This is a genomic window from Lactococcus sp. dk101, assembly GCF_009601055.1.
In the GTDB taxonomy this organism is placed as follows: domain Bacteria; phylum Bacillota; class Bacilli; order Lactobacillales; family Streptococcaceae; genus Lactococcus.
The window spans coordinates 1-56,346 of record NZ_WITI01000012.1 but is presented as its reverse complement, the minus strand read 5'-3'; the positions used below and the strand labels follow the sequence as shown (position 1 = coordinate 56,346).

At 40.2% G+C, this 56,346-nt stretch carries 62 protein-coding genes, 2 pseudogenes and 1 riboswitch; of the genes and pseudogenes, 5 read left to right on the top strand and 59 right to left on the bottom strand.

The features are described from left to right. Positions 1-108 (top strand): annotated as a pseudogene (locus tag GHI45_RS08940) (IS982 family transposase); the annotation flags it as partial. A 161-nt stretch (positions 109-269) separates the two neighbouring features. On the opposite strand, the gene GHI45_RS08935 reads toward GHI45_RS08940, so the two are convergent. From GHI45_RS08935 to GHI45_RS08855, 17 genes are all read right to left on the bottom strand, one after another. Beyond that, on the bottom strand, positions 270-1,337 hold the full coding sequence (locus GHI45_RS08935; RefSeq protein WP_147780340.1) for an ABC transporter substrate-binding protein: 1,068 nt from the start codon (positions 1,335-1,337) through the stop codon (positions 270-272). Between the two features lie 46 nt (positions 1,338-1,383). Beyond that, positions 1,384-2,184: an ABC transporter permease gene (locus tag GHI45_RS08930; RefSeq protein ID WP_147780341.1), complete on the bottom strand. Its 801-nt coding sequence runs from the start codon at positions 2,182-2,184 to the stop codon at positions 1,384-1,386. 1 nt (position 2,185) lies between these two features. Further along, positions 2,186-2,977: an ABC transporter permease gene (locus tag GHI45_RS08925; RefSeq protein ID WP_147780342.1), complete on the bottom strand. Its 792-nt coding sequence runs from the start codon at positions 2,975-2,977 to the stop codon at positions 2,186-2,188. After that, positions 2,974-4,251, bottom strand: a complete 1,278-nt coding sequence (locus GHI45_RS08920; protein ID WP_147780343.1) for an ABC transporter ATP-binding protein — start codon at positions 4,249-4,251, stop codon at positions 2,974-2,976. Before GHI45_RS08920 ends, GHI45_RS08925 begins: the two co-directional genes overlap by 4 nt. Before the next feature lie 394 nt (positions 4,252-4,645). Continuing rightward, entirely contained in the window at positions 4,646-5,548 is a 903-nt protein-coding gene (gene murB / locus GHI45_RS08915) for a UDP-N-acetylmuramate dehydrogenase (RefSeq protein WP_147780344.1), read from the bottom strand. A gap of 119 nt (positions 5,549-5,667) precedes the next feature. Next, entirely contained in the window at positions 5,668-6,858 is a 1,191-nt protein-coding gene (locus GHI45_RS08910; protein WP_147780345.1) for a hypothetical protein, read from the bottom strand. A gap of 69 nt (positions 6,859-6,927) precedes the next feature. Next, positions 6,928-8,319 carry a hypothetical protein gene (locus GHI45_RS08905; protein WP_147780346.1) on the bottom strand — a complete coding sequence of 464 codons (1,392 nt, stop codon included), beginning with the start codon at positions 8,317-8,319 and terminating at the stop codon, positions 6,928-6,930. 179 nt (positions 8,320-8,498) lie between these two features. Beyond that, complete coding sequence (locus tag GHI45_RS08900) at positions 8,499-9,140, bottom strand: deoxynucleoside kinase (RefSeq protein ID WP_147780347.1); 642 nt, start codon at positions 9,138-9,140, stop codon at positions 8,499-8,501. A 113-nt stretch (positions 9,141-9,253) separates the two neighbouring features. Then, positions 9,254-10,555 carry a folylpolyglutamate synthase/dihydrofolate synthase family protein gene (locus GHI45_RS08895; protein WP_147780348.1) on the bottom strand — a complete coding sequence of 434 codons (1,302 nt, stop codon included), beginning with the start codon at positions 10,553-10,555 and terminating at the stop codon, positions 9,254-9,256. A gap of 38 nt (positions 10,556-10,593) precedes the next feature. Then, positions 10,594-11,094 (bottom strand): NUDIX domain-containing protein, encoded by a 501-nt coding sequence (locus GHI45_RS08890; protein WP_147780349.1) that lies wholly within the window; start codon positions 11,092-11,094, stop codon positions 10,594-10,596. Positions 11,095-11,097: 3 nt separating this feature from the next. Next, on the bottom strand, positions 11,098-12,171 hold the full coding sequence (folP, locus tag GHI45_RS08885) for a dihydropteroate synthase (RefSeq protein ID WP_147780350.1): 1,074 nt from the start codon (positions 12,169-12,171) through the stop codon (positions 11,098-11,100). A 32-nt stretch (positions 12,172-12,203) separates the two neighbouring features. Beyond that, entirely contained in the window at positions 12,204-12,692 is a 489-nt protein-coding gene (gene folK, locus GHI45_RS08880) for a 2-amino-4-hydroxy-6-hydroxymethyldihydropteridine diphosphokinase (protein ID WP_147780351.1), read from the bottom strand. A gap of 3 nt (positions 12,693-12,695) precedes the next feature. After that, positions 12,696-13,046, bottom strand: coding sequence for a dihydroneopterin aldolase (gene folB / locus GHI45_RS08875; RefSeq protein WP_147780352.1), 351 nt, complete (start codon positions 13,044-13,046; stop codon positions 12,696-12,698). Positions 13,047-13,109: 63 nt separating this feature from the next. Continuing rightward, the gene (gene yihA / locus GHI45_RS08870) at positions 13,110-13,691 is read right to left on the bottom strand and encodes a ribosome biogenesis GTP-binding protein YihA/YsxC (protein ID WP_147780353.1); all 582 of its coding nucleotides are present in this window, start codon (positions 13,689-13,691) and stop codon (positions 13,110-13,112) included. 87 nt (positions 13,692-13,778) lie between these two features. Continuing rightward, complete coding sequence (clpX, locus tag GHI45_RS08865) at positions 13,779-15,041, bottom strand: ATP-dependent Clp protease ATP-binding subunit ClpX (RefSeq protein WP_147780354.1); 1,263 nt, start codon at positions 15,039-15,041, stop codon at positions 13,779-13,781. 94 nt (positions 15,042-15,135) lie between these two features. Then, a complete protein-coding gene (locus tag GHI45_RS08860) occupies positions 15,136-15,306 on the bottom strand; it encodes a hypothetical protein (protein WP_147780355.1) in 171 nt (56 codons plus the stop codon). 31 nt (positions 15,307-15,337) lie between these two features. Beyond that, a complete protein-coding gene (locus GHI45_RS08855; protein ID WP_147780356.1) occupies positions 15,338-15,835 on the bottom strand; it encodes a dihydrofolate reductase in 498 nt (165 codons plus the stop codon). Positions 15,836-16,153: 318 nt separating this feature from the next. On the opposite strand from GHI45_RS08855, the gene GHI45_RS08850 reads away from it, so the two are divergent. Then, complete coding sequence (locus GHI45_RS08850; RefSeq protein ID WP_147780357.1) at positions 16,154-16,657, top strand: tRNA (cytidine(34)-2'-O)-methyltransferase; 504 nt, start codon at positions 16,154-16,156, stop codon at positions 16,655-16,657. Between the two features lie 24 nt (positions 16,658-16,681). On the opposite strand, the gene GHI45_RS08845 is transcribed toward GHI45_RS08850, so the two are convergent. The 7 genes from GHI45_RS08845 to GHI45_RS08815 form a co-directional block, all read right to left on the bottom strand. Next, positions 16,682-17,998, bottom strand: coding sequence for a nucleobase:cation symporter-2 family protein (locus tag GHI45_RS08845; RefSeq protein WP_147780358.1), 1,317 nt, complete (start codon positions 17,996-17,998; stop codon positions 16,682-16,684). Between the two features lie 49 nt (positions 17,999-18,047). Continuing rightward, positions 18,048-18,644, bottom strand: coding sequence for a xanthine phosphoribosyltransferase (locus GHI45_RS08840; protein ID WP_147780359.1), 597 nt, complete (start codon positions 18,642-18,644; stop codon positions 18,048-18,050). A 116-nt stretch (positions 18,645-18,760) separates the two neighbouring features. Next, positions 18,761-18,858, bottom strand: a riboswitch (purine riboswitch). 88 nt (positions 18,859-18,946) lie between these two features. Further along, the gene (gene guaC, locus GHI45_RS08835; RefSeq protein WP_147780360.1) at positions 18,947-19,936 is read right to left on the bottom strand and encodes a GMP reductase; all 990 of its coding nucleotides are present in this window, start codon (positions 19,934-19,936) and stop codon (positions 18,947-18,949) included. Positions 19,937-20,119: 183 nt separating this feature from the next. Next, the gene (locus GHI45_RS08830; RefSeq protein ID WP_153497435.1) at positions 20,120-20,746 is read right to left on the bottom strand and encodes a TIGR01906 family membrane protein; all 627 of its coding nucleotides are present in this window, start codon (positions 20,744-20,746) and stop codon (positions 20,120-20,122) included. A gap of 36 nt (positions 20,747-20,782) precedes the next feature. Beyond that, positions 20,783-21,550, bottom strand: a complete 768-nt coding sequence (locus GHI45_RS08825; protein ID WP_147780361.1) for a TIGR01457 family HAD-type hydrolase — start codon at positions 21,548-21,550, stop codon at positions 20,783-20,785. Positions 21,551-21,581: 31 nt separating this feature from the next. After that, a complete protein-coding gene (locus GHI45_RS08820) occupies positions 21,582-22,304 on the bottom strand; it encodes an acyl-[acyl-carrier-protein] thioesterase (RefSeq protein ID WP_147780362.1) in 723 nt (240 codons plus the stop codon). A gap of 88 nt (positions 22,305-22,392) precedes the next feature. After that, positions 22,393-22,833 carry a dCMP deaminase family protein gene (locus tag GHI45_RS08815; protein ID WP_153497434.1) on the bottom strand — a complete coding sequence of 147 codons (441 nt, stop codon included), beginning with the start codon at positions 22,831-22,833 and terminating at the stop codon, positions 22,393-22,395. Positions 22,834-23,031: 198 nt separating this feature from the next. Between GHI45_RS08815 and GHI45_RS08810 the strand changes: the two genes are divergently transcribed. Beyond that, positions 23,032-23,199, top strand: coding sequence for a YjzC family protein (locus GHI45_RS08810; RefSeq protein ID WP_147780363.1), 168 nt, complete (start codon positions 23,032-23,034; stop codon positions 23,197-23,199). 22 nt (positions 23,200-23,221) lie between these two features. On the opposite strand, the gene GHI45_RS08805 is transcribed toward GHI45_RS08810, so the two are convergent. From GHI45_RS08805 to pcrA, 23 genes are all read right to left on the bottom strand, one after another. Further along, positions 23,222-23,623: a cupin domain-containing protein gene (locus GHI45_RS08805; protein WP_147780364.1), complete on the bottom strand. Its 402-nt coding sequence runs from the start codon at positions 23,621-23,623 to the stop codon at positions 23,222-23,224. Positions 23,624-23,632: 9 nt separating this feature from the next. Continuing rightward, positions 23,633-24,004, bottom strand: coding sequence for a DUF2255 family protein (locus GHI45_RS08800; RefSeq protein ID WP_147780365.1), 372 nt, complete (start codon positions 24,002-24,004; stop codon positions 23,633-23,635). 36 nt (positions 24,005-24,040) lie between these two features. After that, a complete protein-coding gene (locus GHI45_RS08795; RefSeq protein WP_147780366.1) occupies positions 24,041-24,346 on the bottom strand; it encodes a putative quinol monooxygenase in 306 nt (101 codons plus the stop codon). Beyond that, entirely contained in the window at positions 24,343-24,687 is a 345-nt protein-coding gene (locus GHI45_RS08790) for a carboxymuconolactone decarboxylase family protein (RefSeq protein WP_147780367.1), read from the bottom strand. Before GHI45_RS08790 ends, GHI45_RS08795 begins: the two co-directional genes overlap by 4 nt. A 14-nt stretch (positions 24,688-24,701) precedes the next feature. Beyond that, positions 24,702-25,550 (bottom strand): aldo/keto reductase, encoded by an 849-nt coding sequence (locus GHI45_RS08785; RefSeq protein ID WP_147780368.1) that lies wholly within the window; start codon positions 25,548-25,550, stop codon positions 24,702-24,704. Positions 25,551-25,633: 83 nt separating this feature from the next. Next, positions 25,634-26,989, bottom strand: coding sequence for an MFS transporter (locus GHI45_RS08780; RefSeq protein ID WP_147780369.1), 1,356 nt, complete (start codon positions 26,987-26,989; stop codon positions 25,634-25,636). After that, entirely contained in the window at positions 26,973-27,275 is a 303-nt protein-coding gene (locus tag GHI45_RS08775; protein WP_147780370.1) for a hypothetical protein, read from the bottom strand. Before GHI45_RS08775 ends, GHI45_RS08780 begins: the two co-directional genes overlap by 17 nt. Positions 27,276-27,381: 106 nt before the next feature. Further along, positions 27,382-28,254 carry a LysR family transcriptional regulator gene (locus GHI45_RS08770; protein ID WP_147780371.1) on the bottom strand — a complete coding sequence of 291 codons (873 nt, stop codon included), beginning with the start codon at positions 28,252-28,254 and terminating at the stop codon, positions 27,382-27,384. 97 nt (positions 28,255-28,351) lie between these two features. Continuing rightward, a complete protein-coding gene (locus GHI45_RS08765; RefSeq protein WP_147780372.1) occupies positions 28,352-28,531 on the bottom strand; it encodes a MarR family transcriptional regulator in 180 nt (59 codons plus the stop codon). A gap of 20 nt (positions 28,532-28,551) precedes the next feature. Next, positions 28,552-28,815 carry a DUF4811 domain-containing protein gene (locus GHI45_RS11525; protein WP_255471402.1) on the bottom strand — a complete coding sequence of 88 codons (264 nt, stop codon included), beginning with the start codon at positions 28,813-28,815 and terminating at the stop codon, positions 28,552-28,554. Further along, entirely contained in the window at positions 28,808-29,278 is a 471-nt protein-coding gene (locus GHI45_RS11520; RefSeq protein ID WP_255471401.1) for a DUF4811 domain-containing protein, read from the bottom strand. Before GHI45_RS11520 ends, GHI45_RS11525 begins: the two co-directional genes overlap by 8 nt. A gap of 1 nt (position 29,279) precedes the next feature. Next, positions 29,280-30,821 (bottom strand): MDR family MFS transporter, encoded by a 1,542-nt coding sequence (locus tag GHI45_RS08755; RefSeq protein ID WP_255471400.1) that lies wholly within the window; start codon positions 30,819-30,821, stop codon positions 29,280-29,282. Further along, complete coding sequence (locus GHI45_RS08750; protein ID WP_187230110.1) at positions 30,814-31,272, bottom strand: MarR family winged helix-turn-helix transcriptional regulator; 459 nt, start codon at positions 31,270-31,272, stop codon at positions 30,814-30,816. Before GHI45_RS08750 ends, GHI45_RS08755 begins: the two co-directional genes overlap by 8 nt. Before the next feature lie 129 nt (positions 31,273-31,401). Beyond that, the gene (locus GHI45_RS08745) at positions 31,402-32,193 is read right to left on the bottom strand and encodes a glycoside hydrolase family 25 protein (RefSeq protein WP_147780373.1); all 792 of its coding nucleotides are present in this window, start codon (positions 32,191-32,193) and stop codon (positions 31,402-31,404) included. A gap of 64 nt (positions 32,194-32,257) precedes the next feature. Then, entirely contained in the window at positions 32,258-33,391 is a 1,134-nt protein-coding gene (gene hemW / locus GHI45_RS08740) for a radical SAM family heme chaperone HemW (RefSeq protein ID WP_147780374.1), read from the bottom strand. A 3-nt stretch (positions 33,392-33,394) separates the two neighbouring features. Further along, positions 33,395-33,997, bottom strand: coding sequence for a hypothetical protein (locus tag GHI45_RS08735; RefSeq protein ID WP_228386059.1), 603 nt, complete (start codon positions 33,995-33,997; stop codon positions 33,395-33,397). A 109-nt stretch (positions 33,998-34,106) separates the two neighbouring features. Next, entirely contained in the window at positions 34,107-35,000 is an 894-nt protein-coding gene (locus GHI45_RS08730; RefSeq protein WP_147780375.1) for a choloylglycine hydrolase family protein, read from the bottom strand. Between the two features lie 162 nt (positions 35,001-35,162). Further along, entirely contained in the window at positions 35,163-35,924 is a 762-nt protein-coding gene (gene tpiA, locus GHI45_RS08725; RefSeq protein ID WP_147780376.1) for a triose-phosphate isomerase, read from the bottom strand. A 229-nt stretch (positions 35,925-36,153) separates the two neighbouring features. Further along, the gene (locus GHI45_RS08720; RefSeq protein ID WP_147780377.1) at positions 36,154-37,107 is read right to left on the bottom strand and encodes an L-lactate dehydrogenase; all 954 of its coding nucleotides are present in this window, start codon (positions 37,105-37,107) and stop codon (positions 36,154-36,156) included. A gap of 31 nt (positions 37,108-37,138) precedes the next feature. Then, on the bottom strand, positions 37,139-38,050 hold the full coding sequence (locus tag GHI45_RS08715; protein ID WP_147780378.1) for a bifunctional riboflavin kinase/FAD synthetase: 912 nt from the start codon (positions 38,048-38,050) through the stop codon (positions 37,139-37,141). Between the two features lie 10 nt (positions 38,051-38,060). Further along, positions 38,061-38,990 (bottom strand): tRNA pseudouridine(55) synthase TruB, encoded by a 930-nt coding sequence (gene truB, locus GHI45_RS08710; protein ID WP_147780379.1) that lies wholly within the window; start codon positions 38,988-38,990, stop codon positions 38,061-38,063. A 133-nt stretch (positions 38,991-39,123) separates the two neighbouring features. Continuing rightward, complete coding sequence (locus GHI45_RS08705; RefSeq protein ID WP_147780380.1) at positions 39,124-39,693, bottom strand: DNA-3-methyladenine glycosylase I; 570 nt, start codon at positions 39,691-39,693, stop codon at positions 39,124-39,126. 65 nt (positions 39,694-39,758) lie between these two features. Next, a complete protein-coding gene (gene pcrA / locus GHI45_RS08700; RefSeq protein WP_147780381.1) occupies positions 39,759-42,059 on the bottom strand; it encodes a DNA helicase PcrA in 2,301 nt (766 codons plus the stop codon). A 260-nt stretch (positions 42,060-42,319) separates the two neighbouring features. Between pcrA and GHI45_RS08695 the strand changes: the two genes are divergently transcribed. Further along, positions 42,320-43,060, top strand: coding sequence for an SDR family NAD(P)-dependent oxidoreductase (locus GHI45_RS08695; RefSeq protein ID WP_147780382.1), 741 nt, complete (start codon positions 42,320-42,322; stop codon positions 43,058-43,060). Between the two features lie 67 nt (positions 43,061-43,127). After that, entirely contained in the window at positions 43,128-43,319 is a 192-nt protein-coding gene (locus GHI45_RS08690; protein ID WP_147780383.1) for a hypothetical protein, read from the top strand. Positions 43,320-43,346: 27 nt separating this feature from the next. Here GHI45_RS08690 and GHI45_RS08685 read toward each other — a convergent pair whose 3' ends face one another. The 12 genes and pseudogenes from GHI45_RS08685 to GHI45_RS08630 form a co-directional block, all read right to left on the bottom strand. Further along, positions 43,347-44,684, bottom strand: coding sequence for a PFL family protein (locus GHI45_RS08685; RefSeq protein ID WP_147780384.1), 1,338 nt, complete (start codon positions 44,682-44,684; stop codon positions 43,347-43,349). 12 nt (positions 44,685-44,696) lie between these two features. Further along, on the bottom strand, positions 44,697-44,963 hold the full coding sequence (locus GHI45_RS08680) for an ACT domain-containing protein (RefSeq protein WP_147780385.1): 267 nt from the start codon (positions 44,961-44,963) through the stop codon (positions 44,697-44,699). Between the two features lie 100 nt (positions 44,964-45,063). Then, positions 45,064-46,140: an FAD:protein FMN transferase gene (locus GHI45_RS08675; RefSeq protein ID WP_147780386.1), complete on the bottom strand. Its 1,077-nt coding sequence runs from the start codon at positions 46,138-46,140 to the stop codon at positions 45,064-45,066. A gap of 68 nt (positions 46,141-46,208) precedes the next feature. Then, complete coding sequence (gene gyrA, locus GHI45_RS08670) at positions 46,209-48,716, bottom strand: DNA gyrase subunit A (protein WP_147780387.1); 2,508 nt, start codon at positions 48,714-48,716, stop codon at positions 46,209-46,211. 175 nt (positions 48,717-48,891) lie between these two features. Continuing rightward, a complete protein-coding gene (gene argF / locus GHI45_RS08665) occupies positions 48,892-49,893 on the bottom strand; it encodes an ornithine carbamoyltransferase (protein WP_147780388.1) in 1,002 nt (333 codons plus the stop codon). Positions 49,894-49,903: 10 nt separating this feature from the next. Further along, complete coding sequence (locus GHI45_RS08660) at positions 49,904-50,713, bottom strand: transporter substrate-binding domain-containing protein (protein WP_147780389.1); 810 nt, start codon at positions 50,711-50,713, stop codon at positions 49,904-49,906. Between the two features lie 110 nt (positions 50,714-50,823). Next, on the bottom strand, positions 50,824-52,647 hold the full coding sequence (gene lepA, locus GHI45_RS08655) for a translation elongation factor 4 (protein ID WP_147780390.1): 1,824 nt from the start codon (positions 52,645-52,647) through the stop codon (positions 50,824-50,826). A gap of 86 nt (positions 52,648-52,733) precedes the next feature. Next, positions 52,734-53,405, bottom strand: a complete 672-nt coding sequence (locus GHI45_RS08650) for an ABC transporter permease (protein ID WP_187230111.1) — start codon at positions 53,403-53,405, stop codon at positions 52,734-52,736. A gap of 1 nt (position 53,406) precedes the next feature. After that, complete coding sequence (locus GHI45_RS08645; protein WP_147780398.1) at positions 53,407-54,276, bottom strand: osmoprotectant ABC transporter substrate-binding protein; 870 nt, start codon at positions 54,274-54,276, stop codon at positions 53,407-53,409. A gap of 41 nt (positions 54,277-54,317) precedes the next feature. Then, a complete protein-coding gene (locus GHI45_RS08640) occupies positions 54,318-54,953 on the bottom strand; it encodes an ABC transporter permease (RefSeq protein WP_147780391.1) in 636 nt (211 codons plus the stop codon). Next, the gene (locus GHI45_RS08635; RefSeq protein WP_147780392.1) at positions 54,946-56,079 is read right to left on the bottom strand and encodes an ABC transporter ATP-binding protein; all 1,134 of its coding nucleotides are present in this window, start codon (positions 56,077-56,079) and stop codon (positions 54,946-54,948) included. The genes GHI45_RS08640 and GHI45_RS08635 overlap by 8 nt, the downstream gene beginning before the upstream one ends. Before the next feature lie 159 nt (positions 56,080-56,238). Next, positions 56,239-56,346 (bottom strand): annotated as a pseudogene (locus GHI45_RS08630) (IS982 family transposase); the annotation flags it as partial.

The window sequence follows — 56,346 nt, the reverse complement described above, 5'->3', positions numbered from 1 at the left end:
AAATTAGAAATGATCTTTTTAGCGTACTCTATTCTTCTAAAGCTGGCTAAAACATTGAAACCAGAGACTTTGAAGTACTCAATTGGCTATCAAGTGATGGCAAAATAATCAACTAGCAATTCGGGTAAAAATACTACAAATTTGCTCATAGTAACTTAATGGTAAAATCTCACAATCATTATAAATTTTCAGAAAATATTTGTTTTTATTTCTATTGTTAAAAATATAAAATAGAGTATAAAAAAGCAGTAACCAACGGTTACTGCTTTTTATTTATTCATCTTAAATTGTAAATAAAGGTCATTATAAACGCCTGTCCAATAAGGGCTGAGGTTGGTATAGGCTTCGTCATCTTTGATGACTGCTTCATCTGGATAAAATGCCTTGTCAGAGCTGACATCTTTTGGCAGGAGTGCTTTAGCCTTAAGATTGGGAGTTGAATAGCCCACCCAGTCGGCATTGCTCGCTGCGTTTTCAGGACGCTGCATAAAATTGATAAAAGCATAGGCTGCTTTGACATTTTTCGCTGTCTTTGGAATGGCCAGATTGTCGTACCAAATGTTGGTTTTTTCAGGGATAATGTAGTGGAGATGCTGATTTGCTGAGGTCATCTCTGCTGCTTGCCCGGAGTAAACAACTGCCATCGGAGTCTCGTTATTGACCATATAATTCATGACTTCATCACCCAATATTGCTTTGACATTCGGTGTCAATTGAAGCAAACGATTGTAGGCTTGGTTGATTTGCGATTGGTTGGTCGAATTAACAGAGAAACCTTGCTCAATCAGACCCATTCCCATCACATCGCGTGTATCATCGGTCAGGATAATACTATTTTTATACTTTTTATCCCATAAATCAGAAAATTTCACAGGCGGTTGTTGAATGTATTTATCATTATAGACAATCCCCAAAGTTCCCCAAAAATATGGAACGGAATACTGATTTCCTTTGTCAAATGACGGGTTGAGGAGTTTTGGTTCGTCATCTGACAGACCTTTAATTTTCGAATGGTCAAGTTTTTGCAAAAGGCCTTCATTTGCCATTTTTTGAATCATATAATCTGAAGGAACGACGATGTCATAAGCGGTTCCACCTTGTTTAACCTTGGCATACATGGCTTCATTGGAATCAAAGGTCATGTAATTCACGTGGTAGCCCGTCTCTTTTTCAAAGGCTGTAATCAGATCAGGGTTGATGTATTCTCCCCAGTTAAAGATTGTGAGCGTATTTTGATCTGTTTTTACGCCCCCTTTTGATGCCATTTTAAGCGAGGTAAATCCTAAAATGGCAGTAATTGCAATTATTCCGATAAGGAAATAAAGTAATTTTTTCATTTATATCCTTCCAATTTTTTTGTAAGCTGTCAGTACTGACAGAATTTCAAGTCAGGTTTGACGCTTTTCCAACGGTTTCAGAGTCTTTCATGATGAAGTAATATCCAACAACTAAAAGCACTGAAAACAGGAAGACAACCGTTGATAAGGCATTGATTTCAAGGGAAATTCCTGCTCTGGCACGACTATAAATCTCAACAGAGAGGGTCGTGAAATCATTTCCTGTTACAAAGAAAGTGACTGCAAAATCATCTAGGCTGTAAGTAAATGCCATGAAAAAGCCGGCAATAATCCCTGGTGATAAATAAGGAAGCACCACTTCTTTCAAGGTTTGAATTCGACTCGCACCCAAATCATAAGCTGCATCAATCAATGATTTGTCCATTTCATGATACAAAGGCATAATCATGACAACCACAATCGGAATTGAAAAGGCAATATGACTCAATAAAACAGAAACAAAGCCAAGTTGCATGCCAATGACCGTAAATAAAATCAAAAAACTGGCACCTATGACAACATCTGGCGAAACCATCAAGACATTGTTCAATCCAAGCAAGGTGCCACGGCCTTTTTGGCTGACTTTCTCAATAAACATGGCACCGATTGTGCCGATGATTGTGGCAATTAAAGAACTCAAAAAGGCAAGGAAGAAAGTCTGAACGACAATCAAAATCAATCGGCTGTCCGCAAATAAATCTTTATAATTTTGGAGGGTAAAGCCAGTAAACTTGCTCATGTCTCCACCAGCGTTGAAGGAATAAAAGATAAGGTAAAAAATCGGTGCATACAGGACAAGAAGGACGAAAGCAAGATAGAGTTTGCCAAATTTATAATTTTTCTTCATCTTATGCTCCTTTCTTTTCTCTGGTCAATCCCATGACAACTAGCATGGCAACAACGAGGACAATGGCAATCGTTGAGCCCATTCCCCAATTTTGTGTGATTAGGAAATGTTCTTCGACCGCAGTCCCAAGCGTAATGACTTTATTACCACCGATGAGACGCGTCAACATGAAGAGGGAGAGACTGGGAATGAAAACGGCTTGAACGCCTGCTCTGACACCGTTTAAAGAGAGTGGCCAAACCACTTGAGAAAAGGCTTGCCATTTGCTGGCACCTAAATCAGAAGCGGCAGCAACCAAGTTGTCATCAAGATCTTCCAGCGCATTGAAAATGGGCATGATCATAAAGGGAATGGAGATATAGGCAGCTACAAAAATAAAACTGGCGTCAGTAAAGAGCAACTGGGTGCATCCAAGTCCTACGAATTGCAAGAATTCATTGGCCGTGCCGTATTTCCCAAAAATTCCGATAAATGCATATGCTTTAAGCAATAGATTGACCCACGTAGGCAAAATAATCAACATTAACCACAGTTGTTTGCGTTTAAGTTTGGTCAAAACAAAAGCTGCAGGATAAGAAATGAGCAAGGTTGCAATGGTGATAATGAGTGCATAAAGCACAGAATTCCAAGTCATCATCAAGTAAGTGGTGCTTGTAAAATAAGTCGCATAATTATCAAATGTAAAATGACCACTAATATCAAAGAAACTCTTGTAAAAAAGCATCGCCAATGGAATGATGACAAACAAGCCAATCCATAGCAAGTAAGGGAGCGAATAAAGACGTTTGATCATTGATGTCCTCCATTTGTTGCATGAATTTCTTCATCGTCAATCGCTTCATGCAGGTTCTCAAGTGTGTCTCCATCCGAATCAATGGCATCTTGCACGACCTCATGAACCGCTTCTTGAAGTGTTTCTTGGAATTCAGCTTCTTCTTCAGCAATAACATTTGACAGCCCAATGGTTTGTTCATCTTCTTCAACAAATTCTTCAATTCGGGCATCGAATTCTTCTTCCGTTTCATTGAGACGCATGATGTGAATGGCTTCAGGTTCAAAATCAAGCCCAACGGTTTCGCCAACTAAGGCTTTATGGGTCGAATGAATGAGCCATTCGTTGTTAAATTCATCATAAGCCACAATTTCGTAATGGACACCACGGAAAAGCTGAGTGTCCACTTTCACATTGAATTTTCCTTCATTTGGACGGGTAAAGACGATGTCTTCAGGTCTAATAACGACTTCAATGGCTTCATTTTTTCGCATTCCGCCATCGACCGCTTCAAATTGTTGACCGTTGAATTCAACCAAATAGTCTTTGATCATTCGTCCACTCAAAATATTAGATTCCCCAATAAAGTCCGCAACAAAATGGTTAATTGGTTCATCATAAATATCTGTTGGCGTGCCTGATTGAACGATTTCGCCATTGTTCATGATGAAAATCCAATCGGACATGGCAAGGGCTTCTTCTTGGTCATGTGTGACAAAAATAAACGTAATTCCTAAAGACTGTTGCAATTCACGGAGTTCGTATTGCATGTCCTTTCTTAATTTCATATCCAAAGCTGACAAAGATTCGTCTAATAATAATACTTTGGGACGGTCAATAATGGCACGCGCAATGGCAACACGTTGCTTTTGTCCGCCTGATAATTTAGCAATGGCACGATTTTCATAACCTGAAAGACGTACCATATCAAGCGCTTCAAGCACACGACTTTTGATCTCTTTCTTGTTGACTCCCTTGATTTTTAAAGCGAAAGCAACATTATCAAAAACATTCATGTTAGGAAACAGGGCGTAAGATTGAAAAATGGTATGCACATCGCGTTTGTTGGAGGGTAAGTCATTGATTCGTTTTCCGTCCAAGATGACGTCGCCTTCCGTCGCGTCTAGCATACCAGCGATAATGTTTAATATCGTTGATTTACCAGAACCTGACGCACCAAGTAAGGTGTAAAATTTCCCTTCCTCAATCTCAAAACTCACGTGATTTAAGACAACGGTGTTGTTGTCAAAGTAGGTTTTGGAAACGTCTTTAAATTCGATAATATTTTTTGTCATTAATCAAATCGTCCTTTTCTATGTAAAATGATCAAGAAAACAATAAAAAACCAGATGTCAAACACCTGGTTACATTCAATATCGTATTTTTCCCCGCTTAAAAAAGCAGATGAGTTTGAGTTCCGATTCATGTCATGAGTGCAGAAGAACTTTTAATACTCTTATTGATGCGCGCAAGCGTGTTTTCTTGGGTGAGAAGTTAAATACTTCTCATAGTTGAATGATCAACTAATCAATAAGGCAACGAAAGTCGCCAATTCGGCTTTTGACCCGGCTGTCCGTCTGGCCTTAGCTCATAGAGCGGTCAAATCTTCTGCTAAAACACAGAATAAAACTATTATAACTTAAATGAAAATAAAAATCAAGTCCATTTCATTTTCGTAGAAAAACAGACTTATTCTGCTTCTCCAATCACGCGTACTTCTGGCTCAAGCGTAATGCCTGAGCTTGCTTCTACTGCTTCGATGACATAGGCAATCAATGCTTCATAGTCTTTTGCTGATCCATGATTGACATTGACCATAAAACCGGCGTGTTTTTGCGAAACTTCAACGCCACCAATGCGATGTCCTTGAGCACCTGCTTCTTGGATCAGTTGGCCTGCAAAATGTCCAGCAGGTCGCTTAAAGACAGAACCACAACTTGGATACTCGAGCGGTTGCTTGCTGGCACGCAGATTATTGAGCTTCAGCATTTCATTTTTGATTTGACGTGGATCGCCACTGGTCAATTCGAATTTGGCTGATACAACGATGAGTTGATTGTCACGAATGCTTGATTTGCGGTAACCAAAAACCAGTTGGTCTCTTGTCAGTACTGACAGATTACCCGCTTGGTCAATGACTTTACAGCTGGCAATCACTTGTGAGATTTCGCCGCCGTATGCACCTGCATTCATGAAAACAGCACCACCGACAGAACCTGGAATACCACAGGCAAATTCAAAGCCAGTCAGTGCATGCGCTTGAGCGATATTTGACACCTCAATCAATGGCGCGCCGGCTTGCGCTTCAATGGTATAGCCTGCAATTCTGATGGCGTTCATTTTTTCAAGTAAGACGACAAGGCCACGAATTCCACCATCTCGAACAATCAAATTTGAGGCATTGCCAAGAACGGTGACCGGAATACTTTCCTTTCTTGCCACGTCAAGCACTTCTGTCAGCGCTGACGTGGTGTGCGGAAAGGCAAGAATATCTGCGGCACCTCCGACTTTGGTAAATGTATAATGTGAAAGTTGCTCATCAAATAAAACTTCTAAATCTACAATTTTTTCAAAACTTTTTTTGTCTAACATATTTTTCCTTCATCAAAAGATTGATTGATGTATTCATTATAACATTTTTTTAGCCCAGAAGTGAATTGGACTTCATCAATTCCAATGACAAAAAGCACACCAAATGATGTGCTTGATTGTTAATTGCTGACAAAATAAACGGTATTAGAGGGCAGAGGGATATTGCTGTCCCAATCTCCTGTCATTCCTGTGCCTACGATGTTATTCCAAGACACATTAAAATTGCCTGTGTCTGTCAAATCGCCGAGCACCAATGGTGTACCAGGCATGGCAGGTGATGCATAATGATAACCTGAGAGAATGTTGACATTTCCTGTGGGAACGTTGATGTCGTTGACACTGGCCGAAACCGTATCGCCGTTGTGTTCAACATTGACCTCGGCACCATACAAGTAAGGGGCGGTAAAGGTCTGATTGGTTGAGGCTCCAATCGGCTCACCGTAGGCATAATAAACCAAGACGCCCGAATTTGCATAATAAGAAATGGTCAGTGGGACATTTGTTGCGGTCAAACCTTGACTCGCAATCGCCCAATCCGTATAAATGTGATGGTCTGTGCCTACATTTTCAGTCAAAATGGCAACTTTGCCACTGTAATTCAGCCCACCTGTTGCGTGGTCGTCCTTTTGCAGCGCCAATGATACTTCGTTGCCGATATGGCTGTTGTCCCAAAGCTCAATCTTCGACTCATAGCCTGTCCCTGTTCCAGCAAGTGAAACATTGGCTGAGAGTGTCGTTGTGGGTTGTCCTAAGGTGGTCAAATCAACGGTTTCACCCGTATCAGCGGTGACAGTTTTTATTCCACTTGAATTGAGTTTTGGTCCATAGTAAGCATACCAGCCAATCGTCTGTGACATATAACCCGCAGGCATCGCCGTTTCAAGCGAATAATAATGATTGGCTACGCCATTGAATGAACGATAGACTGGCGTTGCACCGTTGTCAGTTGCTGCGGCAGAATAGAGATTGGATGTATTAAACTCGGTATATCCTAAAGCAGTCAAGCGTGCGCGTTCAGTATCCGCATTGTCTGTGGTGTACATGTGAATGGCTTGAGCAGAATTATACCAGTTATGGACTTGCAGTCCTGTCGTTGGTGCATAGGCGATGATTTGCATATTGCTGTAACCCTGATTGGCGACTAGATTTCGTGCTGTATCATAAACAGTAGTCAAATAGTGGTCGTTTCCTCTGGCTAGGCAATAAACAGGAACTGTATTTTCAGGTGTATCAGCGTGGACAAGCATGGGACTTGACATGAAAGCAAGACCTGTCAACGCTGACAAACAGATGAGCGACTTTTTAAGCATTTCTCCTCCTCTTAAAAAATAAAGAAAGGTAGATTGCTCGACATTTCTTTATTGGATTTTTTTGTTTAATTATTGAAATTGTACAGTATCACCGTAAGGGGTTGCTGTTGACCAGTTTCCAGAGAATCCAGCAACTTTACCACCGATTGTGATGGTTGGAGTTGCTTGACCTACAGATGTATTTGTTGTTCCACCATTGGGATAAATAGCACTGGTTTGTGCATTTTGAATGCTGCCATTTTCTTTGACTTGTGTATTGGCAAATGTGGCATTGAAAACATCGCCATTGACATCGCCGACAGCTTGAACGCGTGCATAAACAGTTGTATTGGCAAGACCTGCATTAGTTACTTGACCCACTTTAGTACCATTGACATATGCTGTTACTGTTCCGTTACTTGTTACAGTCAACAGAACTTTATAGCTTGTCCCTGTTTGAGCAGCTCCTGTATGTGTATATGTATTACCAGCTTCTGTGGCTGCTGACGAAATGTTTTCAATCAAAAATGAAGGTTTTCCTGTATAAGGTGCAGCACCGTGTGCATCGTATTGAATACCAAATGAAACGGCTGCCGTTGCTGTATTAAAGCTTACTTTGGCATGGAAACCTTGACCTGAACCTGATATTGTCATGTTTGTTTGAATGGCTGTAGGTGCAGAAATGTTTGAAATATCAGCTGAACCCATTGTTGGCGTTGTTGTAGTAGTAGGTGTGGTTGTAGATGTTGTGCTTGAAGATGAACTTGAAGTTCCATTACTAATCAACTGACCAACGTTCGGACCACCAAAGCCATACCAAGCAATGCTTTGGTTTCCGTAACCAGCTGGTAATGCTGAGTTTACTGAATAATAGTGATTGCCACTTGAATTAAATGACACATATACTGGAACTGAATCTGTAGGATCAGTGCTATTTATTGATTTATTAACATTAAATAGCATTGGAGTCACAACTTTATATCCAAGCGACTTTAATTGTGTTGTTTTAGCATTATCAACAAACCATTGTTGACCTGTAGTATCTAAATAATAAAAGTGCATTGCTTTATTAGCATTATACCAGCTATCAACTTGTGTATCTGCTAATCCCGCAGCTTCACCAGTATAGAATGCAATCTTTTCAGAATTGTATCCACGAGATGCAACTAATGTATCGGCATAATTTTTATCTGTTGTTAAATAATGGTCGTTTCCTTTAGCAACGGAATAAACAGGCTTAGTCGTCAAACCTTTTGCATTTGGCTGAGAATAATCGTAAATTGGCAAAGAGCTATCCGTTGGAAGTGTAGAATATTGCGTCATTGTAAAACCACCAGGAGTAACATAAGAGCCTACGACACTTCTTCCATTTGACCAATCTGAAGGCAACTGGTGGAAAGTATCAGCATAAGCATGACCTCCAACTAATGCAGTTGCTGCAAGAACAGTCGCAGAGGCTAGAAATAAGGTTGTACGTTTCATAAAGATTCTCCCAAGAATCAAAATATTTCCCAAGGGTACCGATTAAGCTTTGGATAAGCTTTGGATAAGCCAATTATACTCTTTTTATTACAGTTTTTCAACTTTAAATCATCTATAAATTACATTATTTATCGTTTTTTGGGGAATAAAAAACCCGTCAGAACTGACAGGTTGTCTTTTTAAAGCAAATCTAATGTTTTGAGTTGGTTATCGATTTGTTGAAGTACTTTGTCTAAATCTGCTGGATTGTTGACAAAGTCAATATGGTCGCCGTCGATGCGTAATTTAGGAGAGACGTCGTATTTTTCGTACCATTCAGGGTATTCGCCGTGAACTTGGTTGTAGTATTCTTTGAGGCCAGGTTGGCTTTCGATTTGTTCAAAGGAGCGACCACGTTGTGCAATGCGTGAAAGCATGGTATCAAATGAAACATCGATATAAACAAGCAAATCAGGGCGTTTTTTAGGCATGCCTTCGAGTTCTTCGAGCATGTTTGCCAGCAAATCTTTATAAATGTCAAGTTCTGTTTTTGTGACATTGCCGTTTTTATAGTTCAATGTCAAAAACAATTCATCTTCAAAAATAGAGCGGTCAAGCACGTTATTGTCTTGACGGTAAGCCATTTTGATAGATTCAAACCGTTTATTTAAAAAGTAAATCTGAAGCAAGAAAGCATATTTTTTCGGGTCTTCATAATAAAGGTCAAGAACGGGGTTATTGTCCACCGCTTCATAAAAAACTTCTGTTCCTAAATGTTCGCCCAAAGCCTTTGCTAGACTTGACTTTCCTGCACCTATAGTACCTGCTAATACGATCAAAATTGTATTTTCCTCCTCTAAATTGACTCATAAAAAGTCAATCCCTACGCTAATAAATTCGTAATAAAACCATATTTTATTGTGACCAAAAAAAGCCACAACTTCTTAATTATACCCTATTTTTCAAAATTTTCAACAAAAAATTCTCTGACTTGTGATGAAAAATAAAGGGATCCTGTGATGAGAAAGACCTCATCTGCTTTTAATGACTTTCTCACTTCCCTGATTTTTTGCTTCCAATCTGTCGCACGTTCCAGTCCTTTTTCGTCCCAAGCCGCAAAATCAGCTAAATCAAGCGCTTTTGGATGATCAAAAGTAGTCAAAATAACGTGAGCATCAGGTACTGAATGGAGCATTTCAAGCATCTGCTCGATGTCTTTCGTCGTGATTGCAGAAAATAAAATGGTCAGTTTTTTTCCTGTCAGCTCTGACGAAATATTTTCAAGCAAGCGTTTCATGGCATGGACGTTATGCGCCCCATCAAGCAAAGTCAAAGGTGCTGTCGCTAGTTCTTCCATTCGTGCTGGCCAGCTGGTTGACCGCAATCCCTTTCGGATAGCTGCTTCGGTCAGTTCAAAGCCAATTTGCTCGGCATAAACAAGTGCGAGCTCAATAGCTGTCGCTGCGTTTTCAATCTGATGAAGACCACGAAGTGATTTTTCCAAATGATCAAACGAATGTTCAGCGTTTTTAAAGTTAAAACGTTCATTTTCCAAAAGTTCAATCTGATACTGGCTACCGAAAGTATACTGTTTTGCCTGATGTTTTGTGGCGGTGTCAGCAATGACAGCCATTGCCTCCGGGCCTACATTTCCAACCACGACAGGAACGCCGTCTTTGATAATGCCAGCTTTTTGAGCCGCAATCTCAGCCAAAGTTTTACCTAAGATGTCAATATGGTCAAGTCCAATGGTCGTAATGCCGCAGACCTTTGGAAGAATGACATTGGTGGAGTCCAATAAACCGCCCAAGCCCACTTCGATGACTGCCAAATCAACCTGCTCATCCGCAAAATATTTAAAGCCCATTGCAGTGATGATTTCAAATTCTGTTATGCCGGTCAATTCTGGATTAGCGTCGATTTGATCGACCAATGGTTTTATTAAATTGACATAAAAAATCAGCTTTTCATCAGGCATTGGCTTGCCATTGATGGCCATGCGTTCGCCAAAACTTTCGATAAATGGGCTCGTGAAACTCGCCACTTTTTTCAGTCCAGCCGACATGAAAATAGACCGAACAAATGCGACAGTAGAGCCTTTTCCATTAGTTCCTGCCACATGAATCATGGCCAATTCTTTTTCTGGACGTCCTAGTAAATCAAGAAGCGCATTGACCCGCGAAAGTCCGGGGCGAATATTAAATTTTAAACGGGAATGAACCCATTCGAGTGCTTCTTCACTGGTTACAACAGTCATTTTTTTCCTTCTTCTATACTGCACTAACTTATTTAAGGTTAGTCTAATAATAATACAAAATAGTCTTTAAATTCATCTGGCGCATCTTCAACCGTCAATAATTGATATGGCAATTCAGCTGTACTTGGAGCTTTTCTGTCCAAATCAAGTAAGTAACGAAAATCGATATGCTGGTGCGCTTTTTCATTTTTTACCGCATTAAAAGGGATGTCAATCAGATTGACATCGACCAGTCGATTTCCATGCGCAAAAAAACCAGTTTCTTCATGAAATTCACGACATGCCGCTTCAAGCGGTTGTTCGTCCAATTCGACATGACCTGCTGGTAAAAGCCACTCTTTCTGATAAGGATGCTCAATGAAGAAAAAGCGATTGTCAGAGCTGACAAGTCCACTTGCAGACAACTGTAAGTCGGGATTGCTTTTTCCTCGGAGCTGAGCAGGAAAAGTGGATAAGATTTGATTGATCTGAAGGTATTTTTCTTGATTGATTGTACCTTCTAAGACTTCCATCTCTTTAATTAAATCTTGATTTTTCATTTTTTAAACTCGCTTATAGGTTTTGTAGGCATCAATCATACGTTTGGTGGCACTGGCATCGTGAACGCGCAAGACTCGACCACCATCCGCAATCATTTGAGCTTCTAGCATCAAGTTTCCAATCATGCGTTCTTCTTCTGAGAGACCAAAATCTTGACTCAAGAAACGCTTGTGCGAAATGGCAATCATGACTGGCATGCCCAAACGAGCTAAAATTTCTGTGGTTTTCGCTCGTTCTAAACTGTCAGAACCACGTTCTTTGCTATAAAATCCGACACCTGGATCAGTACAAATGTTTTCATTTGAAAGACCAAGTGCTAAAAGTTCATCTTTTTTGTAGCTAAAATATTGAGTCAGTTCTTCTGCCAAATCTTCACGATATACATTCGGTTGGCGGCCGTTGTTCATAACGACCACTGCGGGTTTGTATGCGGAAAGCAGGCTTAATTTTTCGGGACGGTCAAAACCATCGATGTCATTGATGATGTCCGCTCCTGCGTCAAGTACCCGCTCCATAACATCAGCTTCATCAGTATCAATCGCGATGACTGCCTCAGGAAAGCTTTGCTTCAAGGCTCTAAGCGGTTGCTCTAGTCGTTTCCATTCTGCTTCTGGGCTGATGTCCTCGTAGCCTGGACGTGATGATTTACCGCCAAGCTCAAGCACATGGCTTCCCGCTTCAAGTTGAGCTTCTGCTTTTTTCAAAAAGTGATGAAGCTCCAAATTTTCTTGTGCGCCATCGTGAAAGGAATCTGGCGTTACATTCATGATGGTATAAACAATCGGATCTGTCGTCAAATCAAATTCAAAATTTTGACCTTTAAAAATGATGTGTTGGGCCTTCAAAATATCAGCCAAACGGGCTTTTTCCTGAGGATTTCCCCAACGATTGACCCAATCCGTCAACTCAAAGCTATCAAAAAAGACAAGCAAACGACTGGGACTAAGCAATGTTTTTCTTGCCTGACGATAAAAGCGGTGCAATAAAAAGGCCCGTTCGTCAGCAGTTAAGTCATCAAAAAGGACTGGGATGTGTCCTAATGAGTGTTGTTCTTGATTTAATGCTTCTATTTTCATTTTTCACCTCATTTTCAAAAATTAAAAAGAAATCAATTTTCGATTTTAACCAGCGCTTGTTCAGAATCTTGTAATTTTTGCTGGGCATTTTGCAGCTGCTTTAAGGCATAAAAATCCGCATCAACCACATCCAAAAGCGGCACTAAAACAAACAAGCGATTGAAAACCTCAGCGTGTGGGATTGTTAGCTTGTCGTCATTGCGTTGCTCCTCATCGAAAAATAAAATGTCTATGTCAATCGTGCGAGGTCCCCAATGAATCAAACGCACGCGATTGAGTTTTTGTTCAACCTGATGAATCAAGTCAAGTAAAGCGTCCGCAGATAAATCCGTGCTGATTTTTGCAGCAAGATTAATAAAATCATCTTGCACAACCCCACCGACAGGCGATGTCTCATAAAAGGCTGATTGCTTCATCAGCATCACGTGACCTGTTTCTGTCAGTGCTGACAGCGCCCTATTGAGATAGTGCATCCGATCGCCCATGTTGCTTCCCATACTCAAATAAACCGTGTGTTTCATTGCTTACCCCTTCATGACAACTTCAGCCGAATCAAAAATTCCGTCAATCGGCACCGCAAGTTTACGCAAATGCACTTCAACAGATGCAATACGAAGGTCACAGGCTTTGACTTTCTCAATGATTTGATAAGCCAAGGTCTCAATCAAATCAGCTCTCGATTGGTCAATGATTAGCTTGGTTTGCTCATAAAAATCAACATAGCTAAGCGTGTCTTCTAATTTGTCTTGACCCGAAAAATCAAAATTAGTTTCAACACACAAGTCGATTTCCAAATTTTGCCCGACGACTTTTTCTTCAGGCATCACGCCAATATGCGCTTTAAATTTCATGCCATTTAATTTAATTTGGTACATAAAAACTCCTTCATCTTGTCAGTAACATTTTTATGATAGAAAAAGCTATGAAGCCTCATAGCTTTAAATATACTTTTCAATGGCTTGCCATGCTTGATCAAGCCCTGTTTTATCAAATGATGAAAAGATGATGAAATCATCTGTACTATCAAATTTGAGTGCTTTTCTGATGATTGATTCTTGACGGTTCCATTTGCCACGTGGCACTTTGTCAGCCTTTGTCGCTACTAAAATAACTGGGATATGGTAATATTTCAAAAACTCATACATCATGCAGTCATCTTCGCTTGGTTCGTGACGAATATCAACCAAACTTACAACAGCACGTAAGTTTTCTCTTGTGGTCAAATATTCTTCAATCATTTTCCCCCATTTTTCACGTTCGCTTTTTGAAACGCGAGCGTAGCCATAACCTGGAACGTCCACAAAATGAGCAGTCTCGTCAATATTATAAAAATTGAGCAACTGAGTTTTCCCAGGATTAGCAGAGGTTCTTGCAAAATTTTTACGATTGAGCAAGGTATTGATGAAACTTGATTTTCCTACATTTGATCGTCCCGCTAGGGCGATTTCAGGAAGATCTGATTCAGGATATTGTTTACTTGAAGGCGCCGAAACGGTCAATTTAAGATTATTCAAATTCATAATCTTAATTATACCACACCACAAGTGGCTTGTAAATTTCTCAAGATAGGTAAAGAAAAAACAGGACAATGTCCTGCTCCTCACAACTTATTTTGTTGTATCTTTTGTTGCTTCGTCTTCTTCATTTTCGGAAATCATAAGTGGTTCTGCTTCGCCTTTGGCTGCAGCCTCTGTAATGATAACTTTCTTGATGCTTTCGTCACTTGGTACTTCAAACATAATGTCCATCATGGTTTCTTCAATGATTGATCGAAGTCCACGAGCACCCGTCTTACGTTCAATCGCTTTTTGAGCAATGGCTCGAAGAGCAGCATCTTCAAATTCAAGCGTCACGCCATCAAAGAAAAGCAGGCGTTGATATTGTTTAACTAGAGCATTCTTTGGCTCTGTCAAAATATGAATCAAATCTTCCTCCGTCAAGCGTTCAAGTGCAGCAACGACAGGTAAACGTCCAATAAATTCAGGAATAAGTCCGAATTTTTGAATATCTTCTGAAATAATTTGTTGCATATAAGAATCGCCTTCGTCAAGTGCTAAATTATTGGCACCAAAACCGATGACTTTTTCGCCTAAACGTTGCTTCACGATTTCTTCAATCCCGTCAAAAGCTCCACCAACGATAAAAAGGATATTTTTGGTATCCACTTGGATCATTTCTTGATTGGGGTGTTTTCTTCCGCCTTGAGGTGGGACGCTCGCGACAGTTCCTTCGATGATTTTCAGCAAAGCCTGTTGCACGCCTTCGCCTGAAACATCACGTGTAATCGAAACATTTTCAGATTTTTTAGCAATTTTATCAATTTCGTCAATGTAAATAATCCCACGTTCCGCACGTTCAATATCAAAATCGCTGGCTTGCAACAATTTGAGTAAGATATTTTCGACATCTTCACCGACATAACCTGCTTCAGTCAAACTGGTTGCGTCAGCAATGGCAAAGGGGACATTTAATGATTTGGCAAGTGTTTGGGCAAGAAAAGTTTTTCCTGACCCTGTTGGGCCAATCAATAAGATATTTGATTTTTGAAGTTCAATGTCATCATCGGTACTGTCAGCAAAGTTAATTCTTTTGTAGTGATTATAGACTGCGACAGAAAGGGCACGTTTGGCACGTTCTTGACCAATCACATAATTATTAAGATGTTCCATCATCTCTTTTGGTGTCTTTACTTCGAGCATTTCTTCGTCTAAGCGTTCTTGCGCTTCTTCATCGAGAATATGTACCGAAAGTTCGATACACTCGTTACAGATGAAAACATCGCTTCCTGCGATGAGTCTCTTGACATCTTCTTGTGCTTTTCCACAAAAAGAACAATGAATTGTAGGTTGTGTTGTATTAGTATTTGTCATAATCGTTTCTATAGTGTTTAATTGTCTCTTCATCAAAAAAGGAAAACATTATTCCAAATTGATTTTTTGACCTCAAGCAAGCTAAGTCTTGCGCTTAAAATAGGAGTCCTGAAAAGGCATGGATTGAGTTGACCAGATTTGTAAAAAAGTTGATTAAGAAGATTGTTCCTAATCCCCAACGTTTTTTTCTAAAACATTGAATCATAATGACGATACAAACCCAAGCCATAACAGCGGTAAAGAGTCCAAAGAGTGATTTTGTCATAATTTTATTTCTCTATCTTTTTACGAAGATGTTATCTTCTTTTATATTTTTGAATGGTGAAATCAAAGGGATTTTTTTCATCATGTAGATATTTTTCTTCCGACATTTTTTCAAATGCCGAAAAATCAAAAGCTGTTGGAAAAAAAGTATCGCCGTCGAAACTGTGATGCACAAGCGTCCGATAGAAGCCATCCAGTTGTGCTTCAAACAGGCAAAACATTTCTGCTCCCCCTGTGATGTACAAATCTTTTTCTTGGCCAGCTAGCCAGTCCATAACTTGGGCTTGGCTATTCATGATTTTCACTTGCGGATTGTCAGACATATAAGTTTTATCGCGGGTCAAAATAATACTGGTTCTCCCAGGGAGAACCCTTTTATTCATTCCTTCGAATGTCTTACGCCCCATCAAAATCGCTTGATTCATGGTTTGAGTTTTAAAATGTTGCAGTTCACGTGGCAAATGCCAAGGAAGTTTTCCATCTTTTCCGATGACGCCATTTTCTGCTTCTGCCCAAATTCCTAAAATCATCGCAAGCCCCTCATTCCTAAATTTAGTCTCACTATTATATCAAAAAAAAACCGATTTTTAAAGAATTTCAATGCTTTATCTACTTTTTTTTAACTTTTATGGAGTTTATTCTTTACAAACGGCTTGAAAAATGATAATATATTAATTACGTTAATTTGTTTCAATCTTTCCTGTTATGATTAAAGCAAATTAATCCCCCCAACTAGACTTCTTGCTGAGCTTGACTCCGAGGGGTCTAGTTTTTTTGTTTTTTCAGAGCCTTTTCTGTGCTTAAATATGCTAAAATAAGAGAGAAAAAGAGATGAAAAGAGAATTTTTATGAACCATATTGTACTTTTTGAACCACGCATTCATTTTAATACAGGGAATATCGCACGGACGTGCGCTGCAACCAATACCGTTTTGCATTTGATTCGACCATTTGGATTTGAAATTACGGACAAACATTTGAAACGTGCCGGTCTTGACTATTGGGACAAGGTAAACATTGTTTATCATGACAACATGGAAGATTTCATGGCTAGCATGGATGGTAAACTTTATTTGGTTTCCAAATTTGCAGAGCATGTTTATTCGGATGTTGATTATACGAATACTGATGAAAATCATTACTTCTTGTTAGGCCGTGAAGATACAGGTTTACCAGAAGCATTCATGCACGAGCATCGCGACGAATGCATTCGCATTCCGATGAACGACACACACGTTCGTGCTTTGAATTTGTCGAACTGTGCCTGTATGATTGTTTATGAAGCCCTTCGCCAACAAGCTTTTACAGGACTTGAACTGATTCATACTTACCAAAATGACAAATTGAAATAAAAAAATGACCGAAAGGTCATTTTTTTATGCACTCACTTCTTCTGTGAGATGATTTTCCATTTCAACGGCTTGAACTTCTTTTTTCTTATGATTTAAAATCAGGTTCAGTAAAATCGCTGATACAGTACTCATCACAATGCCGTTTGAAATAAAGGGTTGGATGGCACTTGGCAGACTTGAAAAGAGGGTTGTTGAATCAAAACCAACGCCCATCGCTACAGAAACTGCAACAATCAAGAGGTTTTGATTGCCTTCATAATCCACTTTTCCAAGCATGCGAATGCCTTGTGTTGCCACCATTCCAAACATAATCAACATGGCACCGCCAAGGACTGGATTTGGAATAAGTTGAGCAACTGCCGCAAATTTTGGCATCAGCCCAAGAACAATCAAGAAAGCAGCGGTGTAATAAAGCGGACGTCTGGTTTTAATTCCAGAAAGTTGAACTAAGCCGACATTTTGAGAAAAGCCAGTGTAGGGGAAGGTATTGAAAACACCACCCAACATAACTGCAAAGCCTTCTGCACGATAGCCATTGCGCAAGCGTTTTTCAGAAAGTTCTTCGCCTGTGATGTCGGCAAGCGCAAGATAAACCCCTGTTGACTCAACAAGCGATACGATGGCAATAATAATCATCATCAATGAATCTTCAAAATAAAACTTGGGAGTAGCAAAGTAGAAGGGTTGGGGCAAATGTACCCAGGCGGTTTGACTTACCACATTGAGATCCACAAGTCCCATTGCACCAGCTGCACAAGTCCCTACAACAAGACCAATCAAAATAGAGATGGAACGGATAAACCCTTTTGCAAAAATATGAACACAAAGAATAACGAGAATGGTAAAGGCAGCCAGGAACAAACTGCTTCCAGTTGGTTTGTCAACATTGTTTCCCATGTTTCCAATAGCAACTGGAATTAAACTGAGGCCTATGGTTGTAATGACAGACCCTGTGACCAAAGGTGGAAAAAGTTTTCGCACTTTTGAAAAGACACCTGAAATCAGTAAAACGAAAAGACCAGAAACAATCAATGAGCCAAACATGGCACCGGCTCCATGACGTTCACCAATCATAATCAGTGGGAAAACAGACTGGAAGGCAACGCCAAGTACAACGGGAAGTCCAATCCCAAAGTGCTTCCGCAGTTGAAGCTGGAGCAATGTAGCGACACCACACATAAAAATGTCTGTCGAAATTAAATAGGTCATTTGTTGCGGCGAATATTTCAGGGCGCTTGCAATCATGATTGGAACCAAAATAGAACCCGAATACATGGCAAGTAAGTGTTGCAGTCCTAGAACGGCAGCTTGTGATTGACTCTTTTCATTTTTTTGAAACATGACCTTTTCCTTTTCCTCTTTCATTTTTCAGCGTATTTGCAAGCTGATTTTATTTGTCAAATGCAGCATCATCTGCTGGTGCAAAAACGATTTGTCCATTTTCAAATGCACCGATACGGGCAAGCGACGTCAATTGCAAGCCTTTATCAATCAAAAGTTGACGGCCAGTCTGGAATGATTTTTCAATAACAATGCCGACACCGACAGCTTTAGCGCCCGCTTGTTCAATCAAGCGAAGCAAGCCCAGTGCAGCTTGACCATTGGCAAGAAAATCGTCAACAATCAAGACGCTGTCGTCAGATGAAAGGAATTTTTTAGAAATCGATACTGTTGATGTAACTTGTTTGGTGAAACTGAAAACCTCTGTTGTCAAAAGTTCTTCATTCATGGTTACATTTTTTGCTTTTTTAGCAAAAATCATTGGAACACCAAGACTTTCGGCTGCATAGAGTGCTGGAGCAATCCCGCTTGCTTCAATAGTCACAACCTTTGTGATGCCTTTTTCCCGATAGACATCAGCAAGACGTTCACCAATGGCTTTCATCAAGCTAAAATCTACTTGATGCGTCAAAAAGCTATCGACTTTCAAAATGTCGTCTCCGAGAATTCTGCCATCCACATTAATGCGGTCTTCTAATAATTTCATTACTTCTCCTTTGATAAAAAAAATACCCTGTCAGTAGTGACAATCTCAGCGTTAAGCTGAAAATGAACCTGACAAGGCGTTTCGTATGCAAAAAAGAATCAATATCAAAAATCAATGATTTTAAAATTAACTCTTATTGTCTCATATTTAAGGTACGAGGTAGAAACGCCCGGCCATATTCCAGGTATAAATAAGATTTTTCTATTATAGTCTTTTTTTTTAACTTATTCAATTTTATCGTCCGTCATAAACGAACAACTTACTGAATGTTTAGATATTTTGGCAAATGCCGAACATTTGAATTAAATGGTATCGCCATTCCAAATGGAATTTTTGACCACCACATAATCCACTTTTGTCAAAGCTGACAAGTCACGTCCGCCGGCATAAGAGATTGAGCTTTGCAAGTCTTCTTGCATCTCCGTAAGGGTCTCCTGTAAATGGCCCTTGTGAGGCAACAAAATCTTCTTGCCTTCCACGTTTTTGTGTTCTCCTTTTTGATATTCTGAGGCAGAACCAAAATATTCTTTGAAGAGTTTACCGTCGATTTCAACAGTTTTACCAGGTGATTCTTCGTGTGCGGCAAAGAGCGAGCCAATCATGACCATAGTTGCACCCATGCGAATGGATTTGGCAATGTCTCCGTGTGTTCTGATACCACCGTCAGCGATGACAGGTTTACTGGCTGCTTTAGCACACCATCTCACCGCTGCTAATTGCCAGCCGCCTGTTCCAAAACCAGTTTTGACTTTCGTGATGCAGACTTTACCAGGGCCAATACCAACTTTTGTTGCATCTGCACCAGCATTTTCCAGTTCTCGAACTGCTTCTGGCGTTCCCACATTTCCTGCAATGACAAAGACTGTTGGCATCAAGCGTTTAATCAACTGAATCATTTCAATGACAGAGTTGGTATGCCCATGAGCAATATCAATGGTCACAAATTCAGGAATGACAGCTTGTTCTGACAGCTGACGAACAAATTGGCGTTCGTCTTCTTTGACACCTACCGAAATCGACGCAATCAAGCCTTGTGCTTGCATTTTCTTGACAAATGCCAAACGGTTTTCAGCTTCAAAACGGTGCATGATGTAAAAGTAGCCATTTTTCGCCAGCATTTCAGCAATCGAATCGTCAATAATGGTTTGCATATTGGCTGGAACAACTGGAATTTTAAAGCGATATTTTCCAAGCATGACGCTGGTATCCGCTTCTTGACGGCTATTAATCACACATTTATTGGGGACTAATTGGATATCCTCGTAATCAAATACAGAATTTAAAACATTCATAACAGACCTCTTCACTTTTCATTTCAGAATACCGACCAAGCCAATGGCTTCTCTAGTTTAGCTTGTTATCTTCTGTGAACTAAACTCTCCACTATTCATTCTAACTTAAAAGCGCTCAAGATAAAACAAAAAAACGGTCATTGCTGACAGTTTTTCTTTTATTGTTCGGAAATAGCTAACTATTTATTTTGATTTTTGTTTTCTTATTCGTGAATAGCCTTTTTTATAAAGGCAGTAAAAAATCAGTTCATAAATCAGACCAAAGAGGATGAAACAGTGCATGAAGAACTGCTCAGGCAACACATTGATGATTGGGTCAAGAGCAGGATCAAAGAGCCAAGTGGAATCTCTGAATAAAATCTCGTGAAAATAGACAAAGAAATTGTCAAAGCCAATCAAGCCTGCAATGATCCCGAAAGCCAAAGGAACAATCATAAAGGCGCGTAAGGCATTATGAAAACTAATTCGTAAATTTTCTTTCACAAAAATCACAAATGCGGGCAACAAGACCAACACCAATGCCCAAGTCAGCATAAACAAGCCTTTCACCTCGGCAAAATGCTTCAAGCCATTGCTTGAGGAAACAAAATCAGGAAATGCCAAATGCCCGACAAAAGGATTGAGCAAGTAATTCATTAAGACGAGATAATTATGCCACAAGCTAGCGTCACTGATGCCAGCGATGGCAGACAAATGAAAAATGGACATCTCAACAGCAAACAAAGGAATGGCAAGCAAGATGGTCAAAATAACAGCTGCTGCTATGACCCAAAGCATGGCCAAACCAAATATAAAACGATCACGAATCATCGATTTCTCTTTCTTATTTCGCGGGAGCGAAATTTATTATAGTTCCCATTCATCAAGACTTGCCACCACGTGCGTCGGCGCAATCGGCAAATCTGGGACTTCTTCTGCCTTTGTAAATCCTGTCGTCACTAAAAGGCTATCAATTCCATTGTCAATGCCTGTTTTAATGTCTGTCAAATAATTATCTCCAACCATTAAAAGTGCTTCTTTTGGCAGTCCCATTCGTGCAACTGCTTTGTCAGTAATGACAGCATTTGGCTTACCAATAATAACCGGTTTGACACGCGTAGCAGCTTCCAAAAGGGCAATCACAGCACCAGCACCAGGTAAAAAGCCTCGATGGCTTGGCAAATTCAAATCAGGATTTGTCCCAATGAATGTAGCACCTTTTTGAATGGCGAAAGTAGCAAGTGCCAGCATTTCATATGTCAAATCTGTATCCAATGCCACGACGACATATGCTGGATTTTCACGGTCTTTTTTATATCCCGCTTCATAAATTGCCTCTTTAAGCCCATCTTCACCGATGATATAAACCGTTTTCTCCAGTCCCAATTCATTCATGTAATCAACCGTCGCAAGACTTGCCGTGTAAATTGTTTCAAGCGGCGTTTCGATATTGAATTCCGTTGCCAAACGTTTTTGAACAATGCGTGGTGATTTTGTCGTGTTATTGGTCAAGAATAAGTAAGGAATTTGAGCAGCTTGAAGCCGATGAATAAAACGTTCACCAGCTGGAATCCGATTATTTCCCATGTAAATCGTCCCGTCGAGATCAATCAAGTAACCTTTATATTTTTTCATCTTTTTTCCTTTTTGTCAGTGCTGACAGCGCTTATTGCCAGACAATTTCGATTTGGACACTGTCGTCATTGAGACTGAAATGACTGGTCAAGCCGTCTTGTTCCATTTGTGCAACAATGTCCTTGCCATACAGAACTTCATGGTTGTATCTGATAAAAATGGCTTTGGCTTGCTTTTGTTTTCTAAAGTCAAAATCAAGCATATCACTGGCCCAATCAAAATATTTGGCATTATTAACATGGCCATTCATGTCCAAATCAGAAAAACGTACGGGATACGTAACTTCTGCGACATTTTCCAAAGCGGCTTGTTTTTTGAATTTGTAAGGCCGGATAATTTTACTGATTTTTTCAGATGCGTATGGAGCGACAATATCGTCTGCGACCCGTTCAATCTTTCGACTTTCTTGATCCATCAAAATCCAAGTTGATTTGACCTTTACCAAGACTTCTCCTGCCTCATCTTTAAACCAAAAGTTGCGATAACAAAAGAATTTGTTGTATTGTGTTGCTTCTGTTTCGATGGTCAATTTTTGACCAAAAACGGGCATTTTATTGATTTCTAAAGCATATTCAATCACAGCCCAGAAGTAATGATAATGCTCAGTCAACCAGTCATCAGAACGGCCTAATTGACTTGATTGTTCACCAGAAATCTGCAGTGCAACAGCCAGTAAGCTTGAAATTTTAAATTGTTTAAAAGTATCACTTTCGTAAAAAGGTACGGTGTAAGTTTGTTGATAACGAATTCCCATTTTTTCCCCCTGTTTCAAAATTCATCTTCTCTATTTTAACAAAAAAATGAGTAAGTTTCATATCTTACTCATTTGACAGTTCAATCCTTTAGATTTGACTACAAGAAATGGCCAATGTTTTAATCAGTTGTTCTTCGTAAGGGTCTTTGGCATGGTACTCGTCAATGTATTTGATTTCTTTGACACCTGAAGCGAGAACAAGTTTGAGGCAGGCCAAACAAGGAAACAGGGTCGTATAAAGAATTGCTCCTTCAGGCGAAACCCCGTGTTTTGCTGCTTGGGCAATGGCATTTTGTTCGGCATGAACCGTAGCAATACAATGCCCATATTTGTCTTCAAGACAACCCACATCTGTACAATGTGGCATGCCAGAAACGGCGCCGTTATAACCCGTTGATAAAAGCTGTCCACTTGGACTCACAAGCAAGGCTCCAACCTGTGCATGCGTACAGGTTGACCGTTTTGCAACCACCTGTACAATCTCTTTAAAATACTCATCACGCGTTGGGCGTACAAATTGATGGTCCATTATTTCTCCTTTTGCTTTATGAATTGGTCTCATTATATCAAAAAGGTGGAAAAAGGTCACATAAAGCTGATTTTTTTAGAAACTAAACTGTCAGAATATTCAAATATAAGCTTGTTTTAGTCTCACATTTTTGCTATAATGTCAGTAATTATTCAAATTGTTTTAATTTCATTACTTTTTTTAAAGGAGGAATTCACAATGATGGAAAATTTTACCAAAAGGACTGAACCAGTTCCAGGAACCTATCACGAGGTCAATGCCTCGGGATTGCCAGTCAAGGAAGGACATACCGCAATCATTGCCAAAGGCGACTTGTTGCCACCTGCTTCTGCTTTGGGCTACCATTGGCAAATTGATCAGCACTGACAAAAAGGACCACGGGTCCTTTTTATTTTGGATAAGTTGCTTCATCGACCGCTTCAAAAAATTGGCTTGCGCCTTTTGTAATGGCAATGTGTGACATACTTTTTGTCCGACTTGCACCATGCCAATGCTTCACGCCTTCATGCGTCACAATCACATCACCTGCTTTGATGGCTCGTGCTGGTTTGCCCCATTCTTGATACCAGCCTTCGCCATCCGTCACCAGCAAAATCTGATAGCCGTCCTGATGCACATGCCAGTTGTTGCGACAGCCTGCTTCAAAGGTCACATTTGCCAGTGTAAAATCAATATTTTCATGCGGCTCAACCAAATGATTTAAATAGGATTGTCCAATGAAAAAAGCGTCGTATGCTTCGTTTTTTTCACCTTGCCCAAATAGGGCAGGGATTTTTTTATCTTCTGTCATTTTTTCTCCTTAAGTGTACGGTTTACGTTTTCCAATCTGCTTCATAAATTTCACCCGTAAAACTGTTGGACGAAATGCTTTTTCCCACTGGGGACTCCAACTTCTACCTGCTCTTGTTTTGTAAGAGCTGATGAATTGGTCGATTTCTTCGTCAGCAGTGACAGGTTCAAATGCAACCTGATAAATTTGCTGTCCAATATGAATTTGTCCTGTTTTAGATACGATTGCCGATTGCCACCAGCTTGATTTCTCACCTCGACCAGCAGCCACGGCGAAATCTTCACCAATATAAGCAAACCAAATCCAAGCCGGCCGGTGTTCTTGCGGGTCAGGACTGATATAAATGTCCTGAATACCTGTAAATGCTTTTACATCAATCATTTGTTCTCTTTTCTTTTTAGTCAATGCACCAAAAGCTTACTTTCTTTCGGTTTGATAGCGTGTCACCGTCATTTTAAGTTTGTATTTGTCTCTCAGTTCAGCAATAACAGCCATCATCTCGCTTTTGTGGTGCTGATCAAGCGCATTCTGATTCTCCCACCGATCGATGAGCAGCAGACTATTTTCGTCCTCCACAGGTAAATAATAGTCATAAGCCAAATTCCCTGATTGATTGCGGATTTTTTCAACTGTTCCTGTGTCAATCATTTCCTGCATAAAGTCACGCGCAGCATGTCCTTTTCCTGTGTAGAGAATCTGAATAATCAATTCTTGTACCGTCATTCCATTTCTCCTTTTGTGCTCTCAAGTTCCGTCCAAATATTTTTTGCCACATTAAAGGCAGACCAAGCCTTAGGCCACCCCACATAAAAGGCCAAGTGTGTAATTAAGGCAGCAATTTCACTTTTTGTAATGCCATTTTCTTGTCCCTTTCTCAAGTGAAAGTCAAGTTGTTCAAAAGCTCCTATTGCAAGCAAGGTCGAAATTGTCATCATGGAGCGATCGTGCGCTGACAAACTTACTTCATCAGCCCAAACTTGACCAAATAAAATATCGTCATTGAAAGATGCAAATACTGGGGCAAATTGACCAAGTTGATCGCGTCCTGCCGTTACTTTTTCCATTTCCTGCTCCTTTCTTAATCTTCAATTTTCCAATCCAGATAGCGTGCTTCCTCTTCTTCGATACTTCCCCGCTTGAAATAGTAGTCATTTCTGTCTAGCTTATGTATCTCATTCATGTCATCTTCTGTCAGTTGAAAATCAAAAATGTCGATATTTTCTGCCAAATGTTGCCGTGATGTTGAACGAGGGAAAATGATGGTTCCCTCTTGAATATGCCAGCGCAACACAATTTGTGCAGGAGTTTTATGATAATGTTTTGCAAGTGTCGTAAAGACAGGTTCATGGAGTAAGTTTGCATCGCCATGCCCAAGTGGAAACCACGCTTCAATCGCCGTGTGATATTTTGCCAAAAAATCACGTAAAGCAGTTTGCTGGGCATAAGGGTGTGTCTCAACTTGAATGACTTGTGGTTTAATGGTTGCCCAGTCATAAATTTCTTCTAAGCGACTGCCTTCAAAATTTGAAATGCCGATACTTCGTACTTTACCCTCTTGATAGGCTTTTTCAAGCAAGCGCCAACCTGATTTCCAATCACCAACTTCTTGATGAAGCAAGACCAAATCAATCACGTGTAGGTCAAGGCGTGCCAGCATTTTATCAATGGCTTTTTCATCTTGATAATCCGATGGCCAAAGTTTACTAGTGACCCAGACTGCTTCTCTTGGCAGGCCTGATGTTTTAATGGCTTTGCCTACACCGCGTTCATTTTGATAGGCGTGTGCGGTATCAATATGACGATAACCAAGTTCCAACGCTGTTTTTACAGCGTCAACTGTTACTTGACCATCTGGAATTTGGAAAACACCGAGTCCAAACTGAGGGATTTCAATGCCATTGACGAGTTTTATTGTTGTTTGTTTCATTTTTTTCTTTCTATTTCTCTTTTATTTGATGGTTTTATTATATCCTATCCACAACCATTTAAGAAATGCCTTTTCTTGTTGACTTATGCCTTAAAGGCATAATGTTCACGCCCAGGTAAAATAAAAATCAAGGTTATGATGCTGGCAAAGATAAGACAGCCAAATGTAAGGAAAATGGCAAGGCCAAAATGCGTGATTTGTCCCACTTGCGCATGCTTTTGCGTCTGTGAAATCACAAAACTCATGACCAAAGCGCCGCCTGTTGTCCGAATCATATTGACTAAACCTGAACCTATTCCAGCTTCATTCGCATTCACACGTTCAATACCAGCCACAGTCATCGGACTAAAACACAAGCCTTGCCCCAGTCCTAAGATCAGCATTGGCAAGCCAATTCCCAACCAGTAACCCTCGCTCTTCGTAAAGCTACTCAGGTACAATAGACCAAGTGCTGTAATCAGCAAGCCAGCCAACAAAAGCCGTGCATTGCCATATTTATGGGTTAAAGGTGCCACAAATAGGGCGACGACAAAATTGACAAGGGTCAGTGGGAAAAAACCAAGTCCCGCTTGAAGTGGCGTAAAGCCAAGTTCTAACTGGAGAATTTGAGGAACCAGATACCACATGGTCAACATGGCACCAAAGAAACTAAATAAAACCAGAAAAGCACCGACACGTCCACGGTCATTAAATAAATGGAGTGGCATCATGGGCGACTTTATTTTGCCTTCATAAATAACAAAGCCAACCAATAATATAAGAGCACCTAGCGCAAAGGTAAAGCTATAAAAGTGTCCAACTAAGGCAAAAACGAGAAAGCTTAGACTCAAGACTGATAAGAAAGCCCCCACAATGTCCAGCTTTTCATCGTTTTTATTTGCTTTGCTTTCTTTAAGATAAAAGACAGATAGAACAAACAATAAGATTGAAATAGGAACATTCAAATAAAAACCGTCTAGCCAAGTCAATAAACTGGCAAACAAACCGCCAATCACAAGTCCCAAACTGGCACCAATTCCAGCGGTCGTTCCATAAGCACCAATCGCTTTAATCCGAGCTTTCCCTTGGTAATTGTCCATCAATAAAGCCAAAGTCGTTGGTGCCAAAATGGCAGAGCCAATGCCTTGAAAGGCACGCGCACCGATAATCAAATCCGCATTTGTTGAAAGTCCTGTCAATAATGACCCTAATGCGAAGATGATTAAACCAATTTGATAAATCCGTTTCCGTCCAAAATTGTCGCCCAACTTGCCACCAAGCAGGAGAAAACCGGCGTAAGTTAAGGTATAGGCATTTGAAACCCAAGTCAATGCGACTTCACTTAAGTGTAAATCCTCAGCGATTTTGAGACTTCCCGTAAATACAATCGAGTTATCCAGTAAGGTCATAAAATAAGAGACCAAGATTATCAGTAAGATGACATCAATTTTCTTTTTCATTTTCAATTCCTTTCAAGCGTTCAAAGATTTCTCTTGAACTCAAACAATGCCAGTCATCAATCGGGCAAAGAATTGGCAGCTTCGTCTTTGCCTGCAGTTGCCTTGTCAACAAGCCATATGTCCCACAATCAATGACAACAATGCAATCATAAGCAGTAAGCTGTCCTTTTTCCAAAACAAGTGAGCCTGTCTCTAAAGTCTCGACCTGCCAATGCGTTTTGTCAGCGATGACAGCTAATAAATTTTGCTTGAATGCCGTCTCATTTCCGATAATAAGAATGTTCATCTTGCCCTCTTTCGATCTTGCTCATTTGATAAATCAAGTATATAGAAAAAAAGCATTCATGAAAAATGCTTTTTTCGACTTTATTATGCTTTAGAAGCATGATTGATTACTCATAAAGGTACTGCTTGATAAAAGCGCGCGTGACGGGCGACAGGGGAGCGTTTTTCTTCCAGACCAGCACACTGTGCGTCTTGACCTCAGGTTCAAGTGGAATCGTGACTAAATCTGGAAAACCACGACGCATGGCACCTTCTGTCACAATAGCCGAGCCTATGCCTTCATCAACGAGCGGAAAAAGGTTAAAGCCAAGATTAAAGCCACCAATAAAATGAAAATCCTCAAGCTTACATTTTGCCCACTCCGCAAAGAAACGTCTGACCTCTGCACGATGTGAAATAATCAATGGCTCATCTTTAATATCGTCATAGCTGATGGTTTTCTTTGCTGCCAAGGGATTGTCTTTTTGGGTCATCAGTAACCAACGCTCAGTCACGTCTAATCGTTCAACTGAGTATTTTTCAGAAGAAACCGGCTCTATCAAAAAGCCAACATCCACTAAACCGGCGTCTAATTTTTGTTTGATTTCATCAGCATTGCCGGATAAAATTGTAAAGGTAATCTGGGGATTTGCTTTCAGGAGTTGTGCGAGCGCAACCGCTATATCATCTGCGACAAAACCCTCTAATGCACCAATCGTCAAATTTCCTACTAGTGCTTCATTTTTACGATTGAGAAAAACTTCCGTCGTTTGATCAGCCAAACTCAAAATTTCTTCAGCCTTATTCTTAAGATACTGACCGTCCTCTGTCAAAACTAACTTTCTACCGTCACGAATAAATAAAGGCGTATCAAGTTCAAGTTCTAACTCATGGATTTGTCTAGAAAGGGTCGGTTGTGTGATAAAAAGCTGCTCCGCGGCTTGTGACACGGTACCAACCGTCGCCACTGTCCAAAAATAACGTAATAGTCTGAGTTCCATCTTTTCTTCCTTATCTATGCCCTTATTTTATCATAGGAAGCTATCTGCTGCAAAAAACAATCAATCACAGTCAATCAATGATTGTCAGTGCTGACATTTATTTTACAGCTTCATAAAAACAGCGTCTCGGACTTGTCAGCTTGCCCTCTTTTTTTAATGCAGCAATTTCTTTAGAGACCACTGTTTTTTCAAGTCCTGTCAAAGCAGCAACAGCTTTAGCGTCTTGCATTTTGTCAGACTCCATAAAGGTTTTTAAAATCAATGCTTGATTTTCCATCTGTATCTTCTCTTTTCTTTTTAGTTAATTCCTAATGCTTTTTTAATTTGTGTCACTTGAAGGGCAGCGTATGCTTGCGGATCTTGCGTTTTCATTTTTTCCATTGCCAATGCCTCTTGTGGATTGGCTTTAAGTGCTGCTTCTTGTTCTTTTTGCATTTGAGGGGCCAATTTTTGCAGTTTTTCAATCTGGGCTTGTGTCAAAACAAGCCAGGTTTTCTCAGGCACTTCTAGGGTCACGTGTTGGCTGACCAACTGATTGGCTTGTCCACCCCATTCAAACAATAATTTTGTCAGTGTTGACGAAAAAAACGCGACGGACTGTCTTTGTAATAATGACTGGTTTTTGACGGCTTGTCAGCTGATAATCAGCAGATTTTTTGACTGCATCAACCACATCCAAAATCGTCGTCGTTGTTGGCTTAAATTGAACCTGTGCTGTTTTTTCAGTCGCAGATGTCCGAAAAACAAAGACATAATTTCCAGTATTTTGACCAATTTCTGATTTTATAATCATGCCGTAGGGCGCAGACAAATCCCCTGCTGTATAGACTGCTGAGGATTGACTGGTCGTCGTTACTTCCTTAGTGCCATAATTATCCGCCATGTGCAAAGTCAAGATGCCAACAGAACCCAACAATAAAATCAACGCTAAACCACCTACAATTGTGCGCGTGATAAGTGGTTTAATGACAACCAAGCCAATATAAGTCAAGATTGAAAAGAAAACAATAAGTAAGACAATCATTTTAAGCATCTCCTTTCATGGCAGCATGTTGTGGCCGATGCCCCTGTAAAAAGAGAGCGACAAGAAACGCCAAAATGGCAAAAATGAAACCTAAAGCAAAGGACACGTGGTAGCCAGTCAACATGGCTTGAATCAATTTGTCAGCGTAGTGCAAAGGATTGCTGACTTTCAAGGCTTTAGCTGGTTCAGCATTGGTGATGACATTTTGTGTCACCGAAGACAAGAGGGCAACAACAACCGCAGATGCGACTTGTCGTGCCGTATTGTTAGCTGCTGTTCCATCTGCTGCCTCCTCAACAGGTAGTGCGTGCATTGCTGATGCAGTCAAAGGCATAAAGACCATGGCAATCCCGAACATACGCATACTATAAAGGACGGTAATAAATAAATTTGGTGTCTCAGCTGACAGATACATGAAAGGAAATGTCCCAATCATCAAAATCACTGCACCAACCATAGCCAAACGCTTGGCACCTACTTTATCATATGCAATCCCCGCAATTGGTGACATAATCCCCATCATTAAGGCACCTGGAAGCAAAACCAAACCAGAATTCAAAGCGGACAAGCCGTGTACTTCTTGCATATATAAGGGCAACATCATCTCGACTCCCATCATGGCCATCGTAATCAAAGCAATGACAATGGTTGTCAAAGTAAATTGTTTAATTTTGAACACCCGTAAATCGAGAAAAGATTTTTCAAGTTTTAATTGCCGTCTTGAAAAGAGTGCAATAATCACAACTCCTAAAATGATTGGTAAAATGACGGTATCAAATTTGCCCCAGCCATCTGTTGCTACATTGGTAAATCCCCATAAAAACAAACCGAAGCCTAAGACAGATTCTATCAAAGATAAGACATCCAAATGAACATCACGGTTAGGTAAAACATCACGTAAAACAAAGGGGCTCGCGAGCAAACAAAGCCCTAAAACTAACATTGGTAATAAGAAAATCGTACGCCAAGAATTAGAAAGGGTTAGGCCGAAAATAATATGATTTTTATCCAAAATCCAGCCCGCAAAAGTTGGTCCAATCGCAGGTGCAAGACCAACGACGAGCCCAGCCATCCCCATGACCATCCCCATTTTTTCAGGAGGATAAATATTAACGAAAACCACTTGCATCAAAGGCATGGAAATTCCAACTGCCGAAGCCTGCAAAATACGTCCCACCAAGAAAACCCACCAAGTCGATGGTTTAGGTGATGGTGCTGCATAGACGATGACCATTCCTAAGAACAAAGCCAAATAAGCGACCATGTATAAGCGTTTGGTAGAAAATTTCGTTGCTAAATAAGCAGAAACTGGAATCATAATTCCGTTGGCCAGTAAAAACCACGTGGTCGCCTGCTGCGCAGTCGCCATTGAGATATTATAATCTCGCATCAAGGTTGGAATGGTTGTTCCTAGAACCGTTTGCATCAATACCCCTGCAAATGTCGCAAGTAAAACTAGGAGGACCATTGCACCACGGCGATAAGGCTTTCCATGAATGTCAAGAACGAGTTCTGTCTTATTTTTCTGAACTTCTTCAGTCATCATAGTCCTCCTTCTCAGAGTCATCAACCAGGTTTTTTCCAATTTCTAAGAATAAATTCCAGTTGTCAATAAATGCATTTGTTTTTTCTTCACCCATTTGTTTGAAAACTTGAGAAACACGATTGATAGAACGAGTGCGATGGGCACTTGTGGCACGTCTCCCTTTATCCGTCAGTGAAACTAAAATTTTTCTGCGGTCATCACGCGAAATTTCGCGCGAAATCATGCCTTTATCCTCAAGATTATTAAGAATACTTGCGACTCTGGCTGAACTTGTCCCGATAAATTCTGCGATATTACTTGGAACAATGGTCTCGCCTGTGTTTTTAAATAAATACATCAAAACTAAGGGTTCGCCTTGTGTTTGCTCACTGAGTTTCAGAAGCACGCTTTTTCCTTCTTTTTTCTTCATGCATGAGAAAAAATATTCGGCTGCTTGTGTGTAATCCATCATTTGCCTTTCAAAATCATGAAATAAATGGAAATCATTAACTGTATTCTATTGCTAACGGCATTTCCTTTTATAGTGTATTCGATTTATTACGTCCTGTCAAGCATTTTTGCATAAAAAAAAGAAAGGTCAGGCCTTTCCTTTGAATAATTCATTATAGTGTGCTTGCGTTCGTATGGTGTTTAAGTCAACGTAACCAGAGTAACCACCGATTTTACCACGACTGGTGTATTGCTGCATGGCATAGGAAAGACTCGTTTTAGGCGAGGCGTCCCATACGCCTGTATTTCTACCGTAATCCGCCATCCAAATGGCATTAAATTTGCTGGTGTTAATCTTATTTTGTGTGATAAACCAATCCTGTGCGTAAATTCCGATTTTTTTAGCACCAAGTTTAACTAATTCAGAACGAAACGCTTCGATACCGCCGTTCATATCAGACATATTGGTTTCTTCGACGTCCAACCAATAGTATGTCGGATGATATTTTTTAGCATGGTCATAAAAATTCTTCGCTTGAGTTTTCATCTCACTGTTGGTCTTACCTGAAACATAAGCATAGACTGCGACAGGCACGCCTCTTTTCTGGAGCGCTGTAATATGCTGAGCATAGGCTTTGTCTTCACCAGACGCATAAGCAGAACCATCTGCTTTACCGGGCGTTCCTTCGACGCGGACTACCGCACCGATGACTTGACCCGCTAGAATATCATAGTTAATCTGACTGGGAAGCTGCCAACCCGACAGGTCAATCACTGGCTTATTCAAATTTACCACGGTGCTCTGTGCAGGAGTGACAGATTGGGCTTGACTTTCTTCCGTTTTGGCAGGTTGAATTCGAATAAGACCCAATAAACAGGTCAAACCAACCATTGCCACAGTGAAAATAAAAGCCGCCACAAATTTTAATTTTCTTCTCATTTTAGATTTTCTCATCTTCTTTATTTTAACAAAAAAAACCTTAAATATCCCTAGTTTGATACGCTCAAATCAAAAAATCATCATCCAGTAAAAATTCAGCAAAAACTTCATTGCCTAATTCAAATCCCTTGTCCGTCAACTGAATTATCTCTCGATTTTCTTTGAGCAGCCCGCGAGAAATATATTCTTCGACTACTTTGCCATATAGCTTATCAAAATCAATTCCAAACCGCTGTTCAAACTCGGCAACGGATACGCCTGATTTTTTCCGTAAGCCAAGAAACATTTCTTCTTCAATCTGTTCTTTTGAAGTCAAAAATTCTTCGTGAACGCGTTTGTTTTTTTCTTCGATATAATGATGAACAGGGCCGTGATTTTTATAACGCACGCCGTCCAAATAACCACTTGCACCGGCACCTACACCATAATACTCCGCATTGTCCCAATAAGTCAAATTATGTTGACTTTCATATCCAGGTTTTCCAAAATTGGACACCTCATAATGTTCATAACCATTTTCAGTCAAGCGTTTAATGATATATTCGTACATGTCCGCATTTTTGTCTTCGTTTGGCAGACGCAAAATTCCTCGCCTTTGACGATTCATAAATATGGTATGATCTTCTAAAATCAGACTGTACAAGGCAACGTGTGGCAAATTCAAGGCCAGCAATTTATCCAAATCCTCAATCACCATTTCCATGGTTTGACCCGGAAGAGCATAAATGAGATCAATCGTAATGTTATCAAAACCGTTGGCCCGCAATTTTTCGATGGACTCATAAACTTGCGCCTCCGTATGCACACGACCAATTTTCTTTAGTAATTTATTATTAAAGGTTTGAACACCAAGCGAAACCCGATTGACTGGTGAATTCGCCAAAACTTCAACCATCTCTTCTGACAAGTCTCCTGGATTGGCTTCTACCGTAAATTCACTCAAGACAGATAAATCCAGATTTTCTGTCAGTGCTGACAAAAGCTTTTTCATTTGCTCAGGCTCTAAAACAGACGGTGTCCCACCTCCGATATAAAGCGTTTTGAGGGATGTAATCTGGTAAGAGCGAAATTCTTCGATAAGCGCATCTAAATAATCGTCAACCGGTTGTCCTTCCAAAAAGACCTTGGCGAAATCACAATAATAACAAATATGTGAACAAAAAGGAATGTGAATATAGGCTGCTTTTGGCTTGTTCAAGTTTTACTTCTTTCTAATTGTTGCGGTATGGTGGGATTTCAACTGTGCTTTCATCAATTCAAAAATCAGGCAAAAGCTTAACCCAAGAATAATCAAATAGATGGGAAATGCAACTTCAGTCAAACTCCAGTTCTGTACTTCCGTAAAGCTTGCCAGAGATGACACCACTGACCCCAAATAGAGCCATCCATTTTCTGTTTGTGGATATTTCCAGCCCTTGATTAGTGTGGGAATAGCCGCCAAAATGTCTGTCCCTAATGACAAAATAATGGCTACATTGGCATCCTTTGTCAAAGCCCATGCAATCAAGGCTAAGAGGGCTAGCGCGCCACAAAGATAATCAATCTTTCCCATTTCCCAATAGGCGTCTTTATTAAAAAATGAGGCTAGAAAAATCAAAAGAGGCCCAAGACCCGATACGAAAACGGGGAGCACCGCCCAAGTAACCCCCGCTGAAAAAGCAGCAACAGAGCTAATCAATGGGGCAAGCGCCCAAATCAGCCAAGTGACTTTATTGGGCTGAACTTGTCCTTTTAATGTTGCAATCAGATAAAGCATTGAAAATGCCAGTCCGACAAGTGAGCCAAGGATTACGATAAGGTGCATCTTTACTTCTACACTCCACTTTCTGCCCCTTTTTTAAATCAAAATTTAAGGGTGCTTATTTTAGTCCATTATTATATTATAGCAAATTTGGCCTACTTTTAGAAGATGGTTATTCTGGAAAGCTGTATTGTGAAATTGCCAAATCGTCATAGGCCTGAAAATAGAGTGTTCTACTCTTTAAATCAACAGCGCTTCGATAAATGGTGTATGTGTCCGACCGTCCTTCTGACTTTGGAACCGTCACACTGTTCAATATATGCCAGGTCTCAATGACATTTTGGCGCTCAGTTGTAGCTACCACAGCCCGCTCTTTTAAAACGGTCGCGCGAATGAAACGGTTGGTGGGCGTAAAGCCCCCTGGAAAAACGGATTTGCCACTAAAATTACCTGTCGAAATCTGATTGAGACCGCTAGCAGAAAAGTCAAGATCAAGATAAGGCTTTAATTTTTCAATTTCATTTTCTAATTTTGGCGCATTTGTAACGACACCGATTGGATTTTCTTTCACCACAAGACTTCCCCCAAAAGGCTCAATCGAAATCAAGCGGCCCGTAGGATCAGTCAATGAAAAATGCAGGTCATTTCGGCCAAATTTAAGATTTGAAAATTCGTCAGTCATTAACTGAACGGTTTGAATTTTTTCAAGTGCATCTGCAACCGAGCGACAATTTCCCAAGAGCCATAGGACAAATTCAAATGCTGCCAAGTGAGTTAATCCCGCTTGAGGTTGACTTACGTATTGTGAAGCATTAGAAAAGGTTAATTTTTGAGCCGCTAATCCGTATTCATTGACACCATCAGAAATGTCCGCGTGTCCATGAACTGAATCACGTCCGACACCCAAAATAGCATAAGTGTTTTGAATGCGTTGGCCACTGTAAACAGACCGCCATCGATAAGCCTTAGGTATAGTTATTGGACGGGCAGGAAAGGAATGCCAATCCATTGTTCGAGCAAATAAGATTCCGCCATCTTGAGCGTTCATTTGAATTGATGTACACATGCCTTAATTTTAGCATATTAAACGCCGTTCCCCAACAGTCCCGCCTGAATAAAGCTCATACTACTTCTTGATATTTCTATAGCAACATAAAATTTAACATTTTTTATATTATGTAAACAGATAATAAAAATAAAAACGCAACTGCGTTTTTATCATTATTTCTTATTTGTACATTGCAAGCAAGCCAAGGAAGCTTTCAGCTACGAGTGAAGCGCCACCAACGAGTGCACCGTCAATGTTTTCTTTGCTCATCAATTCTTCAACAGTTTCAGGTTTAACTGATCCACCGTATTGGATACGAACAGCTTCAGAAACGTTTTTACCGTAAAGTTTTTCAACAACTGAACGAACAACGGCACAAGTTTCATCAGCGATTTCAGCTGTAGCAGTTTTACCAGTTCCGATAGCCCAGATTGGTTCGTAAGCGATAACCATTGAAGCCACTTGTTCAGCTGACAAACCTTTAAGTCCAGCTTCGATTTGACCTGAAACCCATTCAGCTGTTTTACCAGCTTCGAATGTTTCCAAAGTTTCACCACAACAAAGGATAGGTGTTACACCAGCAGCGAACAAAGCGTGTGCTTTTTTGTTGATGTCTTCATCTGTTTCGTGGAAATATTCACGACGTTCAGAGTGACCGATGATTGAGTATTCAATTCCTTCGTCAGCAAGTGATTTAGGTGAAGTTTCACCAGTGAAAGCACCTGAATTTTCGAAATAAACGTTTTCTGCAGCCACTTTAAGTGGGTTATTTCCACGGTGGTGTACCAATGGAATAAGATACATAGCTGGAGCAGCGATTGCTACTTCTACTTTATCTGCTGATGGCAATTTTCCATCGATATCTGACAAGAAAGCAAGTGTTTCTTTAAGGTTCTTGTTCAATTTCCAGTTACCTGCGATAATAGGTTTACGTGATGACATCTGAATATTCTCCTTTTTCAAACTTTGTTTTGCAAAGTTTTTGTGTCAATAAACACGAATACGTGTTTTCATTTAGAACAGACTTGTTCTATTTACAATATAATTTTATCACAAACAATGACTTTTGTCAGCCAAAAATGTTGGATATTGGTTTGTAATCGCTTTTTTATTCGTAATTTCATTGAAGGAATAAAAAAAGATAAAAGAAACTTTTATCTTTCATCTTATTTTAAAGTTTGTCTTTAATCGACTCAAAATTTTCTTTTAAAATCTCTGCTGATTTTAAGTAACTTTCCTGCTCCAGGGCATTCAAATCAAGTTCAAAGACCTCACGTACTCCAGTATGGTCAATCACGGCAACGGTACCGATATAGGTATCTGTAATGCCATATTGTCCTTCAAGATAAGTTGAAACAGGTAAAATGGCTTTTTCATTACGGGTAATTGCAATGGTCAAGCGGGCAAGAACGGAAGCAATGCCGTATGACGTGTTGCCTTTGCCAGTGAAAATTTCAAAACCAATGTCGCGCACGCGATTGTCAAAATAGTCAAAATCAGCTAATTTTGATTGAGGATGTTTTTTCAACCAGGTTGTCAACGGAAGCGAGCCAATCATCATGTTAGACCAAGCTGCAAAACTTGAGCTACCATGTTCGCCTAGAACGTACCCATGAATGTTTTTTGGATCGACATCAAGTTCTTCTGCAATCATATCACGTAAACGTGCCGTTTCCAAAAGTGTCCCTGTTCCAATGATTTGATTATTAGGCAAGCCTGAAACTTCAGCGATGACTTGAGAAATCACATCTACTGGATTTGAGGCAACCAAGAAAATCCCATTAAACCCTGAAGCCATTACACTTTGGGTGATGGACTTAATCATTGACACGTTCGCTTCTAAAAGTTTCAAACGGTCTAAATCGCCATCAAATGTTGCTGCACGAGCGTTGGCAGTAATGACAACAATATCTGCGTCATGACAGTCAGCATAGTCAGCTGACGTAATTTTTTTTGTTGATGTTGAAAGATAAGGAACTGCGTGGAGTAAATCCCAAGCGTTTGCCTGTGTTTTTTCCTTGTTCAGGTCGATGATGGCAATTTCGTCAACGAAATCCCCTGCGACAAGTGTATTGGCATAAGTCATGCCAACGGCACCGGCACCAACAATCGCTACTTTACTCAATTGTGAATTCTCCTTTAATTGTAACTCTTAATTATTTTACCTTATTTTGATAAGCTCTCGCAAGCACTTCGTCTTGCTTCATTTGCTCAACTAAGGCGTCAATCCCATCAAATTTAATCATGTCACGGATTTTATCCAGCCAATAAACCGTCAATTTTTCGCCATAAATATCCAAATCAAAATCAAAAACGTGAACCTCGATGGTTTGTTCTTTGCCATTGAAAGTCTCGTTGTAACCAATAGACGCAAAGCCACGATGACGTTCGCCTTGAATTAAAACATCTACTGTATAAACGCCTGCTGGCGGAATACGAATATAGTCTTTAATGACCAAATTTGCTGTTGGATAGCCCAACTGGCGACCTCTTGCAAAACCATGTACCACAAGGCCGGTCATTTCGTACGAATAACCTAAAAGGGCATTGGCCTTTTCGATGTCGCCCTGATTGATGGCATCACGAATGCGTGTAGATGAAATTTTAAGCCCACCATCAGACACTTGAGGAACATGAATGGCTTCATATTGATCCGTCGCTTCAAGTTGTTTCATGTCTGAACCTGTTTTATGATCGAACCCAGTAATAATCACTTTTGGATTGAATTTTGAAAGGATCTTTTCGCTAAATTCAGTGGTTGTCATTTTGGCAAATGAAGACGTCATGTCCTTAAATACCAAAAAATCAACCCCATTTTCAGCAAATAAGGCTGCTCTTTTCTTATCACTTGTTAGTTTTAAAAGCATGTCTGGTTCAAATTTTTTAAATGTCAAGCTTGGCTTTTCTGGAAAAGTAAGCACAACAATTTTCAAATTTTTTGCTTTGGCGACTTCTCTAGCCTTAGCAAAGAGTGCCTGATGTCCACGGTGGAGGCCGTCAAAATAACCTAAAACCAAAACGGATGCATCATCAAAGCGCATATTATCATCATAATCTAATATTTCCATAACAATTCTTTTAGCCAAAAACTTTGCTTGGCTTCCAAACTCCTTCTTTTTCGGGATGTTTCATATAGATAGCGACCAGTTGATTGTCATACATAGCAGCAAATTTGTCTGTTGTCAGCGCTGACAGTGCCACAAAATCAGCTTGGTCAAACTTTTTGCCCACTTTTGCTGCCTCTGCCTGTGCTTGACTCAAATTGATTTTCGTCAAATCTGAAACAGCATACTCAATCGGATACAAAAATTCAGAAAGTCGATTTTCATCACGCATTTTTTCGATGGTTTCAAGCGAGATTGCTTGATCAATTAAAAGGCCGTTGGCTGCGGTTCTTTGTAACTGTGACATATGACCAGCCAGTCCCAATTTTTGAGCCAAATCAACAGATAAGGTTCTGACATAGGTTCCTTTGCTACAGGCTACTTTAAAGCGAAAACGAGCCGTCTGTTCATTTGCGTCATAGCTGACAGGACTTGTTCGCTCAAAAGATTTTATGGTGATCAAACGGGCGGGGCGGTCGATTACTTTGCCTTCCCGTGCATACTCGTACAGCTTTTTGCCGTTGATTTTGACCGCCGAATACATGGGCGGAATTTGTTCAATTTCACCGACAAAGCTTGCGATAGCCGCATCAATTCTGTCAGCGCTGACCGTTTCCAAAAGCGGTGTACGTGAAATCACTTTGCCTTGCGCATCTTCTGTGTCCGTCGAAAAGCCAAGCGTCACTTCGCCTTCATAGACTTTTCCAGCTTGTTCCATATATTCAAGAAGGCGCGTTGCTTTCCCAACGGCAACAGGCAAAACGCCCGTAACTTCAGGATCCAACGTTCCTCCATGACCGATTTTTTTTGTTTTCAAAATGCCTCGGAGCTTCGCAACCACATCAAAAGATGTCCAGCCGGCTTCCTTATAGACATTTAAAATTCCATTCCAATTTTCATTCATCTCTAGAATTATATCATTTATTTCTAAAAATGGCTTTTTTCTACTTTTTGTATTTGTAAAAAAAAGAAAAATGACTTCTTAAAAGTCATTTCTTTATCTTCTGTTTCAGTAGAAGAACGGAACAGCTCATCTTTTATGCTAATTCAGACATTCTAAAACAGCTCTCAACGTGGTCATTGATGACACCAATGGCCTGCAAATAGGCATAAATGACCGTAGAGCCGGTGAATTTAAAGCCCCGTTTTTTCATGGCCTTACTCATGCGATCTGACAGCTCATTGGTTGCGGGAACCATTGCCTCGTCAATAACATGGTGTTGTTCAACTTGCCCCTCTGTGAACGACCAGATATAAGCATCAAATGAGCCCCATTCTTTTTGAATTTCGAGCACCAATTTTGCATTGGCAATCGCGGCATTGATTTTCATTCGGTTGCGAATAATTCCCGCATCTTGCATGAGTGTTTCAACCTTCTGTTCATCATAGGCCGCTACTTTTTCAATGTCGAATTCATCAAAGGCAGCATAAAAATTTTCTTGTTTGTTCAAAATAGTTTTCCATGAAAGACCTGCTTGATTGATGTCCAAAATCAATTTTGCAAATAATTCTTGGTCATCATGAAGCGGACTCCCCCAAAATGTATCATGATAATGAATCATCTTTTCTGAACTCTGACACCAAGCACAACGCTGTTTTTCTGTCATAAGCATTCTCCTTTTTATATATTTAACATAATTTACTTTATGTTAAGTAAGAACATTTTACCTTTTTATTCTTTTTTCTCAATCGGTGCCATAGCTGCCAATAGGCGTTTCATGCCCACTTCTGGGAAATTGATTTTCAATTCCATATTATTTCCAGAACCTGTTACACTGAGCACCATTCCTTCGCCCCATTTGCGATGAAGTACGGTATCTCCGATTTGCCAATTGACCACTGCCTTATTGTTGGCTGTGTTTTTAACAACTTTACTAGCAGGGTTGATTGCAGCTTTACGATTATGAATGGCATCTGTCATTGATAGTCCTGAACCAAAACGGGTAGTGCCATTATTATTTTTATAGCTTGCATTGAAACTTGTGTTGGCTTTTCTGGCAAGTCCAGCATACTCAAGCAAGTTGTCATCAATTTCACTGATGAAACGACTTGGACGATTGTAACTTGATTTACCATAAAGGACACGTTGGTTGGCATTTGTCAAATACAAGGTTTTTTCAGCTCTCGTAATTCCGACATAAGCAAGTCTGCGCTCTTCTTCAAGCTCTTCTGCGTCCTCATTGGCACGTCCAAGTGGGAAAATATTTTCTTCCATCCCAATCAAAAAGACAATCGGAAATTCAAGCCCTTTGGCTGCGTGTAAGGTCATCAATGTGACAACATCTGAGTCTTCTTCAACCGAGTCAGTATCGGCAATCAAGCTCAAATCATTCAAGAAACGGCTCAATTTATCAAGCCCTGTTTCTTCAATCGGCTCGGCAGTTGTGACATCAGTTGGTTGTTCTGTCTTTTCATCGAAATTTTTTGTCACAGATAAGAATTCTTCGATATTCTCAACCCGACTTTGACTTTCAATGTTATTTTGGATTTTAAGACTGTCCAAATAACCTGAACGTTTGAGGACTTCTTCAACCATTTCCGTGATGGTCATCTGGTCTGCACGCTGACGCAATAAGTCAAACATGACGCCCAAATCAAAAATAGCACCTGCTGCTTTTCCACGGACATCAGACAAGGTAATGTCCATGGTAACTTCTTCCATCGACTTCTCACGGCTATTGGCAAATTGACGTAACTTATCGACGGTTCCTGGGCCAATGCCACGTTTAGGTTCGTTGATAATACGCTCAAAGCTCAAATTATCCGATGGATTAGCAATGACATTCAAGTATGAAATGACATCACGAATTTCTTTACGTGAATAGAACTTAGTTCCACCGACCATGCCATAAGGAATGTTTGACTTCAGAAATGCTTCTTCAATATTACGTGATTGAGCATTTGTCCGGTAAAGCACAGCAAAATCACTGTATTTCTTACCTTCTAGGCGGACTTGTTCCGTGATTTTTTGTGCTGCAAAGATGGCTTCATCTCGTTCATCATTGGCACGATAATAGACGATTGACTCGCCTTCGTCATTTTGTGTCCATAAGTCTTTCGGACGACGATTGACATTATTTTTAATGACATTATTGGCCGCTTGCAAAATGGTTTTTGTTGAGCGATAGTTTTCTTCAAGCAAAACGACTTGAGCTTTTGGATAATCCTTCTCGAAGTCTAAAATGTTTTGCATATCTGCTCCACGCCAGCCATAGATTGATTGGTCAGCATCACCAACAACACAAAGATTTTCAAAACGTGAAGCCAGTAATTTGACGAGTTGATATTGAGCATGGTTGGTATCTTGATATTCGTCCACATGAATGTATTGGAATTTCCCTTGGTAATAAGTCAATACATCAGGGTTTTTATCAAATAAACGCAAGGTTTGCATGATTAAGTCATCAAAATCCATAGCTTCTGACTTACGTAATTCTGCTTGATAAGCTTTATAAACGCGTGCAGTCAGCAATTCGTAAGGATTTCTTGCGTTCGCTTGTGCCTCGTAAGCTTCTTCGTCGAGCAAGTCATTTTTTGCATTGGAAATGGTTCCTAAAAGGGTTTTTGGTTCCCATTTTTTAGGATCCAAGTTCATTTCCTTCAAAATTCGTTTCATTAAGGTTTTTTGTTCACCTGGGTCAACAATCGTAAAGTTTCGGTTGTAACCAATATGATCCGCGTCACGTCTCAAAATTCGAACACACATGGAGTGAAATGTGGCAATCAGGGTATCTTGCGCACGTGGCGTCAATACCAATGCACGTTCACGCATTTCACGGGCCGCTTTATTCGTAAAGGTAATGGCTAAAATATTCCATGGGTTAACCATTTTTTCATCAATCAGATAAGCGATACGGTGCGTTAAAACCCGTGTTTTTCCAGATCCTGCACCCGCCATAATTAAAAGAGGCCCCTCCGTAGTTACGACTGCCTTTGCCTGTTTTTCATTCATTCCTTGGAGTAATTGATTCATTTTTTCTTTCCTTATTTGAGCAATTTCACTTGCTTTTCTAAATGTTCAGCTCCTCTATTATACCATGACTTTCAGATTATGACAGGAATGATTTGATGAAATTTTTCTCATTTTAACAGCTTCCCTTTTGTCAGCACTGACAAAAAAATATCTCTTTGAAATCTAAAATTAATATAATTATTCATATTATTTAATGACATTTTTGAAATGTAAGCGTATAATAAAAGTATAACAAAATATACATATTGGAGGATTTTTCAATGAAACTAGCAGGTAAAGTCGCACTCGTTACTGGCGCTTCAATGGGCATGGGTAAAGGCCATGCAGAAACTTTTATCGCCGAAGGTGCAACCGTTTATTTGGCAGATATTAATGACGAAAAAGGATTGGCAACCGCCACAGAATTGGGCGACAAAGCGCACTTTGTCCATCTCGATGTCACCAATGAAGAAGACTGGCAAAATGCGATGGCTACCATCGAGGCAAACGACGGTGTATTGGATATTTTGGTCAATAATGCCGGAATCAGCGTCTTCCTTCCCTTGTCAGCTATGACAAAAGACCAATACATGAAATCCATTGAAATCAATCAGCTTTCTGTCTTCTTGGGCATGAAATATGCACTTCCTTTGCTTGAAAAGAGCAAGGCTGCCTCAATCATTAACATTTCATCGATTGAAGGTTTCCACGGCTCAGCAGGCGGCTATGCTTATGTCAGCTCAAAATTCGCTGTTCGTGGCTTAACACGTTCGGCTGCGCTTGAATTTGCTGCCAAAAATATCCGTGTGAATTCTGTTCACCCGGGTGCTGTTGAAACACCAATGGTGCTTGAAGCGACTGGCGCTCAAAAAGAAGCCATTGAACAGTTCAAGACAACCATTCCAATGAAACGCATGGCAAAACCAGCGGAAATTTCAAAACTGGTGCTTTTCCTTGCTTCTGACGATTCTTCATATTCAACAGGTGCCGAATTTATCGTTGATGGCGGAACCTTAGCTTAAAAATTAAAAGTAAGCGTGGCTTACTTTTTTTGTTGACAAAGCTACTAAAATACAGGATAATGTGGCTATGGAAAAAGAATATGTACGTTTGACTGAGGCGCTGACAAAGATGGAAGTGAATTCCGTTTTAACAGCCCAAGAACTTACTGGACTTTCGCGAGCCGAAATCATCGACTTTGTTAGAAAGAACCCTAAACTTCGGATTTTTGACAATGTCAGCTCTAGCTGGATCAATGAAACTGCCGAAGGACATTGCTAAAAAAGCTGTCAGTTCTGACAGCTTTTTTTAATTCTTAAAGGAATGAATTGGTGCTGGAATTTGTCCACCACGCGCGATAAAATCTTCTGATGACGCTTGATTGACCGGCATGACTGGCGCCGTGCCCAAAAGACCGCCGAATTCGATTTGTTGGCCTGCCTTGCCAAGCGGGATCACGCGAACCGCTGTTGTCTTTTGATTGATAACGCCAATCGCTGCTTCGTCAGCAATCATACCAGAAATGGTACTTGCTGGTGTCGTTTCAGGAATGGCAATCATGTCAAGGCCAACCGAGCAAACGCAGGTCATGCCTTCCAGTTTATCAAGTGACAGGGCGCCCGAATTGACCGCCGCAATCATGCCTTCGTCTTCAGACACTGGAATAAAGGCACCTGATAGACCACCCACTTTTTCGGCCGCCATGACGCCTCCCTTTTTGACTGCGTCATTGAGCATGGCAAGCGCAGCAATCGTGCCGTGCGTTCCAACTGTTTCAATACCGATTTCTTCAAGGACACGAGCAACGGAATCGCCAACGGCTGGCGTTGGTGCAAGCGACAAATCGACCACGCCAAAAGGGACATTCAAACGTTCGCTTGCCATTTTCCCAATCAACTGACCAATGCGTGTGATTTTAAATGCCGTTTTCTTAATGGTTTCAGCAACCACATCAAAACTTGCACCTGGGATTTTTTCCAAGGCACGTTTGACAACACCTGGGCCTGAAACTCCGACATTGATAACGACATCTGCCTCGCCGACACCATGAAAAGCACCCGCCATAAACGGATTGTCCTCAACTGCATTGGCAAAAACGACCAATTTGGCACAGGCCATTTTATCACGCGCAGCCATTTTCTTGATGATTTCGCCCATGTCTTTGACTGCTGTCATATTAATGCCTGCTTTGGTTGAGCCGATATTGACAGAGGCACAAACTCTGTCCGTTGCCGCCAGTGCATTGGGCAAGCTATCAATCAAAATTTTATCTCCCTTTTGATAGCCTTTTTGGACAAGTGCCGAAAATCCGCCAATAAAATCAATGCCAATCTCTTTGGCTACCTTATCCATGGCCAGCGCGAGCGGTGTATAATCATCGCTGTCTGTTGCAGCGCCAATCAAAGCAATCGGCGTTACTGACACCCGTTTATTGACAATTTTAATACCAAGTTCTTGCCCAATCTCATCGCCAACCTTGACCAAATTTCCTGCTTTTAATAAGATTTTTTGATAAATTTTTTCAGCAGCCCGGTTAATATCAGGGTCGATGCAGTCTAATAAACTAATGCCCATAGTAATCGTTCGAATGTCAAAATTTTGCTCGTCAATCATGGACAAAGTTTCTTTAATTTTTTGAATTTCCATTCTGAATCCCCCTTACAACTCATGCATGGCATTAAAAATTGCCTCGTTTTGAAGGTGAACACGAACGCCTAAAGCATCACCTTTGGCTTGGATTTTTTCTTGCAGAGTCAAAAAATTAACCCCATCTTCGATACTGACCACCATCATCATGGTGAATGCCCCTCTCATCAGGGTCTGTGACATTTCCAAAATATTGACATTTAAATCAGCCAAAGTTGCTGTGATACCCGCAACAATCCCCACTTTGTCTGACCCAACTACTGTTACAACTGCTTGCATGATTTTCTCTTTTCTAAAACAAATTTTCTATCATTATATCATTTTTTGTTCAATCACACACAAACAATAAAAGCTGTCAGTGCTGACAGCTTTTTAAAACTTATTTCAAATCGTTGATATTTCCAATTTTAAAGTCGGAACTGGTCAATTCAAATTTATTTTTGACACCAGAAGTCAAATAGACTTTATTATCTTTGTCAACAATGACCACGTCGGTATTTTTCATTTTTTCAACCATTTCGTATGCTTCTTTAGTTCCCATACTAAAGAGAACCGTTGATAAGCCATCGCCGTTGGTTGGATCTTCACCAGAAATCAATAAGGTAATGCTTGCGATGTCGTTGTTAAATGGATAGCCCGTTTTTGGATTTAATTCATGAGAATACTTGACACCGTCAACAGTCAGATAACGTTCATAAATACCTGAGGTATTGACGTGCTGGTTAGCCGCTTGCAAGACTCCCATCTGTGCCCCAGTCGGATCATTCGGATTTTTAATACCAATACGCCAAGCTGAGTTGTTACTTCTTGGAGAATCCCCAATCACATAAATCGAACTTGAACCCAGGTTAACAATCCCTGTTGTCACACCTGCTTTCTTCAAATCGTCCACCATCAGCATGGCCACATACCCTTTGACAATTGATCCCAAATCCAATTTGGTTCCTTTATGCGTCAAATATACGCTGTGAGTCGCATCGTCCATCTGGACATATTTATAATTGATGGTTGGTAAAACCTGATCAATCTCGGCTTGAGTTGGTTTTTTCTCATCAGGAAAACCAATGTCCCAGAGTTTTGACAAGCGTCCAACCGTAATGTCATACCCACTTTCTGGATATTGTTCAGAATAAGCTAGACCATCTTTAATCAGCTGATAAACCCCTTTGTCAACTTGGACAGGTTTAATTCCAGCGTTTTGATTGATTTGATCGACCTGTGACCCATTTGAATTGACGGTTGTCCAGCTGTTGTACTGAACCGGAATTTTGAGGGCCTCTTTGACCGCATTTTCCTTGTTTTTGTCATAGACCGTTACCTGAATAAAGGTTCCCATGGTACTGACATCTTTAGTCAGAGGAGTCGTTAATAAATCTCGATTATCGGCAGTTGATGAACAAGCCGCTAAAAAACTCAGGCTTGACACAAATGCTAAAATTAAAGCAAATTTTTTCATTCTTTTCAATTTTTCACGAAAGAAACAACTTTTTGATAAAGCTGTTTCGTTTTTCCTTTATTAAATTTTTATTCTTCAGTTGTTTCCGTTGTTTCAATCGCCTTGTCAGCGCTGACAGCTTCCGTTTCATCCTGATCAATCGCTTCATCAGTCTCAAGTTCTGCTTCAACCAATGCAAAGGTTACGATTTGAGCATCGTCATCAAGACGCATGACTTTAACCCCTTGTGCCGCACGTCCAGTTTGAGAAATGTTCTGAACGCTTGTTCTGATGATGACACCTGTGTCAGTAATGACCATGATATCTTCATCACCGTTAATGGCTGACAGACCAGCAAGCTTCCCTGTCCGTTCCGTCACGTTCATTACTTTAATCCCTTTACCGCCACGACCTTTGGTTGGGTATTCGCTGGCTGCTGTGCGTTTTCCTAAACCATTTTCAGCAATAACCAAGATTTCTTGGCCTTCTTTAACTGTTGATGAACCAACAACAAAGTCACCTTCACGGAGATTAACCCCTTTGACCCCTGTTGCGGCACGGCCCATATCACGAACTAGATTTTCAACAAAGCGAACTGAATAGCCATTGTGCGTCCCAATGATAATTTCTTCTTGACCATGTGTCAAAAGCACATTGATCAATTCGTCTTCGTCACGCAAATTCAATGCCTTCAAACCATTGGTTCTGATGTTATCAAATTGGTGCAAGTTGGTTCGTTTAACCACACCAAGACGCGTCGTAAAGAAGAGATAACGTTCTTCTTCAGAATGTGCGACATTGATGACTGTTTGTACTTTTTCACCATCGTCAAGCTTCAGCAAATTAACGATTGGAAGACCTTTGGCAGTCCGTCCATATTCAGGAATTTCATATCCCTTCATCCGATAAACACGGCCTTTGTTAGTAAAGAAGAGCAAATAATCATGCGTTGATGTAGAAACCAAGTGTTGAACAAAGTCATTATCACTCATGCCCATGCCTTGAACCCCACGCCCACCGCGGTTTTGGGCACGGAATTCGTCATTGGCAAGACGTTTGATATAACCCTTGTTTGACAAAGTAATCAAGACATCTTCTTCTTCAATCAAATCTTCATCTTCAATTGTCAAGACATCGCCGACCAACAATTCTGTCCGACGGTCATCGGCGAATTTACGTTTGATTTCTTCCATTTCATCACGAATAATGGTTTTAACGCGTTCAGGTTTTGCCAAAATATCAGCCAAGTCAGCAATCAAAGCGACTAAATCTTGATATTCATTTTCAATCTTATCACGTTCCAAACCAGTCAAACGGCGCAAACGCATGTCCAAGATGGCTTGTGATTGTTTTTCAGAAAGCGAGAATTCAACCATCATGGCTTCTTGAGCAATGGCATCCGTTTTCGACTCACGAATGATACTGATGATCCGATCGATATTATCAAGCGCAATGCGCAAGCCTTCTAAAATGTGCGCGCGAGCTTCAGCACGCGTTTTATCGAATTGTGTCCGACGGGTTACCACTTCGATTTGGTGTTCAATATAATCCACCAAAATTTGTTTGAGCGAAAGAACCTTAGGAATTCCTTTTTCAATCGCCAACATATTAAAACCAAATGAAGTCTGCAAAGAAGTCAATTTAAACAAATTGTTCAAAATTACGGCAGCCGATAAATCACGACGAACCTCGATAACCACACGAATTCCTTCACGGTTTGATTCATCACGAACTGCTGTTAAGCCTTCAATCCGTTTTTCATGGTTCAAACGAACAATGTGTTCAACCAATTTGGCTTTATTGACCATGTAAGGCAATTCAGTAACAACAATGCGTTCTTTACCGCCAGCAAGTTCTTCGATATGTGTTTTCGCACGTACCGTGATTGACCCTTTACCAGTTTCATAAGCACGACGAATGCCAGCTTTCCCCATGACAATCCCACCAGTTGGGAAGTCTGGTCCAGGCAATACGGTCATCAAATCAGCAAGTGTTGCATCAGGATTTTCCATCAACATGTCTGCGGCTGCAATCGTTTCGCCAAGGTTATGCGGCGGAATATTAGTTGCCATCCCTACGGCAATCCCAGTTGTTCCATTTACTAAAAGGTTAGGAAAACGAGCGGGTAAAATCACAGGTTCACGTTGTGAACCGTCATAGTTGTCAACGAAATCAACCGTGTTTTTGTTAATGTCACTTACAAGTTCAAGCGCCAATTTGGACATACGTGCTTCAGTATAACGCATTGCGGCAGCGCCATCGCCGTCCATAGAACCAAAGTTACCATGACCATCCACAAGCAAATGACGGTAACTCCACCATTGTGCCATTCTGACCATTGCTTCATATATTGAGCTATCACCATGTGGGTGATACTTACCCATAACATCCCCTACAATACTTGCAGACTTACGATGTGGTTTATCTGGTGTATATCCACCATCAATCATTCCATAGATAATACGGCGGTGGACAGGTTTAAGACCATCGCGGACATCTGGCAAAGCACGAGCAACAATTACTGACATCGCATAGTCGATGAAACTTGTTCGCATTTCTTTTGCTAGATTGACTGTTACAACATTTTTATCTTCCATGTTTCCCACTTTCAAAGCAAAATTTAACAAAACTGGATATCATTCCATTTGTAAACATACTTCCTTAATTATACCAAAAAATCTGATTTTTTGCGACTTTCTTGAAGAGGGCTTTTCTACTATTTGCTTGCCTTTCTCTCATTTTTACAAATAAAAAAAGAGCCAGGCTCATTTTTTATATTTTAGGGATAAAAAGATTACCTAAAGTAGCTGCCATTACTGCTTTTATGGTATGCATTCGATTTTCTGCCTGTTGAAAAACAACCGAATGTTCCGAATTAAAAATCTCATCGGTTACTTCAAGCTCATCCAAATTGTATTCCCATTTGATTTCTTTCATGATTTCCGTGTTCAAATCATGGAAACTTGGCAAACAATGCATGAAAATAAAGTCCTTATTGATGATTTTTTCTGTCAATTTTTTATTGACTTGATAGGCTAGGAGTTGCTTGATACGTTCAGAAGTTTGACTTTCTTCGCCCATGCTGACCCAGACATCCGTATAAATAATGTCTGCTTTTTCTACTGCGTCCAAATCACACCGAATACTTAATTTGGCTTGACTTTGCAGGGCCAATTTCTTCGCTAACTGCTGAATGTCCTTTTTGGGTTGTAAATCAAGCGACGAAACAATGGTTACATTGACCCCTAAGATTGCCCCAGTAACCAACAAAGAATGAGCCACATTGTTTCTACCGTCGCCAATATAAACTAAAGTCAAGCCTTTAAGACTTCCAAAATGTTCCTTCATGGTCATAAAATCAGCCAACATTTGTGTGGGATGCCAGGCATCTGTCAAGCCATTCCAAACTGGCACACCTGACTCCTGAGCCAAAATTTCGACGTCTTCTTGTTTAAAACCACGAAATTCAAGACCGTCAAACATTTTACCAAGAACCTTTGCCGTATCCGCAATCGATTCTTTTTTGCCAAGTTGAATATCAAGCGGTCCTAGAAATTCGACATGCGCTCCTAAGTCTTGTCCCGCTACCGTAAAAGCAGCACGGGTACGCGTCGATGCTTTTTCAAATATCAAGGCTAAATTCTTCCCTGTCAAATACTGATGCGGAATATGATTGGCTTTCAATTTTTTCAGATGAATGGCAAAATCAATCAAATAAAGCAACTGCTCTTTTGTAAAATCAACTTCTTTTAAAAAACTTTTTCCTTGAAACATTTTATCCCCTTTATTTTGTTTGTCCTAATTGAAAATGCTTTTGAATCGATTTTTCGATTTTATTTTCTTTCAAAAGCTGATTGATAATTTTATTTACTTCCTGTGTCAAATCCCCAGATCCTTTAGGCATGGCAATGACCATTCCTGAGGTATCTGTCAGCTCTGGCAAGGTCATGTCAGCGATGACAAGGTCAGGATTTGCGACCACAAAACTTTCGGCAGTCGTCTTTTCCATGATTGCCCCCGCGACCTGACCATTCTTTACCTCGGTTACTTCAGGAGCCATCTGACTCAAGGCGATTGCGGTTAGCTGAGGCAATTTTTTCTGCGCCAATTCTTCTTGGACGGTCCCTTTTTGAACCGCTATTTTTTGCCCCTTCAAATCGGATATTTCTTTATATTTATTCATGTTGCTTTTCTGAATAAGCATCACATTTTTTGTATGATAATAAATAGTCGATAAATCGTAAGTTTGAGCCCTTTTTGCAGTGTATGAAATATCTGAAATCGCCATATCCGCTTTTCCACTCGCTAAAGCAGTTAATACATTATTGAAATCCATACTTTGAAATTTGACTTTCACGCCTAAGCTTTTACCAATTTCATTTGCCAAATCAATATCTGAGCCGATAATGGTATTTTTTCCATCTTTTATGATCTGATACTCAAATGGCGGATCATCTGGCGATAAGGCAACTGTAAGTATTCCTTTTTCTTTAATCTGCTTGAGCGCATCGTTTGATTTGCTCTTCTGACAAGCTGTTAAAGTTCCCAAGACAATTATAAAAAGACCAGCAACTAATATTTTTTGAATTTTCATACTTTATCTCTCCCTGTTAAATAATTATACATTATTATTATCACATGTCAAATATTTATACACATTATTTAATAATTATGAAAAAGAAAAAAGCGAGTTCTAATCGCTTTTTAATCTTCATCCATGGAGAGGACTGAAAGGAAGGCTTCTTGAGGGACTTCCACAGAGCCAATGGCTTTCATCCGCTTTTTACCGGCTTTTTGTTTTTCTAAGAGTTTTCGTTTACGTGAAATATCTCCACCGTAACATTTGGCAAGCACATTTTTACGCAAGGCCTTAATGTCACTTCTGGCCATGACTTTATTTCCAATCGTGGCTTGAATCGGCACTTCAAATTGTTGACGCGGAATTAATTTACGTAATTTTTCTACAATCAAGCGGCCACGTTCTTGAGCGAATTCTTTATGTGAAATGAAACTGAGCGCATCGACCTTATCACCATTGAGCAAAATATCCATCTTGACCAGGTTTGAAGGACGATAATCAGAAATTTCGTAATCAAAACTGGCATAGCCTTTAGTTGATGATTTGAGTTTGTCGAAGAACTCGAAAACAATTTCACTTAAAGGAATATGATATTGCACATTGACGCGGTTAGCATCCAAATAATCCATGGTGATGAAATCTCCACGTTTGCGTTGCGCAAGTTCCATGACGGGACCTACAAATTCATTAGGAACCATGATTTGTGCCTTCACAAAAGGCTCTTCAATAGCTTCAATTTGGGTAGGGTCTGGAAATTCTGAAGGGTTGGCTACTTCAAGCGTTTCGCCTGAGGTTGTCTTGATATGATAGACAACAGAAGGTGCTGTCATTATCAAGTCCAGATTGAATTCACGCTCCAAACGTTCTTGAATGACGTCCATATGCAGCATACCAAGGAAACCACAACGGAAACCAAAGCCCAAGGCTTGTGACGTTTCAGCTTCAAACTGAAGGCTGGCATCATTCAACTGCAAACGTTCAAGTGCTTCTCTCAAATCATTATATTTGTTTGATTCGACTGGATAAATCCCCGCAAATACCATTGGGTTCATTTTCTTATAGCCTGTCAAAGCTTCTTGTGCTGGATTTTCCGCTGAGGTAATCGTATCACCGACACGAGTATCTTGTACGGTTTTGATGGCTGCTGCAATATAACCAACATCTCCTGCCATCAAAAAGTCACGTGAAACGGCTTTGGGTGTGAAAATTCCCACTTCTGTCACATCAAATTCTTTGCCATTTGACATCAATTTAATCTTGTCGCCAACTTTAACAGAGCCGTCCATGAGACGAACCTGCAAGATGACCCCACGATAAGAATCATAGACAGAGTCAAAAATCAAAGCTTTCAAAGGTGCTTCAACGTCACCACTTGGTGCTGGAACTTTCTCAACAACTTGTTCAAGAATTTCTTCAATCCCAATGCCTGCTTTCGCTGAAGCAAGAACAGCTTCTGAAGCATCAAGACCAATGACATCTTCAATTTCTTGACGCACCACTTCTGGTTGTGCAGATGGGAGGTCAATTTTATTGATGACCGGCAATATTTCAAGGTCATTATCCAAAGCCAGATAGACATTGGCCAAGGTTTGTGCTTCAATCCCTTGCGCTGCATCCACCACCAAAATGGCACCTTCACAGGCAGCCAGTGAGCGAGACACTTCGTAAGAAAAATCGACGTGACCGGGAGTGTCAATCAAATGGAAAATGTAAGTTTCACCATCTTTTGCATGATAATTCAATTCAATGGCATTTAATTTAATTGTAATCCCACGTTCACGCTCCAAATCCATGCTGTCCAGCATTTGCGCTTGTAATTCACGTTTTGAAACGGTTTCTGTCAACTCTAAAATTCGGTCCGCCAGTGTACTTTTCCCGTGGTCAATATGTGCAATGATTGAGAAATTTCTGATTTTCTCCTTGCGTTCGTTCATTTCTTTGATATTCATTAGAATTTCCTCATTTAAATTTAGGCTATTGATACTATTATAACATAGTCTATAAGTCCACAAGGAAGTTGAACTCATTTTTGAACTTATTGACTTCTTTTCACACGATAACCTTTGGGAGTAATGAATTTTTGAATTCCTCCCATGATAAGGTCTGATAAAATTGCCATCAAGGCCGTTGGCAATGCGCCCGCTAAAATAATGGCACCCCCATTTGTGGCGTTGGTACCTCTGATAATAATATCGCCAAGGCCTCCACCGCCAACAAAGGCACCAATAGCTGTAATCCCTATTGCAACAACGAGGGCATTACGGACACCTGCAATAATGACTGAGACCGATAGAGGCAACTCAACTAAAATCATCCGTTGTTTGCGTGTCATTCCCATTCCTTTTGCAGCATCAACCAAATTAACATCAACACTCTTTAAGCCCGTATAAGTATTACTGATAATGGGCAACAATGAATAAAGGAAAATGGTCGCAATGACCGTTTTTTGACCCAAACCAAGCCCAAGCATGAGAATGGAAATCATAGCGAGCGATGGTATGGTTTGCAGGACATTTGCTGCGCCTAGAATATATTTCTTCAATTTTCCTTTTTTAGCAATCATAATTCCCAGTGGAATACCGATGAGCGATGCTAAAAGGACACCATAGATGGAAATGAGAAAGTGCGTGATAAATTGTTGGAGGACATAGGTGCCATTGTGGCTGAAATAATAAATAAATTGTTGCAGGGTATTCATATCTTTCATTTTAGTTGTCTCCTTCAAAATAATCATGTGCTTCTAAAAAGTTCTTGGCGACTACAGAAGGTTCAAGCAGTTTGTCATCCACTTGATAGTTCAAGTTTTGCATTTCTTCTACAGATATTTTTCCGTCAAGTTTATGCAAGACCTCACTCAGTTTCGGATATTTTTCTAGTAAGTCATCATTGACAACCATTGACGCTTGATAAGGTGGGAAAAGCTGTTTGTTATCTTCCAAAACCTTCAAATCATAACTCTTAATGCGACCGTCGGTTGAATAACCCAATACGGCTTGCATCTTGTCTGTTTCTACAGCGTCGTAAACGAGGCCAATCTGCATGGGATAGATATTGGCAAAATCAAAACCATAAATTTCTTTGAAACTAGAGTAACCATCCCCTTTTCTGTTCATCCACGTACTGTCAACACCGACTTTGGCAGTTGAAGCAATTTTTTTCAAATCTGAAATGTCATTGATTTTCTTTTCTTTTGCCAAATCAGACTTAATCATAAAAGCATATGTATCTGAAAAGCCATAAGAAGGGAACCATGTTTGTTTGTAGCGTTCTTTAAATTCTTTTGTAACGATTTCGGTTGCTTTTTCTGGGTCTTTTTCTGTTTCCATCCCAAGCGTTCCTGTCAAATCAGTTCCTGTATAACGCGTGGCAGCAATATCTGCATCACCTCTTACCAAGGCTTGATGAACAACTGTTGAAGAGCCAAGATTTGAGATGATTTCTGTCTTATAATCTAAATCATGTGCCACTAATTGAGCAATCATATTGGCCATAATGCTGGATTCTGTCGTACTCATGGCAGCAATCTTAATGGTTGATGACCCTTTGGTCAGTCTTGAACACCCACTCAAGCCAATCATTACACCAAAGAGGGCAAGAAATGTAATCCACTTACGTATCTTCAAATTGAACTCCTTTCTGAATGTACGGTCACACGATCTTCAAGCTTCTGAAGTAAAAAATCTGCTAATAGTGCAAGAATGATAACGGGGATAGTTCCTCCAATAATCAGTGACGGATTGAAAAGATTTAGGCCGCTAAAAATAAGGTCTCCTAGTCCACCGGCACCGATATATGAAGCAATCGTTGCCCAAGAAATGACATAGACTGTTGACAATCGAATTCCGGCCATGATTACAGGGAGTGCGAGAGGCAGTTCAACGTAGAACAGGCGTTCATTTGCCGTCATTCCCATCCCTTTGGCACTATCAATCAAGTTTGGATCTACATTTGATAAACCGATATAGGTATTACGCATGATGGGCAGCAAGGAATAAATAAAAAGTGCAATAACTGCTGGTGTTTTTCCTATGCCAAAAAGTGGAATCATCATGGCTAAAAGAGCTAAACTGGGAATGGTTTGAAAAATATTAGCAATCCCGATAAAAAATTTAGCACTTTTTGGTGCGCGCGTGAGGAGAATCCCGATTGGGACAGCAAAAAGAGTTCCCAAAAGAATGGCCAATGCAGAGATGTAAAGTTGTTCCCAAGTCTTAACTAATAACTGACTGCCGTATTCATTTAAAAATTCAATCATTCGACTCCCCCCAAACAATACCATAAATGAGTGATACCAATGACGAGCGGGTAATGATTCCTTTGACTTGATTCTTGTCATCAGTGACAGGAACAAATTTTACGCCACCTTTTAAAATTGGCGCGACAACATCTCGTAAGCTGTCATTTTCATCAACAGTAAAAGGAACCTTGACCATCAAATCCTCAACTAAAATGTTTTTATTTAGTGATTTAGTAAATTGGTCAATATCGATTTTACCGACAAGTTGACCAGCCTCGGTGACTAAAAGCGAGTCCACATGACTTTCTTTCATTTTGTGTGCGGCATCAATCAATCGTGTGCCTTTGGCAACAGTAATGGGATGACTCAACATAATGTCTTTAACACATGAATTGTTGGCTTGCGCACTAATCAATCGTTCTGATCCAATCATTTTCTCAACAAATTCATTGGCTGGATTTTTCAGTATTTCTTCTGGTGTCCCTTGTTGAACCATTTTTCCAGAATCCATGACAACAATTCGTGTTGCCAATTTTAAGGCTTCATCCATGTCATGTGTGACTAATACGATCGTTTTACCTAGTTCTTCTTGCAGGTATTTGACTGTATTTTGGACACCATCACGCGTGATTGGGTCTAAGGCGCCGAATGGTTCATCCATCAAAATAATGTTTTGATCGGCTGCAAGGGCACGAATAACCCCAATCCTTTGCTGCTGACCACCTGAGAGTTCAGACGGATAACGGTCTAAATATTCTTCTGGTAGTTCAACCATTTGGATGAGTTTTTTGGCTTTTTCTTTCTTTCTGCTTTCTTTCCACTTTAATAATTTTGGCACTAAAGTAACGTTATCATAAATCGACATGTGTGGCATTAACCCAATGCTTTGAATCACGTAGCCAATTTTTCGGCGCAGTTCGATTGGATTAAAACGTTTAATGTTCTCTCCATTGAATAAAATGTCTCCATGTGTTGGTTCAATCATACGATTGATCATTCGCAAGAGTGTTGATTTACCTGATCCACTTGTACCGATAAAGCAGATAAAATCCCCCGGCATAATTTTCAAGTTGATTTTCTCAACCGCTACATTATCGCCGTATAATTTTTCAATATCCTTAAATTCAATAATGGCTTGTGTCATCCGTTCCTCCTCTATTGACTCTGTTTCTATTGCTATAAAAACATTTTTATTGACATTTATATAACATATTATACCATAAATTAAAGTGTGTAACTTTTACGTACTGAATTTTGTGTTTTTCATATCATATATAATTTAAATACCCGAATTGCTAGTTGATTATTTTGCCATCACTTGATAGCCAATTGAGTACTTCAAAGTCTCTGGTTTCAATGTTTTAGCCAGCTTTAGAAGAATAGAGTACGCTAAAAAGATCATTTCTAATTT

Coding starts and splice junctions, on each gene's coding strand:
- GHI45_RS08640 (WP_147780391.1), bottom strand. CDS start 54,953: ATGATTGAATTTTTAAATGAATACGGCAGTCAGTTATTAGTTAAGACT.
- yihA (WP_147780353.1), bottom strand. CDS start 13,691: ATGAATTTGAATAATCTTAAATTGACCGTTTCGGCGCCTTCAAGTAAA.
- GHI45_RS08930 (WP_147780341.1), bottom strand. CDS start 2,184: ATGAAGAAAAATTATAAATTTGGCAAACTCTATCTTGCTTTCGTCCTT.
- GHI45_RS08680 (WP_147780385.1), bottom strand. CDS start 44,963: ATGCAAGCAGTTGTAACAGTAGTTGGGTCAGACAAAGTGGGGATTGTT.
- truB (WP_147780379.1), bottom strand. CDS start 38,990: ATGAATGAAAATTGGAATGGAATTTTAAATGTCTATAAGGAAGCCGGC.
- GHI45_RS08780 (WP_147780369.1), bottom strand. CDS start 26,989: ATGAAAAAGAAAATTGATGTCATCTTACTGATAATCTTGGTCTCTTAT.
- GHI45_RS08830 (WP_153497435.1), bottom strand. CDS start 20,746: ATGATTCGTGATCGTTTTATATTTGGTTTGGCCATGCTTTGGGTCATA.
- GHI45_RS08925 (WP_147780342.1), bottom strand. CDS start 2,977: ATGATCAAACGTCTTTATTCGCTCCCTTACTTGCTATGGATTGGCTTG.
- GHI45_RS08695 (WP_147780382.1), top strand. CDS start 42,320: ATGAAACTAGCAGGTAAAGTCGCACTCGTTACTGGCGCTTCAATGGGC.
- GHI45_RS08715 (WP_147780378.1), bottom strand. CDS start 38,050: ATGGAAATATTAGATTATGATGATAATATGCGCTTTGATGATGCATCC.
- tpiA (WP_147780376.1), bottom strand. CDS start 35,924: ATGTCATCACGTAAACCTATTATCGCAGGTAACTGGAAATTGAACAAG.
- GHI45_RS08825 (WP_147780361.1), bottom strand. CDS start 21,550: ATGAAAAAATATAAAGGTTACTTGATTGATCTCGACGGGACGATTTAC.
- GHI45_RS08755 (WP_255471400.1), bottom strand. CDS start 30,821: ATGACTGAAGAAGTTCAGAAAAATAAGACAGAACTCGTTCTTGACATT.
- lepA (WP_147780390.1), bottom strand. CDS start 52,647: ATGAATATCAAAGAAATGAACGAACGCAAGGAGAAAATCAGAAATTTC.
- GHI45_RS08850 (WP_147780357.1), top strand. CDS start 16,154: ATGAACCATATTGTACTTTTTGAACCACGCATTCATTTTAATACAGGG.
- GHI45_RS08770 (WP_147780371.1), bottom strand. CDS start 28,254: ATGGAACTCAGACTATTACGTTATTTTTGGACAGTGGCGACGGTTGGT.
- GHI45_RS08690 (WP_147780383.1), top strand. CDS start 43,128: ATGGAAAAAGAATATGTACGTTTGACTGAGGCGCTGACAAAGATGGAA.
- GHI45_RS08645 (WP_147780398.1), bottom strand. CDS start 54,276: ATGATTGGCTTGAGTGGGTGTTCAAGACTGACCAAAGGGTCATCAACC.
- GHI45_RS08650 (WP_187230111.1), bottom strand. CDS start 53,405: ATGAAAGATATGAATACCCTGCAACAATTTATTTATTATTTCAGCCAC.
- folP (WP_147780350.1), bottom strand. CDS start 12,171: ATGAAAATAGAAGCATTAAATCAAGAACAACACTCATTAGGACACATC.
- GHI45_RS08910 (WP_147780345.1), bottom strand. CDS start 6,858: ATGCTTAAAAAGTCGCTCATCTGTTTGTCAGCGTTGACAGGTCTTGCT.
- murB (WP_147780344.1), bottom strand. CDS start 5,548: ATGTTAGACAAAAAAAGTTTTGAAAAAATTGTAGATTTAGAAGTTTTA.
- guaC (WP_147780360.1), bottom strand. CDS start 19,936: ATGAATGTTTTAAATTCTGTATTTGATTACGAGGATATCCAATTAGTC.
- GHI45_RS08750 (WP_187230110.1), bottom strand. CDS start 31,272: ATGGATTACACACAAGCAGCCGAATATTTTTTCTCATGCATGAAGAAA.
- gyrA (WP_147780387.1), bottom strand. CDS start 48,716: ATGGAAGATAAAAATGTTGTAACAGTCAATCTAGCAAAAGAAATGCGA.
- GHI45_RS08775 (WP_147780370.1), bottom strand. CDS start 27,275: ATGAACATTCTTATTATCGGAAATGAGACGGCATTCAAGCAAAATTTA.
- GHI45_RS08795 (WP_147780366.1), bottom strand. CDS start 24,346: ATGACGGTACAAGAATTGATTATTCAGATTCTCTACACAGGAAAAGGA.
- GHI45_RS08890 (WP_147780349.1), bottom strand. CDS start 11,094: ATGAAAAATCAAGATTTAATTAAAGAGATGGAAGTCTTAGAAGGTACA.
- GHI45_RS08840 (WP_147780359.1), bottom strand. CDS start 18,644: ATGAAATTATTAGAAGACCGCATTAATGTGGATGGCAGAATTCTCGGA.
- GHI45_RS08810 (WP_147780363.1), top strand. CDS start 23,032: ATGATGGAAAATTTTACCAAAAGGACTGAACCAGTTCCAGGAACCTAT.
- GHI45_RS08675 (WP_147780386.1), bottom strand. CDS start 46,140: ATGAAAAAATTTGCTTTAATTTTAGCATTTGTGTCAAGCCTGAGTTTT.
- GHI45_RS08730 (WP_147780375.1), bottom strand. CDS start 35,000: ATGTGTACATCAATTCAAATGAACGCTCAAGATGGCGGAATCTTATTT.
- clpX (WP_147780354.1), bottom strand. CDS start 15,041: ATGACAAATACTAATACAACACAACCTACAATTCATTGTTCTTTTTGT.
- GHI45_RS08735 (WP_228386059.1), bottom strand. CDS start 33,997: ATGCACCTTATCGTAATCCTTGGCTCACTTGTCGGACTGGCATTTTCA.
- GHI45_RS08845 (WP_147780358.1), bottom strand. CDS start 17,998: ATGTTTCAAAAAAATGAAAAGAGTCAATCACAAGCTGCCGTTCTAGGA.
- argF (WP_147780388.1), bottom strand. CDS start 49,893: ATGTTTCAAGGAAAAAGTTTTTTAAAAGAAGTTGATTTTACAAAAGAG.
- GHI45_RS08935 (WP_147780340.1), bottom strand. CDS start 1,337: ATGAAAAAATTACTTTATTTCCTTATCGGAATAATTGCAATTACTGCC.
- GHI45_RS08820 (WP_147780362.1), bottom strand. CDS start 22,304: ATGGGAATTCGTTATCAACAAACTTACACCGTACCTTTTTACGAAAGT.
- GHI45_RS08905 (WP_147780346.1), bottom strand. CDS start 8,319: ATGAAACGTACAACCTTATTTCTAGCCTCTGCGACTGTTCTTGCAGCA.
- GHI45_RS08895 (WP_147780348.1), bottom strand. CDS start 10,555: ATGACTGTTGTAACCAGTGAAGAAGCACTCGAATGGGTTCATTCCCGT.
- folB (WP_147780352.1), bottom strand. CDS start 13,046: ATGTACCAAATTAAATTAAATGGCATGAAATTTAAAGCGCATATTGGC.
- GHI45_RS11520 (WP_255471401.1), bottom strand. CDS start 29,278: ATGATTGTCTTACTTATTGTTTTCTTTTCAATCTTGACTTATATTGGC.
- GHI45_RS08790 (WP_147780367.1), bottom strand. CDS start 24,687: ATGGAAAAAGTAACGGCAGGACGCGATCAACTTGGTCAATTTGCCCCA.
- folK (WP_147780351.1), bottom strand. CDS start 12,692: ATGAAACACACGGTTTATTTGAGTATGGGAAGCAACATGGGCGATCGG.
- GHI45_RS08855 (WP_147780356.1), bottom strand. CDS start 15,835: ATGATTTTAGGAATTTGGGCAGAAGCAGAAAATGGCGTCATCGGAAAA.
- GHI45_RS08765 (WP_147780372.1), bottom strand. CDS start 28,531: ATGGAAAATCAAGCATTGATTTTAAAAACCTTTATGGAGTCTGACAAA.
- GHI45_RS08800 (WP_147780365.1), bottom strand. CDS start 24,004: ATGATTGATGTAAAAGCATTTACAGGTATTCAGGACATTTATATCAGT.
- GHI45_RS08815 (WP_153497434.1), bottom strand. CDS start 22,833: ATGGACCATCAATTTGTACGCCCAACGCGTGATGAGTATTTTAAAGAG.
- GHI45_RS08745 (WP_147780373.1), bottom strand. CDS start 32,193: ATGAGAAGAAAATTAAAATTTGTGGCGGCTTTTATTTTCACTGTGGCA.
- GHI45_RS08860 (WP_147780355.1), bottom strand. CDS start 15,306: ATGACAAAATCACTCTTTGGACTCTTTACCGCTGTTATGGCTTGGGTT.
- GHI45_RS08705 (WP_147780380.1), bottom strand. CDS start 39,693: ATGACAGAAAAACAGCGTTGTGCTTGGTGTCAGAGTTCAGAAAAGATG.
- pcrA (WP_147780381.1), bottom strand. CDS start 42,059: ATGAATCAATTACTCCAAGGAATGAATGAAAAACAGGCAAAGGCAGTC.
- GHI45_RS08920 (WP_147780343.1), bottom strand. CDS start 4,251: ATGACAAAAAATATTATCGAATTTAAAGACGTTTCCAAAACCTACTTT.
- GHI45_RS08660 (WP_147780389.1), bottom strand. CDS start 50,713: ATGAAAATTCAAAAAATATTAGTTGCTGGTCTTTTTATAATTGTCTTG.
- GHI45_RS08805 (WP_147780364.1), bottom strand. CDS start 23,623: ATGACAGAAGATAAAAAAATCCCTGCCCTATTTGGGCAAGGTGAAAAA.
- GHI45_RS08685 (WP_147780384.1), bottom strand. CDS start 44,684: ATGGAAATTCAAAAAATTAAAGAAACTTTGTCCATGATTGACGAGCAA.
- GHI45_RS08635 (WP_147780392.1), bottom strand. CDS start 56,079: ATGACACAAGCCATTATTGAATTTAAGGATATTGAAAAATTATACGGC.
- GHI45_RS08785 (WP_147780368.1), bottom strand. CDS start 25,550: ATGAAACAAACAACAATAAAACTCGTCAATGGCATTGAAATCCCTCAG.